The sequence below is a fragment of the Absiella sp. AM09-50 genome, from assembly GCF_003433845.1.
GTDB classification, from domain to species: domain Bacteria; phylum Bacillota_I; class Bacilli_A; order Erysipelotrichales; family Erysipelotrichaceae; genus Hoskinsella; species Hoskinsella hominis.
This window is the reverse complement of the sequence record NZ_QVFI01000011.1, coordinates 57,672-115,342: the sequence shown is the minus strand read 5'-3', so window position 1 is coordinate 115,342 and position 57,671 is coordinate 57,672. Positions and strand designations below refer to the sequence as shown.

Annotated in this window: 46 protein-coding genes and 1 riboswitch (1 of these 47 only partly in view); of the genes, 18 read left to right on the top strand and 28 right to left on the bottom strand. The window is 34.1% G+C overall.

Annotated elements, in window-relative coordinates:
- Window positions 1-204: 204 nt before the first annotated feature.
- Entirely contained in the window at window positions 205-2,163 is a 1,959-nt protein-coding gene (locus tag DW114_RS11130) for a penicillin-binding transpeptidase domain-containing protein (RefSeq protein ID WP_117453829.1), read from the top strand.
- A 36-nt stretch (window positions 2,164-2,199) separates the two neighbouring features.
- On the opposite strand, the gene DW114_RS11125 is transcribed toward DW114_RS11130, so the two are convergent.
- The 7 genes from DW114_RS11125 to DW114_RS11095 form a co-directional block, all read right to left on the bottom strand.
- Window positions 2,200-2,781, bottom strand: coding sequence for a hypothetical protein (locus DW114_RS11125; RefSeq protein ID WP_117453828.1), 582 nt, complete (start codon window positions 2,779-2,781; stop codon window positions 2,200-2,202).
- 120 nt (window positions 2,782-2,901) lie between these two features.
- On the bottom strand, window positions 2,902-4,062 hold the full coding sequence (locus DW114_RS11120; RefSeq protein ID WP_117453827.1) for a M20 family metallopeptidase: 1,161 nt from the start codon (window positions 4,060-4,062) through the stop codon (window positions 2,902-2,904).
- Window positions 4,063-4,074: 12 nt separating this feature from the next.
- Window positions 4,075-5,463: a YfcC family protein gene (locus DW114_RS11115; RefSeq protein ID WP_117453826.1), complete on the bottom strand. Its 1,389-nt coding sequence runs from the start codon at window positions 5,461-5,463 to the stop codon at window positions 4,075-4,077.
- Window positions 5,464-5,533: 70 nt separating this feature from the next.
- A riboswitch (Lysine riboswitch) is annotated at window positions 5,534-5,705 on the bottom strand.
- A gap of 65 nt (window positions 5,706-5,770) precedes the next feature.
- Window positions 5,771-8,134, bottom strand: coding sequence for an ABC transporter permease (locus tag DW114_RS11110; RefSeq protein WP_158552239.1), 2,364 nt, complete (start codon window positions 8,132-8,134; stop codon window positions 5,771-5,773).
- A gap of 2 nt (window positions 8,135-8,136) precedes the next feature.
- Window positions 8,137-8,898: an ABC transporter ATP-binding protein gene (locus DW114_RS11105; protein ID WP_117453824.1), complete on the bottom strand. Its 762-nt coding sequence runs from the start codon at window positions 8,896-8,898 to the stop codon at window positions 8,137-8,139.
- A gap of 78 nt (window positions 8,899-8,976) precedes the next feature.
- Window positions 8,977-10,224, bottom strand: a complete 1,248-nt coding sequence (locus tag DW114_RS11100; protein WP_117453823.1) for a HAMP domain-containing sensor histidine kinase — start codon at window positions 10,222-10,224, stop codon at window positions 8,977-8,979.
- Window positions 10,221-10,904: a response regulator transcription factor gene (locus tag DW114_RS11095; protein WP_117453822.1), complete on the bottom strand. Its 684-nt coding sequence runs from the start codon at window positions 10,902-10,904 to the stop codon at window positions 10,221-10,223. The genes DW114_RS11100 and DW114_RS11095 overlap by 4 nt, the downstream gene beginning before the upstream one ends.
- 147 nt (window positions 10,905-11,051) lie before the next feature.
- On the opposite strand from DW114_RS11095, the gene DW114_RS11090 reads away from it, so the two are divergent.
- Genes DW114_RS11090 through DW114_RS11080 form a run of 3 tightly spaced genes read left to right on the top strand, consistent with a single transcriptional unit; the run spans window position 11,052 to window position 13,754 of the window.
- Complete coding sequence (locus tag DW114_RS11090) at window positions 11,052-11,759, top strand: ABC transporter ATP-binding protein (RefSeq protein WP_117453821.1); 708 nt, start codon at window positions 11,052-11,054, stop codon at window positions 11,757-11,759.
- Window positions 11,749-13,350, top strand: coding sequence for a hypothetical protein (locus tag DW114_RS11085; protein ID WP_117453820.1), 1,602 nt, complete (start codon window positions 11,749-11,751; stop codon window positions 13,348-13,350). Before DW114_RS11090 ends, DW114_RS11085 begins: the two co-directional genes overlap by 11 nt.
- A 38-nt stretch (window positions 13,351-13,388) precedes the next feature.
- On the top strand, window positions 13,389-13,754 hold the full coding sequence (locus tag DW114_RS11080) for a VOC family protein (protein ID WP_117453819.1): 366 nt from the start codon (window positions 13,389-13,391) through the stop codon (window positions 13,752-13,754).
- A 40-nt stretch (window positions 13,755-13,794) separates the two neighbouring features.
- On the opposite strand, the gene DW114_RS11075 is transcribed toward DW114_RS11080, so the two are convergent.
- Window positions 13,795-14,235 carry a DUF4143 domain-containing protein gene (locus DW114_RS11075; RefSeq protein ID WP_158552238.1) on the bottom strand — a complete coding sequence of 147 codons (441 nt, stop codon included), beginning with the start codon at window positions 14,233-14,235 and terminating at the stop codon, window positions 13,795-13,797.
- Window positions 14,236-14,524: 289 nt separating this feature from the next.
- Here DW114_RS11075 and DW114_RS11070 point away from each other — a divergent pair, with 289 nt between their 5' ends.
- Complete coding sequence (locus DW114_RS11070) at window positions 14,525-16,258, top strand: GNAT family N-acetyltransferase (RefSeq protein ID WP_117453817.1); 1,734 nt, start codon at window positions 14,525-14,527, stop codon at window positions 16,256-16,258.
- Window positions 16,259-16,280: 22 nt separating this feature from the next.
- On the opposite strand, the gene DW114_RS11065 is transcribed toward DW114_RS11070, so the two are convergent.
- A complete protein-coding gene (locus DW114_RS11065; RefSeq protein WP_117453816.1) occupies window positions 16,281-16,724 on the bottom strand; it encodes a nucleoside 2-deoxyribosyltransferase in 444 nt (147 codons plus the stop codon).
- A gap of 120 nt (window positions 16,725-16,844) precedes the next feature.
- Between DW114_RS11065 and DW114_RS11060 the strand changes: the two genes are divergently transcribed.
- Window positions 16,845-18,512, top strand: coding sequence for a plasmid pRiA4b ORF-3 family protein (locus DW114_RS11060; protein WP_117453815.1), 1,668 nt, complete (start codon window positions 16,845-16,847; stop codon window positions 18,510-18,512).
- A 149-nt stretch (window positions 18,513-18,661) separates the two neighbouring features.
- Here the strand turns inward: DW114_RS11060 and DW114_RS11055 are convergent, their stop codons facing one another.
- Window positions 18,662-19,507, bottom strand: coding sequence for a DegV family protein (locus DW114_RS11055; RefSeq protein WP_117453814.1), 846 nt, complete (start codon window positions 19,505-19,507; stop codon window positions 18,662-18,664).
- A 118-nt stretch (window positions 19,508-19,625) separates the two neighbouring features.
- On the bottom strand, window positions 19,626-19,928 hold the full coding sequence (locus DW114_RS11050; protein WP_117453813.1) for a hypothetical protein: 303 nt from the start codon (window positions 19,926-19,928) through the stop codon (window positions 19,626-19,628).
- Between the two features lie 132 nt (window positions 19,929-20,060).
- Between DW114_RS11050 and DW114_RS11045 the strand changes: the two genes are divergently transcribed.
- The 7 genes from DW114_RS11045 to DW114_RS11015 all read left to right on the top strand — a co-directional run bounded on the left by DW114_RS11045 (window position 20,061) and on the right by DW114_RS11015 (window position 26,017).
- Window positions 20,061-20,954, top strand: a complete 894-nt coding sequence (locus DW114_RS11045; RefSeq protein ID WP_117453812.1) for a helix-turn-helix transcriptional regulator — start codon at window positions 20,061-20,063, stop codon at window positions 20,952-20,954.
- A 59-nt stretch (window positions 20,955-21,013) separates the two neighbouring features.
- On the top strand, window positions 21,014-21,670 hold the full coding sequence (locus DW114_RS11040) for a GyrI-like domain-containing protein (RefSeq protein WP_117453811.1): 657 nt from the start codon (window positions 21,014-21,016) through the stop codon (window positions 21,668-21,670).
- A gap of 1 nt (window position 21,671) precedes the next feature.
- Window positions 21,672-22,433 carry a YoaP domain-containing protein gene (locus tag DW114_RS11035; protein WP_117453810.1) on the top strand — a complete coding sequence of 254 codons (762 nt, stop codon included), beginning with the start codon at window positions 21,672-21,674 and terminating at the stop codon, window positions 22,431-22,433.
- Entirely contained in the window at window positions 22,408-23,778 is a 1,371-nt protein-coding gene (locus DW114_RS11030; protein WP_117453809.1) for a radical SAM protein, read from the top strand. Before DW114_RS11035 ends, DW114_RS11030 begins: the two co-directional genes overlap by 26 nt.
- A gap of 11 nt (window positions 23,779-23,789) precedes the next feature.
- The gene (locus tag DW114_RS11025; protein ID WP_117453808.1) at window positions 23,790-24,251 is read left to right on the top strand and encodes an AraC family transcriptional regulator; all 462 of its coding nucleotides are present in this window, start codon (window positions 23,790-23,792) and stop codon (window positions 24,249-24,251) included.
- A 93-nt stretch (window positions 24,252-24,344) separates the two neighbouring features.
- Entirely contained in the window at window positions 24,345-24,647 is a 303-nt protein-coding gene (locus DW114_RS11020; protein ID WP_117453807.1) for a PadR family transcriptional regulator, read from the top strand.
- A gap of 2 nt (window positions 24,648-24,649) precedes the next feature.
- Window positions 24,650-26,017 carry a DUF2812 domain-containing protein gene (locus DW114_RS11015; RefSeq protein ID WP_158552237.1) on the top strand — a complete coding sequence of 456 codons (1,368 nt, stop codon included), beginning with the start codon at window positions 24,650-24,652 and terminating at the stop codon, window positions 26,015-26,017.
- Window positions 26,018-26,049: 32 nt separating this feature from the next.
- On the opposite strand, the gene DW114_RS11010 is transcribed toward DW114_RS11015, so the two are convergent.
- The 8 genes from DW114_RS11010 to DW114_RS10975 form a co-directional block, all read right to left on the bottom strand.
- A complete protein-coding gene (locus DW114_RS11010) occupies window positions 26,050-28,350 on the bottom strand; it encodes a leucine-rich repeat domain-containing protein (RefSeq protein ID WP_117453805.1) in 2,301 nt (766 codons plus the stop codon).
- Between the two features lie 176 nt (window positions 28,351-28,526).
- Window positions 28,527-29,180 (bottom strand): PAQR family membrane homeostasis protein TrhA, encoded by a 654-nt coding sequence (trhA, locus tag DW114_RS11005; RefSeq protein WP_117453804.1) that lies wholly within the window; start codon window positions 29,178-29,180, stop codon window positions 28,527-28,529.
- Window positions 29,181-29,194: 14 nt separating this feature from the next.
- Window positions 29,195-30,055 (bottom strand): DegV family protein, encoded by an 861-nt coding sequence (locus DW114_RS11000; RefSeq protein WP_117453803.1) that lies wholly within the window; start codon window positions 30,053-30,055, stop codon window positions 29,195-29,197.
- 268 nt (window positions 30,056-30,323) lie between these two features.
- Window positions 30,324-30,503, bottom strand: a complete 180-nt coding sequence (locus DW114_RS10995; protein ID WP_317286364.1) for a DUF3795 domain-containing protein — start codon at window positions 30,501-30,503, stop codon at window positions 30,324-30,326.
- Between the two features lie 102 nt (window positions 30,504-30,605).
- Window positions 30,606-32,462 carry an ABC transporter ATP-binding protein gene (locus tag DW114_RS10990; protein WP_117453802.1) on the bottom strand — a complete coding sequence of 619 codons (1,857 nt, stop codon included), beginning with the start codon at window positions 32,460-32,462 and terminating at the stop codon, window positions 30,606-30,608.
- Window positions 32,462-34,186 carry an ABC transporter ATP-binding protein gene (locus DW114_RS10985; protein ID WP_117453801.1) on the bottom strand — a complete coding sequence of 575 codons (1,725 nt, stop codon included), beginning with the start codon at window positions 34,184-34,186 and terminating at the stop codon, window positions 32,462-32,464. The genes DW114_RS10990 and DW114_RS10985 overlap by 1 nt, the downstream gene beginning before the upstream one ends.
- A 15-nt stretch (window positions 34,187-34,201) precedes the next feature.
- Window positions 34,202-34,630: a MarR family winged helix-turn-helix transcriptional regulator gene (locus DW114_RS10980; RefSeq protein ID WP_117453800.1), complete on the bottom strand. Its 429-nt coding sequence runs from the start codon at window positions 34,628-34,630 to the stop codon at window positions 34,202-34,204.
- A 146-nt stretch (window positions 34,631-34,776) separates the two neighbouring features.
- Window positions 34,777-35,982: an RtcB family protein gene (locus DW114_RS10975; protein ID WP_117453799.1), complete on the bottom strand. Its 1,206-nt coding sequence runs from the start codon at window positions 35,980-35,982 to the stop codon at window positions 34,777-34,779.
- A gap of 841 nt (window positions 35,983-36,823) precedes the next feature.
- Here DW114_RS10975 and DW114_RS10970 point away from each other — a divergent pair.
- Together DW114_RS10970 and DW114_RS10965 are read left to right on the top strand one after the other, a co-directional pair.
- Complete coding sequence (locus DW114_RS10970) at window positions 36,824-37,513, top strand: response regulator transcription factor (RefSeq protein ID WP_117453798.1); 690 nt, start codon at window positions 36,824-36,826, stop codon at window positions 37,511-37,513.
- Entirely contained in the window at window positions 37,449-39,482 is a 2,034-nt protein-coding gene (locus DW114_RS10965; RefSeq protein ID WP_117453797.1) for a sensor histidine kinase, read from the top strand. The genes DW114_RS10970 and DW114_RS10965 overlap by 65 nt, the downstream gene beginning before the upstream one ends.
- A gap of 15 nt (window positions 39,483-39,497) precedes the next feature.
- Here DW114_RS10965 and DW114_RS10960 read toward each other — a convergent pair whose 3' ends face one another.
- Window positions 39,498-41,168, bottom strand: coding sequence for a hypothetical protein (locus DW114_RS10960; RefSeq protein ID WP_117453796.1), 1,671 nt, complete (start codon window positions 41,166-41,168; stop codon window positions 39,498-39,500).
- Window positions 41,169-41,405: 237 nt separating this feature from the next.
- Here DW114_RS10960 and DW114_RS10955 point away from each other — a divergent pair, with 237 nt between their 5' ends.
- Together DW114_RS10955 and DW114_RS10950 are read left to right on the top strand one after the other, a co-directional pair.
- On the top strand, window positions 41,406-42,026 hold the full coding sequence (locus DW114_RS10955; RefSeq protein ID WP_117453795.1) for a hypothetical protein: 621 nt from the start codon (window positions 41,406-41,408) through the stop codon (window positions 42,024-42,026).
- The gene (locus tag DW114_RS10950; protein WP_117453794.1) at window positions 42,023-42,700 is read left to right on the top strand and encodes a LytTR family DNA-binding domain-containing protein; all 678 of its coding nucleotides are present in this window, start codon (window positions 42,023-42,025) and stop codon (window positions 42,698-42,700) included. The genes DW114_RS10955 and DW114_RS10950 overlap by 4 nt, the downstream gene beginning before the upstream one ends.
- Before the next feature lie 390 nt (window positions 42,701-43,090).
- On the opposite strand, the gene DW114_RS10945 is transcribed toward DW114_RS10950, so the two are convergent.
- The 5 genes from DW114_RS10945 to DW114_RS10925 all read right to left on the bottom strand — a co-directional run bounded on the left by DW114_RS10945 (window position 43,091) and on the right by DW114_RS10925 (window position 53,817).
- A complete protein-coding gene (locus tag DW114_RS10945) occupies window positions 43,091-44,275 on the bottom strand; it encodes a DUF4272 domain-containing protein (protein WP_158552236.1) in 1,185 nt (394 codons plus the stop codon).
- Between the two features lie 150 nt (window positions 44,276-44,425).
- Window positions 44,426-49,789, bottom strand: a complete 5,364-nt coding sequence (locus DW114_RS10940; RefSeq protein ID WP_158552235.1) for an alpha-N-acetylglucosaminidase TIM-barrel domain-containing protein — start codon at window positions 49,787-49,789, stop codon at window positions 44,426-44,428.
- A gap of 130 nt (window positions 49,790-49,919) precedes the next feature.
- A complete protein-coding gene (locus DW114_RS10935; protein WP_117453791.1) occupies window positions 49,920-51,395 on the bottom strand; it encodes a helix-turn-helix domain-containing protein in 1,476 nt (491 codons plus the stop codon).
- A gap of 18 nt (window positions 51,396-51,413) precedes the next feature.
- Complete coding sequence (locus tag DW114_RS10930) at window positions 51,414-52,877, bottom strand: sensor histidine kinase (protein WP_117453790.1); 1,464 nt, start codon at window positions 52,875-52,877, stop codon at window positions 51,414-51,416.
- Entirely contained in the window at window positions 52,864-53,817 is a 954-nt protein-coding gene (locus DW114_RS10925) for a sugar ABC transporter substrate-binding protein (RefSeq protein ID WP_117453789.1), read from the bottom strand. The genes DW114_RS10930 and DW114_RS10925 overlap by 14 nt, the downstream gene beginning before the upstream one ends.
- A gap of 276 nt (window positions 53,818-54,093) precedes the next feature.
- On the opposite strand from DW114_RS10925, the gene DW114_RS10920 reads away from it, so the two are divergent.
- Window positions 54,094-55,311: an iron-containing alcohol dehydrogenase gene (locus DW114_RS10920; RefSeq protein ID WP_117453788.1), complete on the top strand. Its 1,218-nt coding sequence runs from the start codon at window positions 54,094-54,096 to the stop codon at window positions 55,309-55,311.
- A gap of 47 nt (window positions 55,312-55,358) precedes the next feature.
- Here DW114_RS10920 and phnX read toward each other — a convergent pair whose 3' ends face one another.
- The 3 genes in view from phnX to DW114_RS21685 are tightly spaced (at most 14 nt apart) and all read right to left on the bottom strand, a layout consistent with a single transcriptional unit that may run on beyond the window.
- The gene (gene phnX / locus DW114_RS10915; protein ID WP_117453787.1) at window positions 55,359-56,141 is read right to left on the bottom strand and encodes a phosphonoacetaldehyde hydrolase; all 783 of its coding nucleotides are present in this window, start codon (window positions 56,139-56,141) and stop codon (window positions 55,359-55,361) included.
- Between the two features lie 7 nt (window positions 56,142-56,148).
- Window positions 56,149-57,243, bottom strand: a complete 1,095-nt coding sequence (gene phnW / locus DW114_RS10910; RefSeq protein ID WP_117453842.1) for a 2-aminoethylphosphonate--pyruvate transaminase — start codon at window positions 57,241-57,243, stop codon at window positions 56,149-56,151.
- A 14-nt stretch (window positions 57,244-57,257) separates the two neighbouring features.
- A protein-coding gene (locus tag DW114_RS21685) for an ABC transporter substrate-binding protein (protein WP_233511364.1) crosses the window boundary here: on the bottom strand, window positions 57,258-57,671 show its final stretch. The gene runs 534 nt beyond the window's last position; only the last 414 of its 948 coding nucleotides appear in the window; its start codon lies beyond the right edge, outside the window; the stop codon is at window positions 57,258-57,260.

Below are 57,671 nucleotides of genomic sequence, written 5' to 3'. Positions count from 1 at the left end.
ATCTATTTTCTCTTTCAAACAGGGTTGATATTCCGTATCCTGCGACAATTATTGCCGGTATATTATCTAAATAATTTACCCACATATATCAGCATTATCATTTAGTTATAATTCCAATGAGGATCTCATAGAATATTATGAGATTTTTTTCTTTTACTTGCTTCTATAAAATGTTACAATACAAGAAAGAAAAGGAGGTATTTTATGAACTTTACAAAGAAACAAATCACAATTACATCGATTGCGGCCATTTTGATCATTGCGGCAGGCATTGGCGCATTCTTCTTGTTGAATTCAGGTCCATCTGCGAAAACAGCATGGGATGAATACAGCAAAGCATGGGAGAAAAAAGATTATGAAGCCATGTACAATTTATTAGACAGTAAATCAAAGTCAGAAACTGATCACGATACATTCGTTAATAAATATACAAACATTTATAATGGAATAGAAGCAGACCAGCTTAAGATTGAAACCAAGGATATTGTAGATGGTGATGGCGGTAAAACAGCTGCCTATCATTTCAGCGCAGATACCCTTGCTGGAAATGTTAGTTTTGATCAGTCTGTACAGATTGTCAAAGAAGATGACACCTACAAAATCAGCTGGAGTTATGCCCAGATATTCCCACAGATGCAAAATGGCGATGGCATTCAGATATCCAGTGAAGAAGCAAAACGTGGCAGTATTCTTGATCGCAATGGAAAAGTTATTGCAGGTGATGATCAAGCAATCGTTGTCGGCGTAGTGCCAGGTAAAATAAAGGACGAGGAAGATCTTTCTACTTTAGCGAAACGTTTGGATATTAATGTTGACAGTATCAAAAATGCTATGCAAGCAAGCTGGGTAAAAGATGATTTATTTGTACCTGTAAAAACGATATCCAAAGATACAGATATCAAAATTGATGATTTATCCGGGGTTACAACACAAACAACAAGTGCCCGTATATATCCTTATAAAGAAATATGCTCCCACTTAAGCGGTTATGTACAGACGATTAATGCGGAAGAATTAGAAAAACATAAAGGCGAAGGTTATGACAGCAATTCACTGATTGGAAAAACCGGATTGGAAAGTATCTATGAAAAAGATTTGCGTGGACAAAACGGGGTAAGCATCCTTGTGGTAAGAGATGGTAATGTTGTGGATACCATTGCGAAACGTGATGTAAAAAACGGTAAAGATATCAAAACGACAATTGATGTTGACGTACAGAAAAAAGTATATGAACAATTAAAAAATGATCAGGGGGCTGGTGTGGTGATGCAGCCAAAAACCGGAGAAGTCTTAGCCCTTGTATCTACTCCAAGTTATGATCCAAATGATTTTGCACTGGGTATGACAACTGCCAAATGGGATTCTTTGAATAATGATAAGAACCGACCATTAGAAAATCGTTTCACAGGTTTATATACCCCAGGTTCTACCTTTAAAGCATTCACTGCGGCAGCTGCACTAGATTCTAAAACCATTACAGCTGATGAGGATATGGGACAGGCAAAAGATAAAAAATGGCAGAAAGATAATAGCTGGGGTGATTATTTTGTAAAGACAACTGCTGCATATGATGGCAAAGCTGATCTGCAAAATGCCCTGATTTATTCTGATAATACCTATTTCGCAAAAGTAGCGTTAAAGATGGGCATCAAAACCTATACAGATAAATTAAACAGTTATGGGTTTAACGATCAAATGGATTTCCCATTCACGATTCCCGCAAGCAGTTATGGTGAAGAAAGTGATTTAAAGAAAGATATCACATTAGCGGATACAGGTTATGGACAGGGAAAACTTCAAATATCTCCACTTCATTTAACCGCATTTTATGCATCCTTTGAAAATAATGGAAGTATTCCTAAACCTTATTTGATTTATCAGGATGGAAAAGCAGAAACATGGAAGAAAGATGCTATCTCCTCTGGAACAGTAGAAACATTAAAGAAAGCTTTAACAAACACCTATCACAGTTATGATTCAGAAAATCCTACAAAAGCATTAGGTAAAACCGGAACCGCACAGGTCAATGAAAAAGAAATCGGATGGCTGTGCAGTGCTAATGAAGATTATGCAATTACCTTAATGGTGGATAATGCAGAAGATCGTAACGGCAGTTTATACGTTACACCATTAATGAAAGCTTTGTGGCGTACACTTCAATAATGATAAAAAGTCTAATCGATTAGGATTAGACTTTTTTTATGCTTTATTTTGATATATAAAATCATATAAATTTAAATGATGTTCGACAGCATACAATACCTGTTGTTCATCAATGATATGTTCACAAAGCTTTGGCAACATCAGCATGATCTGATTGACTTCTTCTTCTGATAAATTCGTAAGATTGAAACGTTTCTTCCCATAGACAGAATACAGATTGAAATAGAATGTATCCGGTGTTCGTTTTGCCGGGCCTGCGATCGTATTTTTGATATAGCGAATTTCGATTTTTTCAATATCTTGTTTTTTCAACACATAGTAACAATCCACACTTTCATTATGAAATAAAGCTTTTATAATCTTTGCGTTATTGATCACGCTATCATTTTGAAGAATGATTTTATCTTCACTGATACACCAATACTGTTTAAATGCCCCAGGCAGCATTGCCAAACATAATAAACAAAAGAAGATGATCCACATAGCAAAAAACATCCATACTTCTAACTTCATCAATCCAAAGAATAATGATGCAAGTAATAAGGCAATTAATGTGACAGGTACCATTTCCTTTCCAACGTTTTTTCGATTTAATTTTTTTCCTACGACGATATTCATAAAATACCTCCCAGATATTTCACTGTTTCAATGTTACTTATAATATACCACCTGTTTATAAAAGTTCAATAGAAAAAGATAGAAATCCTTTCTTTACATGCTGGATTTCTATCTCTTTGCTTATTTTACAATTTCTGGTTTCAAAAATACTTGTAAAGCTGTATATGCCATTGCTTTTGTGGCTGTATGTAAACTATGTTTTGCGTTATCCCCATGTACATATGCCAAGAAATCTTCATGATGGGCAAATACTTTAGGATTTGCGCCTGTATCAATTTCACAATATACACATGGACAAACATGGGATACATTTCCAATGTCACTGGAGCCACTGGCTTCTTCATCCGCTTCCACAAAATCATTCACACCAAGCGCCATCAGATTTTCCTTCAATAGCTGACGCAGTCCTTCATGATAAACAAGGTCATCATAAGAATTTTCAAAGTTATGATATTCCAGTTTTGCGCCACTCATCAATGCTGCACCCTTTGCACAGTTGATGATACGTTTTGTAAGTTCTTCTAAATATGCACGATCTTTTGCACGGATATAGAAACGACAGCCAGCTTTATCTGGTACGGTATTACATGCGACACCGCCATCTGTAATGATACCTGCAACTCTGGCATCACTTCGCATATGCTGACGAAGAGCATTCACTCCCGCAAACATCAGCTGTACACCATCTAGTGCATTGATGCCTTTTTCAGGATAAGCAGCCGCATGTGCCGCAACTCCTTTAAAATTAAATTCTAAGGAATCCATCGCCAATGTGACCACATGGATATTATTTTCAGCACCTAAATGCATTTGTATTGCCGCATCAATATCATCAAAAGCACCACGTTCAACCAAATCATATTTGCCACCTGTTGTTTCTTCCGCTGGGGTTCCAATGACCACAATACTACCTGAAATAACATCTTTCATATGTGCAAGGGATATTGCTGCGCCAAATGTAGATGCCGCAATCCAATTGTGTCCACAAGCATGTGCTACCTGACATTTATCTTCCCCATATCCTGGAAGTGCATCATATTCCGCAAGAAATGCTACCTTAGGACCTTCTCCACAAACAAGCTCTGCACGAAATGCTGTAGGGATATCCAGATAAGGATAAGTAATCGTGAATCCTTGTTTTTCTAATTGCTCCACCAAATAAGCACTTGATTTATATTCTTCATTTCCAAGTTCTGCGTGTTCATAAATGTATTCACTGACTTCTTCAATCAATGATGCACATTCATCTTCTATCGTATATAAACGTGTTTTTAATTCCATATCGTTTTCTCCTTAATATCCAATGACAACTGCCACACCAAGTAAAACCATAGATGCGATAAATAGTAAACCAAATAAAGGTGTCACAAATTTATACCAGCGATCAATTGGCAAACGCATGATGCCACACATCATGAATACACTGGTTGGCCAGAAGATATTGGAGAATCCATCACCAAACTGAAATGCCAGTACACTTACCTGACGGGATACACCTACCATCTCTCCTACTGGGGCTAAAATCGGCATCGTCACAAGTGCCTGTCCTGCCCCGCTTGGGATAAAGAAATTGATGATATTTTGAACAAACAGCATACCCATTGCGCTTAACATTCCCTGGAAGTTTGATAAAAGGTTAGCCAGCCAGTAAACAATTGTATCAATGATATGTGCATTATCCATGATCACAGGAATACTGCGGCTGACACCAACTAACAATGCACCATACATCATTTCCTTACTTGCTTCAATAAAGAATTCTGCAATCTGACTTGCGGTAAAACGAGAAATAAAGCCTGTCACAACTGTCATAATAATGAATAATGTCGCTATTTCATCAATATACCATCCAAACTTGATGGTACCAATCAACAGCATCGCAATTGTAAATACAAACATCAAGCAGCTGATTTTATGTGTCCATGTGAACTTTGATTTCATTAATTCATCTTTTGAGCCAACTTCCAGCATTTCAACTTTTGCGCCATATAATACTGATTTTGTTGGATCTTTTTTTACACGATGTGCATAACGCCATACATACCAGATACTGATTCCCATAAATACAGCAAAGCAGACAATACGATATCCCAGCCCGGAAAACATTGTCACACCCGCTACTTCCTGAGCAATTCCTACGGTAAATGGATTGATGGTTGCTGCCGCAAAACCTATCGCAACACCAAGATAGATAATGCTTCCACCAACGATTGCATCATAGCCAAGGACTGCCGCAATGGAAATAAATACCGGAATCAATCCATACGTTTCTTCAAACATTCCCATGGTACTACCAAGTAAACCAAAAGTAATCATACATACAGGGATAATCAATTCAATACGATCACCGATTTTTCTTAAGATAAATCCTACGACTGCATCAAAGGTTCCATTCTTAATCAAAATATAAACAAATGCATATGCAAAGATAATAAAGAAGATAATCTGTGCACCATCCACAAATCCCAGCTGAATGGATTTAAACATATCAAAAATTGAACATCCTACCTTTTCTACCGCATGATAGCTGTCAGGAACAACTATTGTGTTGCCTGCTGCATCTACGATTCTCTCAAATTCTCCTGCAGGTACGATGTTTGCCAGCACTGCCGTTAACATAGTCATTAAAAAGATGATGACATATGCATGCGGCATTTGAAACTTTTTCTTTTTCTTTTCCATAATTTTCCTCCAATAAAAAAGTCCTTGCACCCTAAAACATGCAAAGACCTTTTGGAAGATAACTTTGATGTTTTAAGATAGCGCTCCTTTATGTTTTAACATAAAGACAGTGGCATGCTTCTTCAACATACCCCCAGCAGATACTTTGACCTATCTGCTTCGGCGTATCATCCTTTCTGATATCTTCACAGACTTTCGATCTCCGATATCATACTCATAATCAACGCGCCTCTTCTTAAACACAAGACGTTGACATTTTAGCATTATTTGTCTACATTTGCAAGACAGACACCACTTTTTTCATAGTTTAATTTTCATTAACTAATAAATACGGTGATATTTTTTTGATTCTTCTTGCAATCCACATAGCTAAAGCACTCCCAGTTAAACAAATAAGTAAAATAATGGTAATCAACATCATCCATGGTATTTCAAATTGAACCTTCATCATACCAATATAGGATAACAACATACTTAATAATGGGTTGATGAGATAGTATCCAAGGATTGCTCCTGTCATAGCGCCAATCACAAAAACCATAAGTGATGTTAATGCAATTTGATGAATCAATTGTTTCGATGTATAACCAATGGCCTTTAAAATACCAAACTCTTGTTTCCGTTGCAGGATGGATGTCTTTTGTACAAGATACATAATCAATATGATAATAAATAGGGTGATACCCGCAATCACACATACCAACGCACTGACAATATCTCGATAAGACCCCATCGACGCCTCTACCACTTTGCGATTATTTTGTATACCGATAATATTTGAGGAATAATGTTGTTTGATATATTGTATGGTATCCTCAATTTCTTGTTTATCTTTGGTATAGATATTTAATGTTCTAGCTTCATAGTCTTTGACAAATAATCGATACCCTTCTTCTGTGATGGCAACATCATGCCCCATATAATTTGCCCCCTGAATCAAACCGGTAATCAAATACTCCTGTTCCTTATCCCCCTTTTTTAAGGTAATCATTTCTCCAGGCTCTTTGTGTAATTTAGAAGCTAATAATCCACCGATTGCTACTTCATTTGCATATTTTGGAAATCTTCCCTGATATAAGACTTGTTGAGAACGTAAATGCAGGAAGTTTTCACTGGTATAACAGATGACTACCTCATGCCCACATTGAAAAGCATTGTCTGTATAAAAATCCACGCTATGATCAACGCCGGATATTTTTTCTAAATCCTTTTTCAGACGTAAATGATCCTCATGGGTTTTTGATTCCACAATAATATCTGCAATATCTCCTGAACTGGCAAATAAAAAGTTATCAAACTGATACGAAATATTATAGAATAAAACACCCGCAAAAACACTGGCAAATGCAATGGCACTAATTACAATGCTTACCATAACGTTTGCTTTCAGATTTTGAATCAAGGCTTTCATTGCCAATAAAACCGTTAACGTTGCTTTATGTTTGTCTAATGGAACATGATTCCGTTTAAAATTATGTGTATAAAATCCACTTCGCAACGCCACAATTGGTGTCAGCTTTTTGGCCTTCATAGATGTTACCATTGTGATGAGGGAGATAATCAGCATTAGAAAAAGCAAGGTCATACTTACACAAAGCGCATCAAGTCCCTGATGCCATGTGAGTCCTGTTTGAATGGCAAACATATAAGATAGAAATGGTAATAACAGATTGGATAATCCAATTCCAAGAATACCGCCAATTCCTCCAATTATTAAATATGGAAGCATCAACGATAATAGAATCTGTATTCCTGTATATCCGATAGCTTTATAAGCACCAATATTTTTCATATCCTCCACAATGGTATTTTGTATTTTAAAACGTATCACAATCACTAAAATAACCATCATGATCATGGAAAAAGCGATAATCAAAGTAGCGCCAATAGAAGATGTCAGTGTTCTTGATTGTTTGATTGTTTCATAATAATTCATATCAGAGCGAATGGATGGATTAGTGGAAGTGATGGTTGGTAAATGTCTTGTCGCATACTCACTATTTTGATCATGCTGGTTCACTTTCATTAAAAACATCGTCGCATCAATGGTATGTGACAAGCGCTTTGATACTGTTTGATATTCTTCATCATCTAATAATAAGCCGGTTGTGGAGGAATTAATTGTCGCAAGCATCATTTCCTCATAAAAGCCTTTTATCTGATAGGTGAATGTGACCTCTTTACCATCTTGTATGATGGTTAACGTAAAATCATCCAGTAAATTATATTGACCACCTGTATGAAATAAATATGGCAAATATATCCCATGCTCCACAGATTTATTGCTTTCTTCCATCATTGATATTTTACCGATTTCTTGTTTATCATTTTTATTCAACACCGCAAATTGACGTAAGGTTTCACTGTTTCGATATTGACATTTACCTGCAAAAAACAAAACATTTCGTTGCTCCATCTGTTTTGTATCAGGATCATGAAGCAGTTCTTGTTGATACGTTTTTATATACGTTTCATCTTTGTTTTGTATGGTGGTAATGACATCTGCACTTTGCATATCGTTGGCGTATTGATCAAATAGCTGAGGATAATTTAAAAATGTAGTAAGCCCTAAATTCATAAGTGCGCTCGATATTATAATCAATAACATAAAGCCAATCATCTGTGATTTGTTTTTTTGAAAGGTAGCTTTTGCTAGTAGCATCACTGACATCATCACCACCCCATTTCAAGTAGAAATGCTGCCAGCTTTTCATGACGTTTTTCATCACTGCCCTGATATTTTCCAAGATGATACTCTCCCTGAATCAAGCCATCCTGTAAATATAAAATACGATTGGCACGTCTTGCTGATTTTAAATCATGTGTTACCATAACGATCGTTTGTCCAGCTTCATTCATTTGAGTTAAGGTATTTAAAACCATATCACTGCTTTGTGAATTTAATTGTCCTGTTGGTTCATCCGCAAATACGATATCCGGCTGATTGATCATCGCTCTGATGAGCGCTGCACGTTGTGCTTCACCTCCTGATAACTGAGTAGGAAACTTATGCCATATCTGCTCATTTAATCCAACACTTTTTAACATTTCTTTCGCTTGTTTTAATACTTGTTGTTTATTTTTATTTACCAATAACCCAGCAGCTAAAATATTATCCATAATACTCATGCCATCCACTAAATAAATCTGTTGAAATACAAAGCCACAATGCTTTCTGCGAAAAAGTGCCAGTTGATCCTGATTCTTTTCCGATATGCGTTCACCTGAAAATTCAATTGTTCCAAGCGTTGGACGATCCATCCCGCTTAAAGCATATAATAATGTAGATTTTCCAGCACCAGATGGCCCCATAATCACTGTAAAATCTCCTTCATATATCTGCATATCTAAATTTTTTAAAACATGTTGTTGTATTCCGCCATTGGAAAAACTCTTACAAAGCTTCTCACTTTTGATGATGATTTTTTCATTCATAATATTTACATCCTTTCTTACAAACAAATCTTATCATAGAGAAACCTTAACAGTCTTTATCCAATTCTTAATCATTCCTTAATTCACAAGTTTTACATAAAGCTTCATACAACAACCTTGTTCATTTAATTCCACTTCCAGTCTGCCTTTCATTTTTTCCATCAGATAATGGGATATATATAATCCAAGTCCTGCCCCTTTTTCATGGGATGCATTATTTCCTCGGTAATATTTTTTAAATAAAAATGGTAAATCATCTTTTGATAATGTGTGACCATAATCCTGTATCATGATACATAAAAAATCATCCTCGTATGCAAAGGATACACTCATATCTGTTTTCGCATATTTATAAGCATTCGCAAATAGATTATCAAATACCTGTTGTAATCGCAATACATCCATATAGATTAAACATGGTTTTGTTTCATCGATACATGCCTTATGTAGATAATCTGCTTGCTTTATCATATCAATCAATTTGGTGCTTTCCATTTCTTCTATATGTACATCTAAATGCGATAATTCCTCTAATGTCGCAGAAAATAAATTATTGATCAATGCATCAATTTGTGTAGCTTTTGCCTGTATCACTGCCAGCTGCTGCTTTTCTTTTTCATCTTTACTCTTTACACTCATTAATTCTGATACGGCTTCAATGGAGGCAATCGGTGTTTTGATATCATGGCTGAGTTTAGCGACCAGCTCTTTTTTACTCTCATTGGCAATTCGTTCCTGTTCTTTGGCTTTGCATAATTCATCGCGCATCATATCAAAACTTTCACTAAATGCACCAAATATATGACTTTGATCCATGGGTAATGGATGATTCAAATCGCCTTGTGCGATATGTTTGGCAAATGTTTGTAAATTTTGAAAAGGTTTTATCATTGTTTTCTGTAAATAAACATAATAAAGAATAAATATGAGCAGCTCTAATATAGACATCATCATGACGATATGCTGCAGGCGTTGTTTTTGCATAGTAAACTGATCATTCATAATGACAAGTTTTCCATAGACATGCTGTGTATCAAGAATATCCACCATGGTTGTACGCTGCTTGATTGCCTCATGAAGATCTTTTGGCAAATTCGTTCCATAACCACACTGTCTTTTTCCCGAAGGTTTCAACACGACATAAGAAAAATCAGCATCAATTGTACAAACATCTTCTTGTTGATCCCATGATGTTATCAATTGCTGTATTACTTCATTTACTTTTACCATATCTAATGTAGGTGCTTTTTCCCCTATATAATAAATCGAAACTATTTGTATCAGTAACAATGCCCCACATAAACCAAACATCATTTTATGCTTCATGAGTATTCTCCCTGAAACATATACCCAACACCCCAAATGGTCTGGATATATTGAGGATGATTAGGATCTTTTTCAATTTTTTCACGAATGTGGCGGATATGCACATTTAAAGTACCATCCAATGTTACACTATCCTCCCATACATCACGAAAGATTGCTTCTTTTTCTACCCGCTTGCCTGCATGCTCCATCAAATATTTTAAAAGCTTATATTCCATCGCTTTTAGCTTTATCGGTTTGTTCATGATTTCCACTTTTTCCAGTGCAAAGTCTACAGATAGATAACCATCATCATACCTCTTTACCGTTTTACTACCATAGCGTTTTAACACAGTTTTTACTTTTGCCAACAGTACACTTAAGGAATATGGTTTTCGTATATAATCATCTCCGCCAATACTCAGTGCTAAAATAATATCATCATCGCTTTGTCTTGCGCTGATAAACAGAATCGGCACATCGCTCTCTAAACGTATGGCCTTACATAAATCAAACCCTGAAGCCCCACCTAAATTGATGTCTAAAAGTATCAAATCCACCGTGTGTGTACGCAAAAAAGCCAAACAGCTTTCTGCATCAAAAACAGCCTCACTGCTTACCTCAAACAGATTGAAATATTCAACAGTACTTTCTGCCAAAGGTATTTCATCATCTACGATCAGACATTGTATATGCTCCATGATTGTTTCCCCTTATCCTTATTTTATAATCGTATTGTAGCTTGAATCTAAACATGTGTCAACAAGCCCATTTACTGTATCAAGAATAATTTGATTGACAAACTATCTGATTAACTTTATCATTTAATAAAAACAGGAGGTTCTATTATGAAGCTAATATTAGATCACGTACAAAAATCCTATGGTGATAAAGAAGTATTAAAAGATTGCAGTTTTACTTTTGAAAGAGGAAAAATATATGGTCTATTGGGTCGCAATGGCAGTGGAAAAACAACGCTGTTCAACTGTATCGCACAGGAAATCGATTGTACAGGCAGTATTCAGATTGAAAAAAAAGAAACCATGCGAAATATCATAGAATCAGATATCGGATATGCCTACAGTCTGCCAATTCTGCCAGAATTTATGACTGGTTATGAATTTATACAGTTCTATATGGATATCAATGAACAACGCTTAGAAAAGACAATTAATATTGATGATTATTTTGACTTGATGCGCATAGATGAAGATGATCGTCATCGTTTGATCAAAGGCTATAGTCATGGAATGAAAAATAAGCTTCAGATGTTAAGCTTTATTATTTCACATCCGGATATCATCTTATTAGATGAACCTTTGACATCTTTTGATGTTGTAGTTGCTAGTGAAATGAAACATTTGCTTCTACAGATGAAGGAAGATCATATTTTATTGTTTTCTACCCATGTTTTACAGCTTGCGACAGATTTATGTGATGAGATCATTCTATTGAATAATGGCAGTTTAACTTTATTAGATCATGATTTATTAAACAGTCCGGATTTTGAAGAACGTGTTGTGGAAATGTTAAGGGATGAAGAACATGTGGCATGATATCATTTTCATGTATCATGTATCCATGACCAAAAAGGTCAATGGATTATTCTATTTTCTTCAAAAGCTGCCTTTTCTTGGTAAAAAAATCCCATCACGTATCTATCAATTCATCCGTTTAAAGAAAATATTAAGTATCATCACTTTTATATTTTCCATATTGGGGTCCGCCCTAAAAAACTTCTTATATCTTTTCATTTTTTATATGCTTCCCATTATGTTTCTATATATTAAACAAGATCCAATCCCACGTGTTCAAATGCAACAGGTATTCTTTCTAACATTTACGATATTAACCATACTTGGCGCCTGTACCAACAGTAAAATGTGGACATGTGATGATGAAACACTTATTATGATCAAGCAACTGCATATGGAATCAAAACGCTATATGCTGCACCATTCCTTATTTACATATACCATCAATACCATATCTTTAGGAATTAGTTCCCTACCCATATGTATGATTTTAATGATTTCTCCGGTATATGCACTATTAATTGCTGTTGTCTATTTTTGTTCTCATCTGATGATGGATGCATGTTATCTGTTTCTTTATGAACGTTACCACAATTTTATTTTATTCCATAAAGCATACAAGCCAGCCTTTCTCATGATTTGTCTATTGCTTGCTTATGGTATCTTATTTTCAAAAATCACAATATCTTTTGGATATATGTGTATGTATATCTTCACCCTTCTTTCTTTGCTTGGTATTGTATTTGCTTATCGTTATTTGAAAACAACAAACACTTACACAGCAGTCATGCGCAGAATCATACAGGACTATCTGTCTATGGGCTTAAACAACGACACCAATGTACAAACATTAGATGTTGCCTTAAATGAAAAAGACTATAGTCAATCTGAACTAAAACAAAATATTCATCATAAAAAACATGGATATCAGTTTATGAACGCCTTATTCTTTAAACGCCATAAACGCTTGATTTATAAGCCCATCAAACATCGCCTCATTATATTATTGGTGATTATGGTTTGTGTGATTCTCTCCTCCTTTTTTATAAAAGATCCTATTGATAAGAGTGACCTCTTAGAATTAATGCCACCCTTTGTATTTTTCCTGTATATGTTAAACATCTCCCAGCGAACATGTAAAGCCATGTTTATGAATTGTGATGCATCTTTGTTGCATTATGGTTACTATCGTACTCCACAGGCTATTCTTACAAACTTTCGTATCCGCTTAAAAGCTTTAATTTTATACAATCTGCCTGTGACGATATTATTATGTATATTGATCACTGTTACCTGCTTTGTTTATCATATTTCTTTCACACCTCAGACAATCGCTTTATTTCATATCACCATGTTTATATTATCCATTTTCTTTTCTGTTCATTATCTGTTTATCTATTATATCGCTCAGCCTTATGATGAAAAGCTGGAAATTAAAAATCCTTTGATGAATATCGTAAATGGCGCCATCTATGTGCTTTGTTACTTATGTATCAACTTAGAAGGAAACTTATATTTCTCTCTCGGGGTATTAGCTGCCACCATCTTATATCTCATGATTGCCTTGCCTCTTGTTTGGCATTTTGCGCCTAAGACTTTCCATTTAAAATGATTTTCGGTATAATGAATGCATAAGAAGGAGGTTCATTTATGGAATTTCACATTGCACATTGTAATATCAATGTAACAGACCTTGAGAAAAGTATTGCTTTTTATGAAAAAGCTTTGGGTTTAAAGGTGGTCTCAAAAAAAGAAACACCGGATTTTACCTTATGTTATTTAAGTGATGGTAAAACACCATTTGAATTAGAATTGACATGGTTAAAAGATCATCCTCAGCCTTATGATTTAGGTGAAAATGAAAGTCATATTGCCTTTGTTACTGAAGATTTTGATGCAGCTTATGCCTTACATCAAGAAATGGGTTGTATCTGTTTTGAAAATAAGGATATGGGTATCTATTTCATCCATGATCCTGATGATTACTGGTTAGAAATCGTTCCACAACATAAATAGGAAAACGAAGATGAAATGTGAAAACTCACCTTCGTTTTTTTTAAAATATAAACGGCAATAGATAGATTGGAAGATAACGAATCACACCATCGGATTCTCCAATATTTTTTTCTGAAAAGCGATAAGCAATCTTACTGTGGTATTGTATCACGAAATTATCAAAGCTTTTAGAGCGTGTATTTACACCGCTTTTAATTTCAATGGGGGTAATTTCAGTCCCACAATATGTCACAAAATCTATTTCTGAACTTGTATTGGGTTCAAAATAATACATAGCCTTATGATTGGCATACATGATTTGCGCAGCCATATTTTCATATATCGCTCCTTTAAATATTCCCAAATCTCCCGTATGAATTTTCGCAATGACAGCTTCATTGAAAAGTGAAATCAATAGTCCTGTATCAAACATATACACTTTGAATATTGACAGTTGCTCATATGCTTCTAAAGGAAAATCAATACATTTTAAACGATGCACAGATTTTCTAATGCAGGCCTCAGATGAAATTGATAATAAAGAAACTTTAAAACAAATGATTTACGTTTCTAATTCTACATACATCTTGATTTCTTAATATTATCCTTTGATCTACGATCATATGCCTTCACATCCGATCCTTTCTTCATTATATCAAATCCTGATTCATAAAAGTGCATAAAAAAGATAAAACGTGGTAACATATAGGGCGCATATAAGCGAAGCAAACATCTTGTAATTTTACAATGATACGCTTATAATGAACACGTTAAATATAAAGAGAGGTCATATGGAACGATTAACAATAGAAAACTATAAGCAACTGGAACCATATATCAAAGACGCTGATTATAACGAATATAACTCTAACATAGTAACCATGTTGATGTGGCAGGGCAGCTATCCTGTTTATTTCAGCTGTTATGAACATTTTGCACTTGTATACAATAAGATGCCTCATCGTGAACCGGTCTGGCTGATGCCTTATTGTAAGAAAGAATATCGTAAAGAAGCAGTAGATAAAAAAAAAGAATTAAGTGAACAGGAACATATTAGTTTTGAAATACATTCTATGATCAAAGAATTCAAGGACTGGCTGCAGGAAACATATCCAAATGAATTTTTGATATGGGACTGTTATAACGCACGTGACTATATTTATGATCGTAAACAGCAGGAAACACTTGCGGGTAAGAAAATGCAGAAACGAAGAAATCATTTCCATGCATTTGAAAAAGAATACGAAGGTCGTTATCATTATAAAACATTGGATAAAGAAGATATCCCTCATATTTATGAGTTTCTGGCATACTGGAAAAAGCAAAAAGAAGCGATGGACAGCATCGATGTGGAAGAAGAAGGCATTCATTTTCTACTAGAACATATGGAAGAATTACCTATAATGGGTGGTTGTATCTATATTGATGGAAAACTGGAAGCATTCAATATCACTTCCCTTGTATCACATGATACAATACAAATTCATGTGGAAAAAGCGAATAAACAGATTCGTGGATTGTATATTGCCATCTTAAAATTATTTTTGGAAACACTAGATGATGCGGTATTATATGTCAATCGTGAAGATGATATGGGATTACCAGAATTAAGGAAAGCCAAAACAGATATGCAGCCAATATCGAAAACTAGAAAATTTGGCAGCTGTTATCAAAAAATTATCATAAGAAAAGCAGTTCCTGAAGATATATCCGCCATCAAAAACTTATGGTTATCCAACTTTGAAGATGAAACATCTACATCAACTGATTATTATTTTGAACACTTCTATCATATGGAGGATTGTTATGTATGTGTCAGTGAGGATGAATTTATCTCTATGCTGCAGCTGCGTCCACTCTCCTTGATGCTGAATGGAAAAAAAGAAGATGTATCCTTTGTGGTGGGTGTTGCCACAAATAAAGAATATGAAGGATGCGCTTATATGAAACAGCTGCTTCAATATGCGATGGCACAGGCTTCAAAAACTCAGAATTATATGATTCTACAGGCATATAATTGGGATATTTATCGTTCATTTGGATTTGAAGAATGTTATAAATTTGCGAAGATCAAGTTATCAAAAGATGCTTATTCTCAAGGGGAAGGGGCATTTGTTTCAACGTATGATATAAAGACATTATTATCCTTATATGAAATTTATGTACAAGATAAAAATGGTTATCGTATCCGAGATCTTGCCTATTATGAAAATCTATTTTTGCCAAATGCGCACTTGTGGCATCAGGATATACAAGTCTTTGAAGTACAGGGAAAAGCTGTTGGGTATATCGTAAAGGAAGAACATGCTGATGAAACAGATATATTAGAATTTATCTACGAAGATACAAACGCATGTAACAACATGTTATATGCCCTATCACAAAGTGATAAAAAAATTATCATACATACTGATTTACAAACTGAAATTACAGGCAGAAAAAAAGAAGCAACCTGTATGATGATGGCATCATTACATGGCGCTTCCTTACATGATTCAAATTTGTATATCAATGAAACCCTTTAGAAGCTAGAAATTAGCTTCTTTTTTAGATACCCAGCTCTTTTAATTTACTCATTGCCTCAGAAAAACTATGTACAAAATAGCCGTGTTTCAAAATGGCGCCTAACACATAATGATTCATTCCATAAGTTGGTATCTCATATTGATTTGCGCTCATCAAACGTATATCACTATTCATGCCAATAATGATTTTTGTATTACTTTTGATTGCAATTCCCAATTCTACCATCACCCCGGCATCTTCATTTGTTAAGTCTGCGATGAAGATATCACATTCTTCTACTGCCTTCGTATCTGCTTCATATATTTCGATTGGCGTAGGAAGTGATTGTTTATTTTCATTGAAAGGCTGATCGACTGGATTAAAGATATCCAGGTGTGGAAACATCTCTTTCATGAGCTTTCCTTCTTTTTTTCTTTGTGCATTTTCTGCTTCATTAAACAGCGAACCTGCAATATAAACTTTCATGTATATCCCTCAACTTTCTGTTACGATTATACTATAATTCCTTACAAAAGCGAAGAAAAACACTTTTTATGGTATACACAAAGAAGGGTACATGGTACAATAACCTCAGGAGGTGATCATATGAATGCTTACCAATTAAAAATATCAATGAAGGGTGCGAAGCCCCCTGTTTGGAGAAGAGTCAACGTCCCAAAAGATTTAACTTTTAACGAATTGCACGAAACAATTCAACGTTTATTTGGGTGGATGGATGAACATTTATATAAGTTTAGGATTGCTTCACAAATGTTAGAAATATTAGGACCAGGTGTAGAAACGAACTATCTGGATGATATATTTACGGAAGATCATTATCTGTATGAATTTTTAAATGAAGGCACAAGATTTCAATATATTTATGATTTCGGTGACTGGTGGGATCATGCGATCCTTGTGGAAAAAGAAATTGAAATGGAAGAAAATTATCCTGTGTTGATCAAATGGAAAGGTGATAATTTTGCGGAAGATTCTGGTAATGTTGAGGGTTATGAAGAAATTGTAAAACGTTCTAAGGATAAAAAAGATGCAGATCAGAAAGAACTGATGCAATGGTTAAAAATGCAACATATTCCTTTTGATGAATATTATGTAAAAGAACAATTAAGTGAAATCATAAAAGCTCATGAAGATTTGGATAAAGAGATAGAAAAACAATTAGATCAAAGCATGCTTGCCTTGCGTAAAACACTGATGACAAAAGATATAGGCGAACTTTCTTTAATTGAGATGGAAAAAAGTGATATGACTTATTACATCGGTTTTAATCGTATGGATAATGATATCGTCTTACAGATTTATGATGATGAAACAGCGTATTTACAAGGCGTTGATTATGTATCCCCTCAGGCTTCCTGTAATATCTTTGCCAATACCATTTGTGTGATATTCAATGAAGAAGAATTACCAAATCTTGGGTGGAACTGCTCTGATGGAAAATCAACGATAAAAATACTGCGTACTGGTTATTTTCCTGTCGATTTAAATAATGATGATGCTTTATTGGTCATAAATATTCTACAAGGTATTGAAGAGATTTTATCCCAATGGAAAAAACCTTTGCCTTCTTATGAAACAAATGAATGCCTGCATGCGACACATAATCATCAAGATTGGATAATATCTAAACAGCAGATTCGATTACATGCGACACGTGATCTTGTACATTTGGATGAAAAGGAAATTGAACAGATTGAACGTGAAGGCGTACATCATGCAGGTACGGTTTTATGCGATGTTTTAAGTGCTCCAAGTCCAATGATGATGAACAAAGCTTATGATGTTTTATTATTGATTGAATCAGATACAGTCAATGCGAAGGTTACCTTACCGCATGAACTATTGGGTGATATGGTACAGATCAATATCCAGATACTACAGGCACTTGCACAATTTTTCAAAGAAAACGGTATTCCGGATACATTAAAAGTGAATAGTGAAAATATGCGTTTTATGTTAAGTGCTTTTTGTGAAGATTTAGGTATCATGTTATTGATGGAACCTTTCCGTACCCAGTTTGAAACGATGCTGCTTCCAGATATCGATGAAAAAGATATAGAAATATTAGATACTCTGGCTCATTTAAGTGGTGAAGAATTTTATGATTTCATGGAAAGTATGGATGAAAATGAATTGATGGCATTTCAGGAGTTCATCACAAAATATTTAGATTCAGATGATTTAAATGATATCTTTGAAGACAGTCTTGCACTGAAGAAAGATGATCATGGAAAGAAAAAATTTGACGCATAATAATATTTCTTATTCAGATTCTTTATTGCTTTAGGGTATATACGAAAAGAGATTTCTAAATGATTATATGTATAGTCATTTTAGAAATCTCTTTTTTATTTTAGATATCCAATTGTAAGTAAGGACCCATATTCAGAAATGTTATTTTCCTATTTTTCAATGTATTGAATAGCAATACAATCAAGTCCTGTATGTGCACTGATCACAGCACTGATATAGTTTGTTTCTATATCTAAGGTAGGATCTTTCTCCAACAACATATGTTTAACCTCTTGCGCACGATCTAAACAATCTGAGTGAATAACGAAGATTTTCCCCGGTTTTCCATGTAAATGATCAATGATATAATCCACTGCAAAGGATATTGCTTTCTTCTCTGTACGTACTTTTTCAAATACATCGATCTTTCCATTGGTTTGTGGATCAATACGTAAGATGGGTTTGATTTTCAATAAACCTGCCGCAGCTGCCGCAAGTGGCGTTAATCGCCCACCTCGTTTTAAGTGCTGTAAATCATTTGGCAGAATCAATGTACCACTTGTCTTTACTTTTTCTTCTACCAGCGCCTTTACTTCTTCTATACTTTTTCCTTCATCCACATAATGTTTTGCTAGTATTGCGCCATAACCCTGCAAATCGCAGGTTGTGTAATTCTCAATTGTCACAACCGGTATGCCTAAATCTTTGCCACATACTTCAATTGCATTATATGTTGATGATAATCCACTGCTTAATGGAAGGGAAAGAATCGCATCATATCCATCTGCTTTGATTTGCGCAATCTGATTTTCAATCACAGATAAGATTGGCATACTTGTTTTTGGTGTATGATTCTTCTTTAATCTTTCATATAACTCCATCGTCGTGATGTCTACGCCATCCTGATAGGATACTTCTTCATCAATGACCTGAAGTGGCAGAAGATACAGTCCATATTTTTGTGCATCTATCACATTTAATGCACTTCCTGTATCTGTTAATACAGCTATCTTCATAACAGTACCTCTTTTCTCATGTGTTAACACATGGCTTCCTACAAGGATATTTTACTCTTTTTTTAGACAAAAAGGTAATTTTATCCAGTAAAAATCAATTTTTTTATTTTTAATATATTTATTTTAGATATTGATAACGATCAGGTACTTCCACTTCTTTGTTTTGTTCTTCTAATGTTTCCAGATAAGTATCATATGCACGTTGTGCATTTTGTAAGATACCGCTTTTATGAAATAAATGAAGTGAACTTTGATCATCTACGACCCAGTATTCTTCTCCAGTATCCATTTCCACTAACCAGATATCCGCTTGTGGATCGTCGCCAATAGTTTCTATAAAAGAAGCATCTTCTACATCCTGCTGTGAAAAAGCTTCTGATACGTAAGATAAAATCGTTTCTTTTCTGATAGCTTCCAACATTTTATTTCCTCCCAACTTTTTACACGTGCAATCATAACACCATTTGTTATTTTAATAAAGTCTTTGATTTATTTTTTTGAATATGACACACGATGTCATATATTTATGTTACGATAGTATCAGGTGATCATAATGCAAACATTACGTTTATTTGAAATACTATATATCCTTCTGCAAAACAAAAAGACAACTGCGAAATATCTGGCACAACATTTTGAAGTCAGTGTCCGTACAATTTATCGTGATTTAGATGTATTGACGCTTGCCGGTATCCCTATATATACCAACAAAGGCAAAAACGGCGGTATCTTTTTAAATGAGGATTATATCTTGAATCGAAGCTTTTTCAGTGATGATGAACAAGCAAAATTATTAGCTGCCTTACGTAGTCAACAAATTGTAGATCCAGAAGCATCTGATACTTTATTATCTAAACTAAGTGCCATCTTTCAAAAACCGGAAATCCCATGGATTCAGGTAGATTTTCGCAATTGGCAGGAAGAAGATCATGATGATTTATTTCTTAGCTTAAAATCCGCAATTCTAAAACATCAGGTAGTTACCTTTCTCTATCATGATGCAAAAGGCAACAGCAAACAGCGCACTGTAGAACCATTACAGCTTTTATTCAAAGGACAGGCCTGGTATCTTGTCGCTTATTGCAGGGAAAGAAAAGCCCAGCGTACTTTTAAAATCAAACGTATGCAGCATCTGAAAATATTGCCACAGCATTTCACTCGTGAATTGATAGAAGTAAATCATCCATACCAACAATACCAGCAAACATGTATAGATGTTGTTTTACGCATTGATTTATCCATGGGATATCGTGTATTTGAAGAATTTCCTCGTGATAGCATTGAAGTAAAAGAAGATCATTATCTGATTAAATGCAGAATGCCAGATTGTGAAATGACTTATGGAGTCTTGATTTCTTATGGCGAAGCATTAACTGTACTTTCCCCTGCCCATATCAAAGAAGGCGTCATTCTACGTATACAAAAGATATTAAGTAATTATCTTTAACATGACATGAGGTGTCATATATACAATGATATAGTAGAGATGAAAGAAGGGATACTTGTATGGAAACATTTGATTATAAAAAAGCATATAAAGATTTATATATACTGAAAACAAAACCAATGATGATTCAGGTTCCATCCATGAATTTTGTGATGGTCAAAGGAAATGGCAATCCAAATGAGCCAGATGGCGCATATGCCAATGCTTTACAGATTCTATATGGCATCAGTTATACCATAAAAATGAGTAAAAAAAATTCTATGCATATCAAAGGATATTTTGATTATGTTGTGCCACCACTAGAAGGTTTTTGGTGGATGGATGACATACAGGGAATTGATGTTACACAAAAGAACAGCTTTCACTGGTATGCTTTCATTCGTTTACCTGAGTTTGTCAATCAGGAAATATTTGAATGGGCATGTGCACAGACACAAAAGAAAAAACCACAGCTTGATGTATCACTTGCGAAGTTTGTGACACTTGAAGAAGGTTTATGTGTACAAATCATGCACAAAGGCTGTTACGATGATGAACCAGCATCTATTGAAAAGATGCATGCCTTTATGGAAGCTGAAGGCTATGAACTGGATTTTACAGGCATCTATAACACAGGGCAGCCCAGAATGCATCATGAAATATATTTAAGTAATCCAAATAAATCAAAACCAGAAAATTTAAAAACGGTGATTCGTCACCCAATAAGGAGAAAATGATATGGAATTTATAAAACTTACACCAGAAAATATAGAAAAGGAGCATATCTGTTGTGCTTTAAGTGATAAAGCCCAGGTTCAGATGAAAAAGATATGGTTAACACAGCGCATGAAAGAAGGCTTGCAGTTTTATCGTCTACAGGCAAAAGGCAAAGTATTTATTGAATATGCGCCAATTACTTGCGCATGGGCACCTGTGGAAGGCAAGAATATGATGATGATCGACTGTTTCTGGGTCAGTGGACAATATAAAGGGAAAGGCTACAGCAATGCATTATTATCTCAATGTATTCAGGATGCCAAAGATGCGAATATGGATGGCATAGCGGTAATATCCAGTGAAAAAAAACTAGGCTTTCTAAGTGATGGCGATTATTTAAAGTATAAGGGCTTTACACTTGTTGATGAAGCAGGTGTCTATCAATTACTATATCTGCCTCTTACCGATAACAAAGCTATGCCACATTTTACCGATACCGCTAAAACAATGAAAACAAAAGAAGATGGTTTTGTATTATACTATACACCACAATGTCCTTTTGCTTTAAAATATGCGGAAATCTTAAAACAGCATGTAGAAGCTGCTGGTATTCCTGTACATCTGCACCTACTTCAAAGTAAACAAGAAGTCATGGAAGTCCCTGCCCCATGGTGTGTTCATGCATTGTTTATAGATGGAAAATTCATAACACATGAAATCCAATCTGAAAAGAAACTAGATAAACTCATTGCGGCTTATGGAAAAGATAAAACAAAAGGATAATCGTTTCCTGATTGGAAAACGTATTCCTCTAACTGCTTCTTTTTCTAAAAACATGTCTTTGATCACATCATTTTGGCAAAGTTTTCAACAGGATATCAAGCGTTATCATCTTCAACAAAAAAAGCCCTTTGAAAAATATGGCATCACCTTTCGTGAACAATCAAAGTTGTATTATGCTTGTTGTTTGCCTGCGGATATCACCTATCCCGATGACTTTGAAATCTTTCTATTGCCCCGTTCCCACTATTTTCTTTATGAACATATTGGTCCTATGCGCAAACTACCAGATACCATACAATACCTGATGAAACAGCATTTACCAGCTGCACATCTTACACCAAAACAAATAGATCTTGTTTATTATGAAGCCTATCGACCAGGTTTTGCTTATCAGGATGAATATTCTGTTATAGAAATCGGTATTCCCATCTTACAGGATACACCAGATCATATGCCCAGCATCAGCGCAAAATCTTTACTTCAGGGAAATGGTAAACCCACAGAGCCATATACCTGGTTTGGCATGGATTATAATATGAATTTATACAAAGGCTGTCCTCATGGTTGTATTTATTGTGATTCTCGCAGTTCGTGTTATCAGGTAGATAACTTTGATATCGTTCGTAAGAAAGAAAATGAATTATCTATTCTTGAAATGGAACTAAAACGCAAGAAACGAAAAGGTGTTATAGGAATTGGTTCCATGTCTGATACCTATCATCCATTTGAGAAAACAGAGAAAATCACACATGATGCATTAGAGCTGATCTATCGTTATGGATTTGGTGTTGGCATTGATACCAAAAGTGATTTGATCCTGAAAGATATTGATTTAATTTCAGCAATATCAAAACAATACCCTAGCATTGTAAAAATCACCATTACAACCGCAGATGATACATTATGCCGTATCATCGAACCACATGTCTGTGTCAGTTCCAAGCGCTTTATAATATTAGAAAAACTGCATCAGGCTGGTATTTTCGCTGGTATTTTAATGATGCCCATACTTCCCTTCATCAATGACAGTGAAGAAAATATCAAAACAATTATTGAACAGGCACACTTGCATCATGCCAAATTCATCTATCCAGGTTTTGGTGTGACCTTGCGATCAAATCAACGCAGTTATTTTTACTATCAACTGGATCGCTTTTTCCCAGGAAAACGACAGCTATATGAAAAATATTATCACAATACCTATTCCTGTGAATCTCTTCATCATCAAGCTTTATGGAAACTATTCCAAAAAGAATGCCAGAAATACGGTATCCTCTATCGCATGAACGATATCATTCATGCATATAAAAAAGAAACCGGCATCAAACAGATGTCACTATTATAAAGGAGAACAATATGAATTATCATCTAACAAACGTTACACTAACAACCGACAACACAATAGAAGGCATGGAAAAAATCCAGGCACTCTGGAACGATATCACAACAGGAAATCTTCCCCTGTTATGTGATAATGAACATCATCCTATTGAAAATGTGACACCCATTTCCTGTTACAGCAATTATACATCAGATGAAAAAGGCACCTATGATTTAACCATTATGGCAGAAACATTGGATTTCTTCACAAAGATGGAAGAAAAAATTGCACAAGGCACTTACCTTCTATATGAGGAAACAAATGATGAGGGAAATATCGAAGCTTGTACAAAACAAGCATGGATTAGAATCTGGGATGATCAAAACAAACAGCTTATCAAACGCAGCTTTACAAAAGATTATGAAGCTAGCATTCCCAAAGCATTCTCAAAAGACAACAAGGCTCATTGTTATGTATATATCGCAATCCAGCAGTAATTTCTATAATTACTGCTTTTCTATTGACAAACACTTATTTATACATTAAATTGATAATAGATATATCGATAATCAATATAGTGAGGTGATCACATGGCACGAAAAGAATTTCAGACACTGACAGAACAAATGTTTTATATTTTACTTGTTTTAAGACAGCCTCATCATGGCTATGAAATCATGCAACAGATTGATGAAATCACCCATGGCCGTATCAAAGTAGGTGCCGGCACTTTGTATACTCTGCTTTCTCGTTTTGAAGAAGAAGGCTTCATCAAAAAAGTAGGAGAAGATCAACGTAAGAAAATCTATCGAATCACGAAAGAAGGAAATGAATTATTTGAAAAAGAAAAACAACGCTTAAAACAAATGTTAATTGATAGCGGGGAGGTATGATTATGAAAACATTATATACAATCAATGCTTTTCATCCAATGGACTATCAGGCAATACAACAATACTTAGAACACAAAGCGCAAAAAGGATATATCTTAAAGAAAATAGGATATTTCTTCAAATTTCAAAAAGAAGAACCGCAGGATTTAGTTTATTGCGTGGATTTCTTTCCAAAAATCACTTTATTTTCTTCTCAAAATATCGAAGAAGCAAAAGATTATCGTTCCTTTTGTGAAGAAAGCGGCTGGAAATTTGTCTGTGGTTATGACAAAATGCAAATATTCTGTGCCAAACGAAGTGATCATTTAATACCAATTCAAACAGAAGATATGATTCAATATAAGATTGTGAAAAAATCCATCATGCCTACCCTCATTGCATTGATTCTTGCATTTGCTTATATTTTATACTGCATTTATGATGTTTTTTCCTATCATCCTCGCTTTGCAACTTTAGATGATGACTTTATCCGTTTTGCGATTCCCGCTGTGATTTTTGGTGTAATCATCATAGCGATAGAACTATTCCGTTATTTTTATCTGCTTCTATTAAATAAACATCGGATAAAAAACGGTTTATCCACACATAATACATCTTATCAAAATGCAATGTTGTCTCGCTATCTGGATATATTGATTATTGTGGTAATGCTTTTTGCCTGTCTGCTTACCCTCATGATGGCACCTCATAAAGATGCATTCCTATATAATCATCTACAACCTTTCTTATATCCTGCAATCGGAATGTTTCTTGGTTCTTCACTTCTATTTATACGTAATCACTTTTCAATTAAAACAGAAGTCAATCAAATGCTTACCCTATTTGTTTTCTTAGCCATCATCCCCATATCTACAGGCATTTCTTATTCTCTAGATTTACAAAGCCAAAAACTATCCAGTATCAAACAAACCGCCTATTTCAATTACTTCAATGATTCCTTATCAAATAAAGGAACATGGGAAGTCCTCGATATCAACAGTTCCTCCCATGTCCCATTACAATTTAAAGCAAGCTATTCCACTGATAATTCTCAATTTGATATCATGATGATGGAAATAAAAAATCAAAATGAAGCTGCCTATTTCCTAAAAGAAAAATTAATTGATGACTACACCTTTTCACATGGCCACTTTAATACAAGATCAATGAAATATATCTATGGGGATGTTCCTGATGATCAAACATTGTATCAAGCATATCCAGAATATAAGCATCCTGATATTGATCAAGGATACGATTTAACATCAGATAATTATCCAGCTTTCATTGTACAAAAAGACAATTATATATATAGTATCAGAATGTCTGTATATGATGAAAAATTAACAAAGCAATATCTTCAGATATTTGAAGATTTCCTAACCATTTAAAAAGAAGCTAAATTCATAGCTTCTTTTTTTTACTATTCTTTTTCGTGTTTTTTATTTGTGATTATCACTGCACCTGCTAATGTAACGAAGCCCATCAATAAACCTGCTGTATGATCTTGTGTGGTTGCTGAAGTATCTTTCACAACTGCATCTTTAGGTTTATCTTTATCGCCTTTGTTATCAGCTGGCTTTGTAGGTTTTACTGGTTTTGCAGGTTCCTCTGGTTTCACATCAGGTGCTATCACAGTATTATCCTTTGTGATGGTAACTCTATACTGATATGCTAATTTATCATTAACATTATAAGCAAATTCAAATTTATTATTCTCAAAATCATAGAACCTTCCATTATCAAATTTCGCACCTACACAAGAGGACTTAATATTTGATGCATATTCATCTTTATAATTTTTTAAATTTAAGTCTTTCAGATATATATTTCCATCTTTATCTGTTTCTGCCTTAATATCCATCGTTACGATGACTGGTTGATTACTATTTCTTACAATCTCTAGATTATAATTACAAATAGTATTACCCAATGTATAATGGAATGTAACTACATTTCCATTAATATTTATAAACTTCCCATTTTCATAGGTTGCTCCTTTTAAGGATTCTTTGATTTCTTTTTCATTTTCTGAAGTCAGGCTGTCAATATTAACATCGCTTAATTTAAAATAGCTACTATCCCCTAAATTTATAATCATTTTAATAAGCTCTTCTTCTTTTTGTTTTTCTTTTTCCACCATAAAATTCTTTTTAATTACTAATCCACGATAGATATCATTTTCATAAAAATCAACAATAACTGAATATGATCCTGCTACTTTTGGAGGCGTTGAAGATATCTCTCCCGTATCATTATTCTTATAAGATATGTGTCTTTCTTCTGGTTTATATGCCTCTGTTTTAATTACTGGTAGATTAGGCTTTTCCCCTTCACTCCATCCTTCAATTTCTACAATAGCAGATCCATTTGCCTTTTTCACTTCAAATTTCTTAGATTCACTTTCTAGTCCAGTATAGCTTTCTCCAGCTTTTACATAAGCCTTCATATACCATGTTCCTGCAGAATTAGGTTTATTAGAATCAAATGTTTCATTATCTTTGCTATATTTGAATTCAACCATACCATATTTTGCTTCTGCTTTTGGTTGTGGTTCTTCTAAAAGATTATAGCTAGCAATAGTAGGTTCCTTTATCCATGAATTTATATATGATTTTTGTGTTACATACATAGTGACTTCCATACTTTTTCCAGAACTTTCAAAATTATAAATAATTTCAGAATCCTTTATATTACTAAATATTCCTGTTTCACTATTATAATCACAATTACCATTTACGTTTTTGACACTCTTAAAATCTTTTGTTGTCAATCCATAATCAGCTAAATTCACTTCACCCTTCTCATTCATTTCAACATCTGTTGGCAGCTGTCCAGTAATATTTACCCTACCATTAAAATTTTCTCCTAAATCATAACCTAGTAAATTATTTCCTGACAAGTCAAAATTTGTACTTTTGTTTTTAGATTGTATACCTGATAAATCAGCGTATTTAAGCTTATTGTATTTTCCATTTACCGTAATCTTTTTATCACTTGTAAGTTTGCTAAAATCAAAAGACTCTACATGGTTGTTATAAAAAGACAAACTTGTTAAATTAGGATATTCACTACCTAACTTTATTTCCTTTAATAATCCTTTTTGTCCATCATTTTGTGCATTAACTTTTTCCAATTTTGTATTATTTGATATATCCAAAATAGTTAGTGAATTATTAGAAACATTTAAGTTAGTTAAGTCTGTGTTATTATTCAAATTAATAGATTCTAAAACACCATTGTTTTGAGCAATTAATTCTTTTAATTTAGGTGTATTTTCTAAATTTAAATTTTTTATATTATTGTATGCAATCTCCAAATATGTTAAATTATCTATTTTAGGTAAAGTAATATCACCTGATAGACCACTATTAGTCAAATATAATTCTACCACATTTGGCAACTTATCAATTCCCTTTAAACTCTTATTTAAATTCGTGATTGGTGTATTTGATATTGAAACTTGTTCAACATTATCAACTCTCATTTGACCTTGATCATTGAAATTAGTTTCTCCATATATGCCTTTCGTAGAGGTAATTATTTCATCTGAAAATTCTGTTACATTAACCCAAGTTTCTTGTGTTTCATCACTCTTTGTCACAACTGTTTCAGGTGCTTTTGTTTCAACTGCGTGAATATTCAACATCCCCAAGTTACTACTACATGCTAATCCTAAGCATAATGCACATACAACTGCCTTTTTTTCATCTCGTTTTTTCATATTATTTCTTTTACCTTTCTTTCGGTCAACCCGAACAAAACATAATTAATACGCTTACATTTTATCAGAAATGAATATATAAAACTCATATGTGATGAATTCTTGAATATTCTTGAACATCAGATGATGATATGATTGTAAATAAAAAAAATAAAACCAGCTCAATATGGAACTGGTTAAATAAGAAAGATAATCGCTATAAAATGGAAGATACTGGCGATATTGATACATATATGCCAAATGGAATGATAGTACTTTTTCTCTGGGTGTTTGTAAAAGACAGCGCCAATGGTATACATTAAACCACCTGCGACAATCAATGAGATGAATAAGATGGAACTGCCTCTTACTAAATCAGGAATGAACAGGATTGCGACCCATCCCATTATCATATAGATTGCCATAGACAGCTTTGGAAATGCATGGGAACTAATACTTTTCAATAAGATACCGCCAAGTACTGCCAGCCATTCTATAGCGATAATAACAAATCCTTTTGTGCCACCGATAACAGTTAATGCAATTGGTGTATAACTTCCTGCTATCGCAAAATAGATACAAATATGATCCAATTTACGAAATACATATTTATGTGTTGTGCCAAATGGCATGGAATGATACAGCGTAGAAACGATAAACATCAGAAATAAACTAATCACAAAGATGGCATCTCCGATTGCTTTTAGCATGCCTGCCTGTATATAGCCATAAACAGCAACACACGGAAGTGCAAACAAACACAACAAGGCCATAACCCCATGTGTGACACAGTTAGCAACTTCTTCTCCAAATTCTAATTTAAACATATCTTTCATGGATTGCTGTTCCATAAGCTTCTGCCTCCTTAATCTTCAAGAATCTGTACACCAATGCCAATAGTGCCAGGTCCTGTATGAACACCTAATACTGGTGTCACCTGCTCTTCAATGAAGATATCTACATTTGGAAGTTTTGGCAGAATTTCTTTTTTGATATCTGCGGCAAGTTCTTTTGCGGCTCCATTCATAATCGCAACATTGTAACGCTTATGATCACCTGCCAGTTTTAACGCAAGCTCAATTGTTTTTGAGATAGATTGTTTTCTACCACGTACTTTTGCGACTGTATAATAAATGCCTTCATCGTTACATGAAATGATTGGTTTTAAATTTAATGCATTCCCAAATAAAGATGCGACCAAACCAATTCTTCCACCCTTTTGAAGATATTCTAAAGTTTCCACAACGAAGAATACTTTACACTTATATACTTCATTTTGAAGTTTTTCACATATATTTTCAAAAGACATACCATCTTCTAGATAGCGGCCTGCCTGAATCGCATGGAAGCCACCGCCAATAGAGATATTTTTTGTATCCAAAATAAAGAAATTTAATCCTTCATAATCTTTTGATAATAAATGAATCATATTATTTGTGCCACTTAATCCACTGGATAATGTTATCGCAATCACATTTTCATATCCATCAGCTTTGATCTTGTCGAAGATAGAAAGAATAGCTTCTCCATCAGGCAAACTGGACTTTGGAATTTCTTTTGATAAGCTTTCATATACTTCTTCCGGTGTAATATCTACGCCATCTAAGTATTCCCTATCTTTATAAATTACCTTTAAAGGAATGACATACATATCATATTTTTTCGCATAAGCTTCTGGTACATTACAACATGTATCCGTCAGAATTGCTGTTTTCTGTTTATTCATTTTTGTTACCTCCACATCAATCACATACATAGTATATTCTAATTAAGATGATTAGTCAATCTAGTTTTAGAAACTACTTATATTTATTTTTGATATGAGGATACTAAGACTTGAATAAGATGCGATAAAACGGCTGTTTCTTAAATAAAGCAGCCGTTTTATCTTAATTCATATCATTTTTTTATTTTTCTTCTTTCATCCATATCTCACACTGTTTTATACGTTTTCCATTATCTCCCTGCTTTTGATCATAGGAAAACGCTGTTAATTATGCACAAGGAAATGAGGGGCATTGTCCACAATGATCGTGCCCTTTCTTTTCACAAGATTGCTTGATTACACAAACATCTCCCCAAAAAGGTTTTGTGATTTTTGTACATCCTTCACATACCCCATCCTTTAAAAACTGGCATTCACTGCATACGATGCCACATCTTGACTCTATCATAATGATCACCTCGATTATATCCTACCATCTGGATAAAAAAAGGAATTGTAAAAAACAGACAAAAAAGGATAGAAAGATGCTTTCACCTTTCTATCCATAATATTAATCTAATTCAAATTGTCCAGTATATAACTGATAATAACGGCCTTTCTGGGCAATTAATTCATCATGACTTCCACGTTCAATGATTTCACCATGATCTAAAACCATAATTGCCTTACTGTTACGTACAGTGCTTAAACGATGGGCAATCACAAAGACTGTACGATTTTCCATCAAACGATCCATGCCTTTTTCAATTAATTTCTCTGTACGGGTATCAATGGAGCTTGTGGCTTCATCTAAAATCAATACAGGTGGATTGGCAATAGCTGCTCTGGCAATTGCTAACAGCTGTCGTTGTCCCTGAGATAAATTTGCGCCATCTCCTGTCAACATCGTATCATAGCCATTGGGCAGACGCTTGATAAATGAATGAGCATTCGCAAGTTTTGCGGCTTCAATTACATCATCCATATCCGCATGTAAATTTCCATAACGAATATTATCTGCGATGGTTCCGGTAAATAAATGGGTATCCTGTAACACCACAGATATAGAACGTCGTAAATCATCTTTTTTGATTAGTTTTACATCAATGCCATCATAAGTGATACTGCCACTTTCGATATCATAAAAACGATTGATCAGATTGGTAATGGTTGTTTTACCAGCTCCAGTACTTCCTACAAATGCAATCTTTTGTCCTGGTTTTGCGTAAAGGTTGATACCTTTCAGAATTGTTACACCTGGTTCATAGCCAAAGACAACATCATGAAAACGAACATCTCCACGTAATGGTACCAATTCAATTTGACCATCATGTGGGTGACGCCATGCCCAGTGTCCTGTGTTTTCTTTACATTCCTGCATGGTTCCATCTTCCAAGATACGTACACGTGCAAGTGTAACTTTACCTTCATCAATTTCTTCACTTTCATCCATCATGGTGAAAATACGTTCAGCACCTGCCATGGCCGCAAGCATGAAGTTTAACTGTTGAGTGAATTGGTTGATTGGTGCTGCTGTCTGTCTTACATATACCAGATAAGATGCTAATGCGCCAAGTCCAATATTGCCTGCAATTGCAAAGAAACCACCAATACATGCAACGATTGCATAATTCAGATAAGACATGGAAACAACTGTTGGAATAGTACGTCCACTATAAGTTAATGCGTTAGTAGAAGCAATACGCAGACGTTCATTTCTTCGTTCAAATTCTTCAAAGTTTTTCTGTTCATGATTAAACACTTTAACAACTTTGACACCATCCACCATTTCTTCAATAAAGCCATTCAGATTTCCCATAGCTGCCTGCTGATGAGAAAAATAATATTTACTACGCTTACTGTAATACTGAATCATAAGATACATGGAGATCATAGAAATCATAACGATCAATGATAACTTCCAGTTTAATATAAAGATAGCAATCAAAGTACCAGTGATCATAGTAAAACTTTGAATCAGATTATCAAAACAGTTGTTCATGGCATCCTGTACAGTATCTAAATCGTTGGTGAAATGACTCATGACATCCCCATGGGTATTCGTATCAAAGAAACGAAGTGGGAGTGATTGCATTTTATCAAATAAATCCTGTCTGATTTCTTTAACAATTTTTTGTGAAGTGCGGGTCATCAACTGTTTATATACTGCGGTACATACAGCACCACAGGCATACATGATTCCCATGAATACCACTGCCGTGAATAATCCATCATAATCTTTAGGAACGATGTAATTATCAATGATTGGCTGTAACAGATACGTACCAAACAGATTAGCACCGGCACTAAATATTGCCAAAACGCCAACAAGTATCAAAGCAAATTTATGCATTCCAAGATAGGCCAGAAAATTCTTCATGGTCTTTTTCATATTTTTAGGTTTTTTACCTGTAATCTGTCTTGCCATTATAAACCAGCTCCTTCCTGTTGAGATGTGTAGATATCCTGATAAATCGGATCATTTTTCAATAATTCTTCATGTGTTCCGATTGCATGAATCTTTCCATCATCCAAAATGACGATCTGGTCTGCGTGCTGTAAAGAGCTGACACGCTGGGCGATGATAATCTTTGTGGTATCTTTTAAGGAAGCCAGTCCTTCACGAATACTTGCTTCTGTTGCAGTATCCACCGCACTGGTACTGTCATCAAATATCAATACACGAGGCTTTTTCAATAATGCTCTGGCAATACATAAACGTTGTTTTTGTCCACCAGATACATTGACACCACCCTGTCCTAAATCTGTATCATACCCTTTAGGGAAATTACCGATAAATTCATCCACAGCTGCGATATGACATGCCCATTCGATATCTTCATCACTTGCGTGTTCATCTCCCCATAACAGGTTTTCTCTTATCGTACCACTAAATAAGGTATTCTTTTGAAGCACCATACCTACAGCATCACGCAAATGTTCAATAGAATATTCCTTTACATTTCTTCCATCAATGCGTACTTCCCCTTCACTGACATCATATAGTCTTGGGATCAGCTGTACAAGGGTTGTTTTCGCAGAACCCGTACCACCTAATATACCAACTGTAGAACCCTTTGGAATATGCAATGTGATATCGGATAATACATATTCTTCCGCAGAAGCTTTATATTTGAAATATACATGGTCAAAGTCAATACTACCTTCTTCTACCATGACTTCTTTTGCATCATGATCATTGATATCTGGTTTTTCATCCAATACCTCAATGATACGTTCACAACTGGCAATGGATCGGGTAATCATTAAGAATACCGCTGAAATCATCATTAGTGAATTTAAAATCTGCATAACATAACTTAAAAATCCAGTAAGCTCTCCAACTTTCATATCTCCAATAAATATCATATTGCCACCAAACCAAACGATACATACAATGGTTGCGTACATTACGATTTGAAATAATGGCATATTCCAAACAGAAGTAGAGAATGCCTTTAAACTTGCGACACGTAAAGATTCATTTACATCCGCAAATTTTTCTTCTTCATATGTGCCTCTTACATAAGACTTTACCACTCTGATTGCGTTTAAGTTTTCCTGAACGATGGTGTTGACTTTATCGATACTGCTTTGCATCAGACGATATAATGGTCCAACTTTTCTAACGATAATAAACAAGCCGACACCTAAAATTGGAATGGCAATCATAAAGACAACCGCTAGCTTTGCGTTGATTGTAAAAGTCAATACAAGGGCTGTCAACAACATGACTGGTGAGCGAACTAGTGGTCTAACACCGTTACTGACCGCTGTTTGCAGGATGGTAACATCACTTGTTAAACGGGTAATCAAAGATGAAGTTGAAAAGTGATCGGTATTCGCAAAGGAAAAATTTTGTACCTTCTTGAATTCATCTTTTCTTAATTCAGCACCAAAACCCTGTCCTGCTGTTGCGGCATATCTGGCATATAAAACACCAAGTACCAATGCCAACAATGCACACACAATCATCTGTGCACCTTTCATAATAATATATTCTTTATCTGCATTCGCCACACCAACATCAATGATATCCGCCATTAAAATTGGTATGATCAATTCAAATATTGTTTCTGCGATTACACAAAAACAAGCCAGTACCAGATATCTCTGATACGTTTTCATATAAGGGAATAACCGTTTGAGCATAAGAATCCCTCCCATCTATTCTATTGTCTTACCACTCAAATTCTGATACATGCGACATAAATAGTTTTCAAATTGCGCACGTTCTTCTTCAGAAAAGCCCTGTAGTGACAGTTCTTCAACTTCAAGGCAATGTGCATTCCATTGTTCTAGCGCTTTCTTTCCCTTTTCTGTAATATTTACCTGTAAAGCACGCTTATTTTTTTGATCAACATGACGGGTCAGCATGCCTTTCTCTTCCAGGCTGTTAAGCAGTTTACTAACAGTCGCACACTCTACATCACATTCTTTTGCGATATCCTTTAGCTTACAGTTAGAATTTACCGCAATATAACGCAGAACCTTTGGCTGTCCGGGATATAAGCCATAGGCATCCATATTGTGTCTGATTTTATTGCGTTGTGCGTGAAACGCTTTAAATACTAGAAAATGAAACGAAGTCTGCATATTCATCACCTCAATAGTTAGATAGCTAATTATTAGCATGCTAAATATATACCTGTTTTTTTATCATGTCAAGGTAAATCTTATGATTTTCGCACACTGTTCATAACCATATATTTTTATGTATGATTTTAAAAGAAAGGCGAAGATTATTCATCCTCGCCTGCTTTAAAGTTATAAATTGGTGTTACTTTTTTTAAGATTTCCACGCTTTCTTCAATCTGAGAAATGATCATATCCGCAGGTTTATAAGCCATAGGACACTCATCAATCGTTGATTTTACGACAGATGATGTAAAAATCCCTTTCATTTCTTTTTTATATTCAGATAATGTAAAGCTTTGTTTTGCTTCACTTCTGCTCATTGCTCTACCAGCCCCATGAGGAGCTGAGGCATTCCATGCAGAATTGCCTTTTCCTTTACATAATAATGCGCCATCCCGCATATTCAATGGAATCCATACGATTTCACCTTTACCAGCGCGAATAGCGCCTTTCCTTAATACCTGCTGTTCATCAATATAATTATGCATGGTCGTAAATCGTTCTACAGCATGTAGTTTCATATACTTCATGATATCTTCAGCCATTGCCTGTCTTGATATATCCGCAAACTCCTGAATGATTTTGATATCATGCAGATATGCATCTTTATACTTTCCTTCTAAGTAAGACATTAGATAAGGAATATCTGTTTTCTTTGTATTCTTCAATGTTTTTGCGATAGCAGCATATTGTTGCTCCCTGCCTTGTTTCTTAAAGCTTTCTTTTAAAGCCTTTAAACTTTCTTCATCACAGCCATTTAAATGATCATATGCCAGCTTCTGATAATAACTTGCGACTTCCACGCCTAAATGCCTGCTTCCAGAATGAATGACCAGATATAAACAACCATCTTCATCTGTATCAATTTCAATGAAATGGTTTCCTCCTCCAAGCGTACCTAAACTTTTTTCTGATCTTAATTCATCTATGGCATGAAAACAATATAGGTTTCTTAAATTTAACTTTGCTGCTTTTTTATGAATCTTGTTTCTAATATTACAGCCTGATGGTATCTCAGTACGTATGAATTTATCTAGTCTGGCAAGCTCTATATGCTTTTCTTTCAACTTCACAACTTCCATACCACAACCAATATCCACACCTACAAGACTAGGTATCACTTTATCCTTTAAAGCAATTGTTGTACCTACACAACAAGAAGATCCCATGTGTACATCTGGCATAATGGCGATATGACAGCCTTCCATACTTTTTTGATTACAGATCTGAAAAATCTGTGAAATACTGGCATCATCCAGTTCCTCTGTATATACAACCGCAGTTGTATAACTTCCTTTAATTTCTATCATAAATTATTTTCTCCTTATTATCTATTTTTCCCACTATAAAAAAACACCTCTGTTCTACAGAAGTGCATATAAACAATTTCCTGCTTTAATATCCAAATATTACAAGATGGAACAATATGACTTCTGTGTATTAAGATTGTATCGATTATTTTTATTCATCATATTGTCCACCTTCTTTCGCTATGTTTGATTTTAACACCATTTTCTCTTCTTGTACAGTCATAGTTTAAAAAAATGTAATATGACAAAAAAAGGTGTGATTACTCACAACCTGATTTTATTATTTTTGATCATTTTTCTTTTTTTCTATTACTGCAACACCACCTGCTAACATCACGAAGGTGGCAAGCAAGCCGTTAACAGGATGGTTAATTGAATAAGATCCTGCAGTATCTTTAATAACACCTGTTATTGCTTTTTCTTGTTGATCTGTTGTTTTAGGTACATTTGATGTATCGGATGTAGATGGTACTTCAGCTTTATGAGGTGTATCCTTTTTAGTTTATCGCTTCTTCATCTTTTATGAGGGAATATAATTTGATGGAATACGTAAAAAAAAGCATAATATTTCCTACATGAACGATATTCACAAGAAACATAATATTGTATTACTATAACCTGAAAAAAACGCAATCTTGTACATTCTTGAATATTCTTGAATATTTTTCCATTCTCAATGTGATAAAGAATGTAAAGTTATCATGTATAATAATAAAGCGGGTTAACAACATTATTGTTTCCATAGTTTAAAAGGAATACAATATAAATTGTAATTGATACGAAAAATCAGCCAGTAACAAAACAGGCCTTTTCATTATGATACCCTGATCAGGAGGAGCTTATGAACACCATTTTAATGATTGACGATGATATACAATATATGAATACCATACGAGATTATCTTACAAAACAAGATTTTATCGTTTATTGTGCAAACAGTTTTAAAACTGCCCTTCCATATATGAAAGAATCTATCGATTGTGTCATTCTAGATATCAAATTACAGGATAATGAAAACGGCTATGAGATTTGTCAGAAAATCAAAAGTGAGATAAATATTCCGATCATCTTTTTATCAAACTATGCGCAGGATGATAATCGTATCCATGGGTTCTTATCCGGTGCAGATGATTTTTTAGGAAAACCATGTAATCTGGAAGAGCTTAGAATCAGAATATTAAAACGCATCCATCCAACCATTAAATTAAAACAGAAAGAACAGATTCGTTTTGGAGATTTATGGATTGACGCCATTCGTCATAAAGCATTTTATAAAGATGAATTGATTCTTCTAACAGATGCTGAATTTAATATTTTATATTTTCTTGCGACTCATGAACATATGGTATTTTCTCAATATGAAATCTATGACCACCTTTGGAAGGAACCGGTGATCAGCAATGCCCATACTGTACAGGTACATATCAGCAGTGCCAGAAAAAAACTAAACAAGATTTGTCCGAATCATGAATATATTCAGACCGTATGGGGCAAAGGCTATCAGTTTATTGGTATTCATGAAAAAGATTAAAGCAATTTCTATCCTGACAATCATCATCATTTTTACGTTATTATCCTTCCAGTTCATAGATTCCCATGATAATAAATATCGTCATGCGCAAGCTCCCATACATCAAGGGGTATTACATTTAAACGATGTATCATTTGATCAAAATCAAATATACTCTCTTGTGGATCATTGGGATTATTATCATCATGTCAATATCAAAGAGATATCCGATTTCACAGACAAAACATCTATTTATTTAGGCCAGTATCCAGACTATTCTATGCGGTTGGATGGTGTTGATCCTTTTGGTATATCCAGTTATCATATACAGCTGATGGCTAATACACCTACAACGATTTCCATGTTTATCCCAGAAGTAGATACGGCTTATGAGTTATGGTTAGATGATACACGATTGATTCAAAACGGTGACATCCATCACGACCCTGTTTCATCATTTATAAAAAACAGAGTGATTACCTTTACGGTAGATTCCTCATCAGATTTATATTTCATTGTTGGTAATTCTTCTTACTATTATAGTGGTCTTTATTTCCCACCTGTAATATCTACACAGGATGGTATCATGTCTATGATACTGCATAAATTATTATTTTATGGGTTTCTTTGTTTCTCTACCTTATCCATCGCCACATACTCTATGGTGCTTTGGATAAGAAATAAAAAAACTTCATTATACTTTTTATTTGGATGTGCTGCATTATCTTTTAGTATCTATATTTCTATGGAATTATGGCGATTTATTGGCTTCTCTGCTGTAAACTTCATGTATGCAATCAATGATGTCAGCTACTTTATTATGATGGCATGTATCCTTTCCATAAATGCACAATTAGCACATATTGAAAAAAACAGGCTCTATCGGTTTATGATTTTACCAGTTTCTATTTTCATCTGCATATCATCTTTAACATATGGCATTATCCTGCCAAAAAATGAAATAATGCTTCGTATATATGGTCTTATAATTGACAGCTATAAATACATATCCGTTGGTTTTGTATTTTATACAAGTATGATTGGCTTACAAAAAAACAAGTCTATATATCAATGGAGCATCGCAGCGAATTGTTGTTATGTAATAGGGATTTTTTATACTTTATGGCATCGTAATGCGTTTGAGCCAATCACTTATTGTTGGCCAAATGAATATACATCTTTTGCGGTAATTATCTTATTTACAATTTTCATGATTCGTAAAACTATTCAAATATTAAAAGAAAACGATCAGCTGACAAAACGATTAGAAGAAACGGTGGAGCAAAGAACCATGCAGCTGCAACATTTGCTGAATCAAAGAAAAGCCTTCCTTCGTGAATTTGCGCACGATGTTAAGGCACCAATATCCAGTATTCAATTATTTGTAGATTATCTTCAGGATGAAGATATCCCAATTGATTCTGAAGTAGAAAACTATTTAAATATCATACGTCAAAAATCAGAAGAAGCAGGTAGCTATGTCGCTCAACTGCAACATTTTTCTAAAGAAGATCTACCACTCTCTAAACGAAATATTATCTGTATACAATCTTTTTTAAACCAGTTTTATGAAAATAATAAGCCCGATTGTGATGCTTGTGCAATTTACTTAAAGCTTGAATTAGAGGATATACCTGCTTATATTTTAGGCGATGAAACACAACTTATTCGTGTATTTGAAAATCTGTTGTTTAATGCCCTAGATTTCACAAAGGAAAATGGTCATATTCTAATCAGACAAACTAGAAATGCATCTGGCATACAAATTATATTTCAAGATGATGGCATAGGTATATCTAAGGAAAAGCTCGATAATATTTTTGATAAAGGAATTAGTTATCGCCATCAAAATCAAAAGGAGCATGGCTTAGGTCTGTATATTGCCAAATCCATCATATTAGAACATGGCGGTGATATCTATGTCATCAGTGAAGAAGGAAAAGGCTGTTCCTTTATCATCCAATTACCAGAAAGCCAGAAACAAGATTAGTTCCTGGCTTTTTTCTTATGCTTTATTTTGTTTCATCATGATAAATCCTAAGCCTAGACACACAAAGCTGAACAGCTGAAGCGTAATGAAATCCTGCTTGCCTGCATCTTTTATAACAGGATACTCTTCCTTTTTTATTTCCATTTGTGTTTTTGGTTTCTGTGTAGTTTCTATTGGTTTATCTGGTTTCTTTATATCATCATTGGCATCACTTTTTTCATCATCCTTTGGTGATTCATAATTGCCTTCTTCACGTCCTCCCCCTTGTCCATGATTACCACCATGATCTCCATCATCTTTATCCTCGTTGATTTCTGTATTTTCATCTGATTGTGAATGATCCTTTAAATCGCCTATTTCCACTGAAGTTTCTTTCCCATGATAATATCCACCAACTATCACTACTTTTAAATAATTGGCTTGTGCAGGCACATCATTTACAACAAGCGAAATATAGGGAGAATGATTTCCTGTATCCAATGCATCAATTTCATCGCATAAATACTGCCAGTTTGTATAATCGCTACTTGTATAAATTTGGATTTTTTCTGCGCCATAAGGCCGTGGTATTTTAATAGCGAATTTTTCATCTGTGATAAGTGAGGGTGTGCCTGTAATTTCAGGTACTTCTCCTGGTTCACAAAATATCATAAAATCATCTTCTTGCATATCCAGTGTATAAAATGATAAATCATCAACGCTTGGATATAAACAAAATGGGTTTCCACTTGCGACACCTTGAAGATATGCTTTCTTATCATAAGATAAATATGTGCTTGTCCAGCTATGATCATTCCCACGTGAAATCTCTAAGTCTACACTTTTTGGTAGTGGCAAATCTTCAAAAGCGACATCAGAAGCAACTTTCATTGGTTCAATTTCTGTATTCGATGTTATCTGCCATTTTTCATAATCACATTTCCCATTCACATCTTCTATTTTCATTTCTGAATGATTGATATTGCCACCATCATTTACAGAGTGATCTATAATGTTTTTAAAAGCTGCTGCCTGTTCTCCATTTGCTTTTAACACGCTGTAAGAAATGCTCAATTCAAAATCAGAAGAGAAATTATTTCTTGATATTGCTGATGCATGATCACCTGATGCTGACACAACCATATTTGTAAGATTCACTTCTTCCACATTATCTGAAATCAAAATGGTCGCTACATCATCTCCTGTTGATGATATTTTCGTTAGCATCATTTCATCACCAGAAATACCGGTTTCATTCTTTACAATTTCTATGGCTGGTCCATGAACAGCATAAATCTGAACACCAGTCCATTGATAATTATTCCAATCATTACATTCTATACGAACAAGTGGTTTTTTACTGGCATCTCCTTCTATAATAAGGGACGGCATATCATAAATTTCATCACTCCACCATCCATCTTCTTCTGAACGATTGGTGATTTCTATATTTTCCATTATAATCTGGTGTTGGTTGGTTTCAATCGTATAAGTTTGATGATTAGTATAAAGTGTATCGTTATCATCTATATAGTTTTCCCCCATCAACATATCATCCTCCATAATAAAAGTACCCCCATTAGGATTATCTTTTATAAAGTTTTGTAATCTTAAGAATTCACTTTCTTTTTCCGCATGAATATCAGATACAGATAAGCTAAATACCATACATATCACCATCATACTGCTTATTATTTTCTTTATCATGAGCTTGCCCTCTCTTAGCCTAACTTTATTTTATAAGGGATTGGAAATAATGTAAACATCATGAATGTTCAAGATTATGTGATAATGCTATAAAAGCATGAAATGATTCACAAAAATCTAATAATGTTTTAATATTTTTATAAAGTGATGTCAAAAAAAGGCGTTTCGTGTCATACTTATAGTAATTCATCCATTGCCAAATTATAATGACGGTGAACAAAGAAAGGATGGTCACATATGAAAAAAGAAATTATGAAAAATGCGCAGTCTGTCATTATCGGTAATGATGGAAACGAACCAAAACACTTTGTATTTGTTATTACACTTGTTGCTGTTGTAGGTTCTCTTGTATTATATCTGTTCGCAAATATTGTAATTCGACAGTATTTTACATTTCATCTGTTTCAAAATATCTTGATTTATTTATTATTTTTGATTATCACCTTTGGTTTGATTTACCTTTTCACATCTTTGAAGTACCACTATATTACGATTGATTCAGAAAATGTTCAGGTAATGGATACCACAATCTGGCAAAAACATTTACACCCTCAAACACCTTCTGCAATCGTTTCTTTAAAAGATATTGCATACGTAAAAGTATATGCTGTAAAAGAGAAAAAAGTTGGAGAATTATTTGGTGAACCAGGCCATAAAGTCTTATTAAAATTTGCGGTAAATGATGGCACATCTTTCACAATCTGTAACTGGATTGATCCTCGCAAAGAAAATGCTGTCGATGGTATTGATTATTTGCAAAGCCATGGTATTCTAATTGAAGATAAACAAGGACTGTTAGATGTATTACGTAATCATGAATCTGTGAATGACTACCTGAATAGAGGAAATTCCTTATGATACAGTTCTATGTAAAAGCAAATGATCAATTTCTGGATGCCGTATGTAATGAAGTCAAACAGTTCTGTGACTCTATGCAAATGAAATATGCAATATCTACATTTCAAGATGATATAACTTTGCAAGAACAATGTAGCCTGTTGTTTTACGAATTAAAAGATAAAAAGGATATTTCCCTTTTAGAAAATGTAAAATACCAAAATGAACATACTGAAATCATATTGATGTATCCTGATCATACGTATGTTTATGATGGATATGCACTACATGCACTTGGCTATATCGATTATTCCAATCTATCTGAAGATTTTCAAAAGTTATATCCTGTTTTGAAAAAAGTCATCACGATGGCGCAAAGTATGTATCATTATCATTCTGGATTTTTAAACTTTGATATTCATCCTATGCATGTCTTATATATGGAATCTTACCGCCATGATATTTATCTTCATACAAAGAAAATGCAGTTAAAAATTCGTGGAAGCTTGCGTAATTATGTGATTGATCATGAATATTTAAAACTGATTCAGGTGCATAAATCCTATATCGTGAACTTTGCATATGTAAAAGAAATAGCAGGTAATGAACTGATTCTGGAACAGAATATCCATATTCCAATTGGTGAAAAATATCGTGATACAATCAATGAAGCTATGAAAGCCGCAATGAAATGATACAGATGAAAAAAAGCTGATCTACAGAGGGTATGATCTTTTGTAAATCAGCTTATTTTAGATTTTTTCCTGACTGATTTTTATAATATGAATGTAATACGAAATATTTAAGTGATTAATACATATAAAATTGTATCCGATTTTCTTAAAATAAAGGTTATTATATTAGTCAAAAAACATGATTCCTGTGTTTCAATATGGATTATTGCACGTTTTTCTGTATTTTTTTCCCTATTTTTACACATTTTTCTGAATTTTTCCTATCATTTCTGCACATTTTTCTGAGTTTTTTCTGTCATTTCTGCACATTTTTTCTGAATTTTGACATTCTTTATCATAAAAAAAGCTGGTATGCATTAACATTTCAATTTTGCATATCAGCTTATTTTTTTAGGTATTTGGCTGTATCTGATCCCAGTCATCTGTATGATTTGCACCACATAACCAGTTGAATGCATAATGATGTTCTTGTACAACACCTGGATCAATGCCTTCCATTTCTTTTTGATGGATTCTTGCATCTACGCATGCCCAGTCATAATATAATACTCTGGTATGCATATCTAATAATTCATCATCGCTTCTTCTGTTTGCGGCTTTACACATATCCTCAATAGAATCAAAGCTTCTGATTATTGTTGCCATACCTGCGACATCACAAATTGAATCAAAGTCATTTAATTCCATAAAACCTAATGCCCATAGCATAACAGCACAGCATTCATAACGCCATGAAAACTGAATACTTGTGGACTCATCTACTTTTCTTGCCTCAATAAATGCACGTTCTTTTTTGCTCAAAAAGTCTTTGCAATGGAACTGTTTATCCATGGCTTTAAATTCACGTAATCCAATTTTACGACTGCCATTTTCCATTAACGTTCCCTCTGCACATACTGCACATGCAAAAATAGCAACCGCACGTTTAGCGATTTCCTTGATTTCTGGAACATATAAGGATACTTTTGTTAATTGTGTAGACATGATATGTGAAATACATGGATAACCATGTGCTTCTAATTCTGCTTTGATATTTTCATAACGCTGGATATCTTCTTCTTTAAAATCTGGTTCTTCCATCACAAAATCCTGATAAGCAATTGGATTATATGCATTTAAATCACTATTTCCTTGTATAGATAACAATAATTTACCATCTGCTGTATACATGGACATATCTGGATATAAAATGATACAAGCACAATCATTTGCGACTGCATAAATACGCCCAATAATCGCATTGGTGCGATCCTCCTGTTCATCAACTACAAATGTGATTCCCGTAATACAATTGAATAATGATATTTGCAGCATCACCTTTTCCATTAATTCTTTGTTATTGCATGGTGCCTGTGCAAAATAATTTTGCATTCCAGCAATCTGTGGATTTACTTCCTTCATATCATTCATGATATGAACTTCAACAACAGATTCATCGAATAGTTGAATCTGAATACCATCTGCAGTTGCTGTGTAGGTAGTAGCGATTGCTTCAAAGTGATGTTTCATTGCATCAATGATTTTGGTACTGTCTTTTATTGCATTATAAAGTGTTAAACAAGCTTGTTGAGCCATTTGATCTCCTCCCTTTTGTAACAGTATATCATTGATTCCATTACACATTCAACATACTATAAAAAATATATCAAAACCATTTAAAAAGACTGTATTTTCAACAGTCTTTTTACCATATACATCTGAAATTGATGAGTTCTTTCAAATGTTTTATGCTTTTTTCTTTTTCAGCATAACTACCATTATACCGCCACTTAGCATTAATAATGTGAAAATCATGCCTACATTTGTTGTATCACCTGTATCAGCACCATTACTATGTGCTGCATTATTTGAAACGATCGCATATGTTGAATTATGATTGGTATCAAATTCAATATAATCACTGCCCTTACGAGTAACCATATCTGTAACATTTCCATTATCGTCAATAAATACCACTTTTACATCTTTTGACAAGATATCAGCACTTACTTTAATACGTACAGAAATCGTACCATCAGGTTTCACGATTGTTCCATCTTTTACAAGTGAAATATCAAACGCTTTTTCAATTGTAAAGTTCTTCAATAAATCTTTATCCTTGATAATTTCAGTTAACTCTTTAACCTCTGTTTCAGAATATTCCTTAGTTATCAGCTGTGTGCCAGCTTCAACTTTGCCAATCACACTAATAGTTTCTGTATGATTTGTGATAACATTTTTATCTTCATTATCATTATCTGGTGTTGCAGGAGTATCTGGTTCAGTTGGCTTTTCTGGTTCTACTGGTTTTTCTTCTTCAGCTTTCAACAATCCATTCATCGCATTTTCCAATGCTAATACAGCTTTATCAATTGTTTTTTGATCTGCATTTTTATCTGCTAGTACTGTTTTCGCATCTTTTAATGCTGCTTCCAATGTTGTCCATGTTTCAGCTGTATAATCAGCTTTATTCAGTTTTTCAGCAGTTGCTATTGTTGCATTTAATTTTGTTAAATCTACTTTTTCAACTTCTCTTAAGCCTTTCACTGCATCATTTAATTTAGATAATGCCGCATCTACTTCTTTTTGTGTATTTTCTTTTGTGATTGCTTTTGCTTCTTTTAATGCTGTTTCCAAAGTTGCCCATGTTTCGGCTGTATAATCTACTTTATTCAGTTTTTCAACAGTTGCTATTGCTGCATTTAATTTTGTTAAATCTACTTTTTCAACTTCTTTTAAGCCTTTTACTGCATCATTTAATTTAGATAATGCTGCATCTACTTCTTTTTGTGTCTGATCTTTTGTGATTGCTTTTGCTTCTTTTAATGCTATTTCCAAAGTTGCCCATGTTTCAGCTGTATAATCAGCTTTATTCAATTTTTCTGCATTTGCAATCGCTGCATTCAATTCTGTTAAATCCGCTTCAATTATACCACCCTTAAGAATACGCATTTCGGTTAATGCTGCATAATCATTGCCTTCTTCTGTACTCACAGCATCTAATACAACAAATTTCACTTGTTTTGCCATATATTCTTTTTGATCATCAAACTTAAGAATCTGCCATCCATTATCATTCGCATCTAATTTTCCATCAGTAATAACTTTTGTCCAATCATCAGATTCAGAATTTTTAATATAGACTTCATATTTTGTAATCGTACCATTTCCACCATCAGTTCTTGGTAAATATCTTAATCCACTTACCATCTGTTCATCATTTAATGTAAATGTTAAATAGTGTTTAGCACGATCAGAACCACCATATGTTGTGTGCCATTTTGTACCAGTATTTCCATCTAATACTTTATCCGGGCTGCCTTCACCATATTCTTCGCCTCGTGTTTTTTCATAATCCCCTGCTTCTACAGAAATCGTTTTCACATCTATATCTTTTGATGTATCTTCTGCAGGACTTTTGAAGTTTTTAACAGAGAAGTTTTCAAGAATATTAGCACCTAAATCTTTTAAATTTAAATTGGTTGGTGTAGACGTATATTCATCATCACCACGTGCCCATGTCCATTCCCATGTAAACCAATTTGGATCAGATACATTTTCACCAGTTTCTAATTCTGTTGAGCGATTATCAATCCAAATCTGCCAACGTGCTTTATAGAAATCATTAATTAATCCTGACCATTGACGGTTAGAATAATCATGTAATCCACCACTTTCTGACTGATTAATAGATCCCCAAGTAGTGATTAAAGACTTCGCATTTAATTCATATAATTCTTTTGTGAAATCATCCGTACCATCTGCAAGTCTTTTCGCCTGATTTACCCAAGTTCCTAGTAAGTAATATTTACTGGTGCTTGTGACTTTATCCATGTGATCAATGATAGAAAGGAATGTATTACTAGCTTCAGTGAATTTTTCTAAACTTCCACTATCGTAAGCTGCTTTCATTGTTTTCAAAGATTCTTGTGCACTATTACTCAATACCTGTTCTAGTACAGTTGCTAAATCATAACGATATCCTTCACTGTCTTTTAATTTATCATAATCTTCCATTAATAGTTGTGCTGCTTTTTCAAGGTCCTCCTTGTTATAATCAATCTCAGCATTTCCCCATGTAGAGGCAGCACTAATATTGAATGCAGGACGTGAATTTGCAACAGATTCAGGTGCACCCTGTCCTTTTTGATTCAGGCTTGCTTTGTATACTGTATCTTTTAAAATCTTCAATGCTTCTTGTGCTGATTTACTTTCTGCACCATAACGACGTGTTGCATAATCATTTAACCAAGTATCTAAATCGATAACTTTTAAATCTTTTGTAGCATCGTCTGTCCATACAGTTTCAAATAAGAAATCATATAATAATGGATTATTTACACTTGCTTCTGGTGTAATACCAATACCCTGTACATATTTTTGAGTATTGAATACCTTAGGAATATTATTAGCCAAGTTATCTAAATGACCATGTAACCCTAAACGACCACCAAAGTTATTTAACATACAGAATACCCATGGTTTTCCATCAAATTCTGGATCATTACCATAAGATCCTCCACCATTATCAGCATAATGTGGTGTTTTATCTGCATATAAATCAAGAATTAATGCATGTTCTTCTCTTCCATCAATACCATCTAATAATCCAGAAGAAGGATTTCCCTGCCATGATTGAATGATCCATACAGCATCATTATCAAAATCAAGCATAGAATCTAATACTTTGCTTGCAACAGTTTGTGTTGACATACCACCTGTAATTCCACCTTCATGGAATGGATCTGTTGCATAATACTGAGTAATATCGCCATAAACTTCTTTTTGTGACTCATAGAATAGTTTTGCATATTTTGCATATGTTTCAGAATCCGTTTTCAACATATCCGGACGTTGGAAACTACACCATGTTCCCTGTTTGATAACATCATTTGCAGCATCAGCATCATGTTCTGCTAAATCATTTGGTACCATACCACTATATCCTTGTAAAACTGGCTGCATACCAAGTTTTCTCATAGATAATTGATTTTGTCTTGCTAGTTCTGTTCTCTGTTCAAACCAAGAATCATGAACTGGTCCACCAAATCCAGATAAGTTCCCCATATAAGCCCATGCGTAATAAGCAGGCCCAGCGATAAAGTCTTTGATATCCTGATGCTCATAACCAACTTTACCAAGGAATCTTCTCCATACTTCTTCCTGACCAGTCGCATCCAATACAACGTTAACACCGTTTAATGCTAACCAATCCATTTCAGCACGCCATTCATCGACACCATAGAAAGGCATAGAATATGATAATGTACAGTAGTTATATGCATAACGTACTTTCGCTTTTGTTTCTTTAAATACTGTTCCATCAACTGCAACGATTGATTCAGGCATAACTACCTGATCTCCAACCTGAGAAATATTTACATAACAGTCATATTTTAAGTATTCATTTAATCCCATTGCCAAAGATACACCATTATTACCTTTGATATGGATTTTACCGTTTACGTTAGATAATTCATAATAATCATAATCATGTCCTTTAGGATTTTCAGCGATTTCTAATGTAAACCAGTCTTTATATTCAGTGCCTAAACGACGTTCGATAATTCCATAAACTTCATCATATGTATCTTGATTCGTGATATTTGCTAATTGCGCAGCATAATTTGTATCTGCATAACTTGCTACATTGACTGCTGGAGTTTCCTGAAGGGCAGTATTACTCTTTTCACCAAATACACGAACTTCATTTATAGATGAAGCAGCACTAGCAGAATTATATGTTACATAAATACGAACATAACGTGCTTCAGTACCTGTAGCATCATATTTCTCACCATTTTCACCACAAGCTTCAGTACTTGATTTTTCAGCTAATTTTGTGAAATCACGACCATTTAAACTTGTGAAGATTTCATATTGTGAATATCCTTTTTCAGGTGTATATACCTCGATACCACTTAAATTATAATTTGCTTCTAAATCAATATCCGCATAACCTGGATAAGAAGTACCATTCCATACAGTTTTTGTGTTACCATCAACAATACTGCTTGCTTTTGAACGATTTGAATTGGTATGTACTGGTTTTTTATAAGCGATACTTTCTGTATCTACAACTTCTTTCTCACTACCATATATACCAAATTCTGCAATAGCTGGCCAGCCATTACCAGCAACACCATCAATTGCATTTGTTGTTTTATGCATTACAATACGGATATCACTATATTGTGCTGCTTCAATAGGATATGCCTGATAGAAATTATCTGTACGATTTGCTGTTTGATGATCAACTAATGTTTGATATTTGCCATCTTTACCATTTCTACCTAAAATACTATATTCAAATTTATAGTCAAATGGTTCTTCATCAACATGTTCAAAATAGATATCAAATGCATCGATTGTACGTGTATCATCAAAGCTTAAATCAATATTGCGTTCATCACTTTGCTGATCATTATGAAACTTATATAAAGTAGATGGATCATTATCAGTTAAATTTTCTGGATTTTGTGGATCCACTCCATCTGTAGATATTGTTGCCTGTGAAGCGATATTGTTATAGCTTGATATTTTTTCTTCTTGAGTTTCATATGCTTCAATTTCACGAATAGATGGCCATAAAGTAATTCCCTCTGTTGATCCATCTGTTCTTTGTACCTTAGATAATCTAACTAAAACATGTGAGATACTTTTAACTTCAGTTGCATCAAACTCAACTGTACTGCCTAAAGGTTGTGCTTCTTTTTTGGTAGAAAAAGAACGCCAATCACTTTCTGTATCTGTAATCCCATTGATTGCATATAAAATTTCTACATCAACTGCTGCTTTATCTGCCCAATCAGCTGATCCTAGTTTTACTACAACTTTATTTACGGATGTAGGTTTTTCTAATTTTAATGTTACATCTGTTGGAAATTCACTTCTTCCCAGTGCCCATGCTGTTGTATCATCCCCATCATTGATATTTTTTGCTAGACCACCATAAACAGTATCTTCACCATCTGTGATGACTTCTGCATCTTTTGCGACATTCACCTCAACTTCTTTTGCGCTCAAAAATTCGAGTTGCCCCGCAAACATACTGAATGCAACACAACCAGTTAGAATTAGTTTAGAACTTTTTTCTAATACTTTTTTCATACTTGCTCCTTTCATGTATTCAACTATACATTTTGAAAGCCCTACTCTTTCAACATGATAATTGTATACGAAAAGAAATTGTACATTTTTGTTATTTTTGTCAAAATTTTGCAAAAAAAAGCAGTCGCTTTTAAAAGAGGTTACGATACTCCTTTGGTGATATGCCAACTGCTTTTTTAAATGCTTTCGCAAAATAACTTTGAGAGCGAAAGCCCACATGAAATGCGACTTCTTTTAAAATAATACCCTGACGTATCAACTTTTTCGCTTCTTTGATACGAATATCATTTAATATTTCCACAAAACTTTTTCCATTATTATTGCTTAACATTCGACTTAAATAGGAAGGTGATACATCTAATTCTTCTGCCACCTCATTCAAGCTGATTTGTTTCATATAATTTGCTTTGATATAATCAATTGCTTTTTTTGAAATATGATCCAGCTTCTGATATTTCATCAATTTTGCTGAACGTAAAATATTATAAAAACGGTAGACAACTTCCATTTCAATTGTTTGATGAGGATGGTGGAAATCAATTGTAACTTTGACATCATCTGGAGTAATGCCATATTGAAAATGAAGTTTATCTGATAGCACATGCAATGCATCGTTTAAGAATTGTTGTCCACCTCCTATATTCAATTTTTCCTTCTGGATACATGCAACCGCAAAGTTTTTTAGCTCCTCCTTCAATATCTTTTCTTCATCATTTTCAAGATAATCTAACCACTCACTGATAAAGAAATTGATTTCGTGTTCTTTTTTATTTTCACTATATACTTGTTTCTCTTTATCAATTGAACGATTGATAATCGCATGGGTATAAGACACATATAACTGCTCCAGATCATTTTGAATACTGCCGATTCCATATTTGCTAATATGGTGACGATTAAATATTTGAAGAAGATCATCAACATTTTTATCTAACATTTCATGATTTGCGATAATGAATAAAATAATATCATTTTTCATTTCTGTTTTTAAAACTGATAAACCAGAATCCTCAATTTCCTGTATGACAAATTTTAAATACTGATCATCACTTTTATCCACAATTATACAAAAGCCAGAAGAAAACTGAATATTCAAGAGTTTTAAATGCTGCTGGATCATGATTTCATCCTGTCCAGTTAGAATTAAATGTGCACACTCATTTAAAAGAAATGGCTTTGTATGATTGATTTTTTCCACTAAGGCAGAAGTCTGCATCTGCTGGTTCTTGTGGCTTTTTAAGATACCGACTGCTTTTGATAAGTTTTCAATAATGATATGAATATCTGCCGGCTTTAAAATAAAGTCCTCTACGTGTAAACGAATAGCTTCTTTCGCATAAGAAAAATAGTCATAGGAAGTAAGAATAAAACAGATACTGTCTTTTACTTTCATTGCACGAATTTCTTTTAATGCTTCCAAGCCACTTTTCATTGGCATATTGATATCCATTAATATGATATCGCAAGGATGTTCACTATAAATCTGAATAGCCTCTTGCCCATTGGCTGCTGTATAAATATGTTCAATTGGTAAATCTGCTTTTTCTATCATCATTTTCAGATAGTCACGCTCTATTTTTTCATCTTCTGCAATTAATAAATCCATATCTTTTTCCTTTCTTTTTTATAAATTGGCTGTGTTAATTCTTGCGGTAAAAGAAAAGCCACAATCAATATCACTTTCAATTTGTATTTCAATATGTTCTCTATAAAACATCTCTAAACGTTTGATAACATTGTATAAACCAAGATGATTTTTACCATCATCTTTTTGATAACTGTTTTTGATAAATTCATTTAATTTATCCTGTGACATTCCTTCCCCATTATCAGATACGGATATCGTGATGATCTGATCTTCTTTTGTGATAAAAATTTCTACTTCCCCATCCTGCATCACATTGGATAATCCATGCTTTAAAGAGTTTTCTACAAGTGGCTGTAAAATCATGCCGGGTATTCTGATATCATTGATTTCATCTTCGTGTTCCACATGAACAATAAAATCAATACGATCTCCTAAACGAAGTTTTTGTATATCAATATACGCACGAATTGCCTCTAATTCTTTTCTTAAATCACTGATTTTATTCTGCATATCCAGCCCATATCGAAGTAGCTGACTGGTTTTTAAAATCATATCAGAAGCCGTTTGTGTTTCTCCTATTTCTACTAATCGATTGATCATATTTAATGTATTGAATAAGAAGTGTGGATTGATTTGATTTTGAAGCATTTGTAATTCACTTTGAATTAGCAATTCATCTTTTCTTAAACTTTCGTTTTCCTGTGCCAATAAGCGTTTTTCAAGATTGGCTTTCTGACGTTCTGCGTCAAAATTCTTTTGAATCTGATCTGCCATATCATTTAAAGCTAAACATAATTCTTCCATTTCCTGCCCACTATCAGAAATTAAACGTAAATCATATTTTCCCTCTTTTACCTTATTGATATTATGAAGTAATAAATCCAAAGGCTTGCTTAAGGAATTCATAATATGATACATGAAATACAGAACCCAAATGGATAGAATCAACACCAATAAAAAGCTAAAACCTGTTGTCAATGTTTTTAACTGACTCAGCCTCACCTCTTCACTTTGCATAGACTTGGTGATCATTTGATAGTAATCACTGCTTGTATTGAAAATCAAACGATAATATTGTTGTAACGTATTATAATTTTCTTCATAATCAGGTTTATCATTATCAAAATCTCTTGCAATCTTATGGCATAGTTGATTATATTTTTTACTCATATTTTCCAACAAGGAAAATCGCCATGATTCTTGAATGTAGGTTTTCTTTTCTAATCTTTTTAAACAATTAGATGCTTGATTATAGGATGTTTCATATTTCTGCATTGCATGTTCACTATCTGTGTATAAGTAATCTTTGATATGTGTGGATGCTTCTTCCATATTTCCATAATACTCTAACATTAGATTATAAGCTTGAAGCAGATCATTGTATTTTCGTAAAACATTGGAATTGATGGAGTTGAATACAAATAAGAAAACTAAGATACAGATAATCAATATAAAGTTGGCGGAATGCATCCGTTTTCTAAAACTTTTACTTTTTTTCATTTAAATCACCTTTATATGTATCCACGTTTTCCTTCGTTACCATCATAAGCGTAGGATAAACAGTAGTACTTTCCGGCTTTTTTCCATGATCCAGATATTCCATCATCAATTTGATACTCTGATATCCATAATCATAAAAAGAAGTCACAATACTGCCATCGATATCTCCGTTTTTGATCATAGAAATCGTTGCCGGCATATCATCAACGGCATAAATTAAAATATGTTTACGGATATTCATTTCTTTAGCTGTTTCTGCACATGGTTCTGCGGATTCAGCTGCGAAATTTATCGCAACATTGATATCGGGATATTGACTTAAAACATTTTTCCATTCTCTTTTTGCACGAACGATATCTGATTTAGAATCACTGATATCCACTAATTCATAACCACCAGGATGTTGTTGGAATACGGATTTTATTTGTTCAATCTGTTGTTTTGCGATAGAAAAATCAGATTCTGCGACCTGTATTGCAATCTTTAATTTCTCTTTGGTTCCAAGATGTTTTTCAACATCCTTTAACATCAGTTCTGCCTGTTGTTTAAAATCTTTTCCCATATATGCAAATCGTTCACTATCCGGCTGATCACTATCTACCAAAATAAGTGGTATCCCATCTTCTTTCGCCTCTTGTATCAAAGATGAATCAATAACTCCTTGTGTAATGATGCCATCTGCCTGTTGTAGAATACCTGTTTCAATTACTTCATTCATTTTTTCGGTATCTATGACATTGGGACCAATCCAATCACAATGGACATGATAAAAATCACAGGCGCTGTCCAATCCTGCTTTCGCTTGTAACCATATCGTATGATCACGTAGTGGTGTGGCAAATAAAAAATAGCGATCATTTTCATTTGCTGCTGGTTCTGTTTTACCATAACAACCTGCCAGCATTAAAATACATAATAAACTTATTAATTTATTTTTCATGCGTTACCCTCATACAATCTTTCGCTGGTATTATAACGGCATTTATGGTATTTGTATAGAATCCCCTATAGACTTCACATAATTTTCACACTTAATAATAAAGCAAAACGATGTATTGATTTATGAATATTCTTTCTTTACTTTTTTCAAACCATATCAAAAATTATGTAAAAAAATTTCTTTAAAAATATTCGTGAAAAATATCACAATGAACTATTTTTGTAGTATAATACTAAATAGTAAGAGGTTACAACAAAATAAGGAGGACATTTAAACATGCAAAGATTTACATTACCTAGAGATTTGTACCATGGCGAAAACGCCCTGGAAGCCTTGAAAACATTAGAAGGAAAGAAAGCTATCGTATGTGTTGGCGGTGGTTCTATGAAACGTTTTGGTTTCTTGGATAAAGTTATTGCTTATCTTGAAGAAGCTGGAATGGAAACAAAATTATTTGAAGGTATTGAACCAGATCCATCCGTAGATACTGTTATGAAAGGTGCTGCTGTGATGGCTGAATTTGAACCAGACTGGATTGTCGCAATCGGTGGTGGTTCTCCAATTGATGCCGCTAAAGCTATGTGGATCAAATATGAATATCCAGAATTAACATTTGAAGATATGTGCAAAGTATTTGGTATCCCTAAATTACGTAAAAAAGCTAAATTCTGTGCTATCTCATCTACAAGTGGTACAGCAACAGAAGTTACAGCTTTCTCAATTATCACAGATTATAAAAAAGGTATTAAATACCCAATTGCTGACTTTGAAATCACACCAGATATCGCTATCGTAGACCCTGCTTTGGCAGAAACAATGCCAGTAAAATTAGTAGCACACACAGGTATGGATGCGATGACACACGCCATTGAAGCTTATGTATCTACAGCAAATATGGAATATACAGATGCTTTGGCAATTCACGCGATTGAATTGATTCAGAAAACATTAGTTAAATCTTACAATAAAGATATGGACTGCCGTCACAAAATGCACGATGCACAATGTTTGGCTGGACAGGCATTCTCTAATGCTTTATTAGGTATCGTTCACTCTATGGCTCACAAAACTGGTGCTGTATTCCAGGATTGTGGTGCACACATTATTCATGGTGCAGCAAATGCTATGTATCTGCCTAAAGTTATCGCATTTAACGCAAAAGATGAAACTGCGAAAAAACGTTATGGTGTCATTGCGGACTACATGCACTTAGGTGGAAATAATGATGATGAAAAAGTTGCATTATTGATTGCTTACTTACGTAAGATGAATGATGATTTAAATATTCCTCACTGTATCGCTCATTATGGTGCTGATGGTTTACCTGCTGAAACAGGATTTGTACCAGAAGAAGTATTCCTTGAAAGAGTAGAAGATATTGCCGCAAATGCAATCTTAGATGCTTGTACAGGAAGCAACCCTCGTCAGCCATCTCAGGAAGAAATGGTAAAACTACTGAAATGCTGTTACTACGATACAGAAGTAGATTTCTAATATAAAAAAAGTTGTGACAATTAGCAAATCGCTAGTTGTCACATTTTTTAATATGCTTCAATTTTTTTAATCAAAGCCGGCAATTCTCCCATATGTGAAATGACATAAGATGCGCCTGCAGCTTTATACTCTTTTGTTAATTGCTTTTTTCTTTCTGCTTTTTCTGTTTCAGAAAGCTGTTCATATTCTTGCTTTGTTAATCCCATTAAAGAACTTCCTTCCAGAATACCAACACTAATAACACCTGCAGCTGTTCCTTCTTTGATATCAGAAATTGTATCACCAACTTTTATCACCTCAGATACAGATGATATATGTAAGGCCTTCATATTCTCAAATATCATATAGGGATATGGACGGCCATAATTATTTACCTGATTCGGTGTAATCCAGAAATCTGGGCTATATCCATTTTCTTTTGCCTTTGATACAACAATTTGCATCATTTCATCTGTATATCCTGTCGTAGAGCCAATACGGATCCCCATATTCCTTAACTCCCGTATTGTTTCTAAAACATATGGTTTGATATCCACAAATTGATCTAATATTTTTAAAAGGCTTGATGTAAACTGGGTATGCATGATATCAACATCCTTATCTGTTGGCTCTTTTCCATATCGTTTGATCCATTGACTTTTGATTTCAGGCATTTCTAACATTGTTTTGATATGATCCCATTTTAATAATCCCATTGGTTTTCTTGTTTCTTCCATAGTGACATGAATGCCATATGATTGAAAGATTTCCATAAATGCCTGTACTGGCGCAAAACATCCATAATCGACAGTTGTTCCTGCCCAATCAAATATAACTGCTGAAATTTTCATAATATCTCTATCCTTTCCTTTCCATATATTCTTTCATAATCCTTGATAGTTTTTGTATATCTTCTTCATATATTTCACCAATCACACCAATTCGAAAAGTTTCTTTATCTGTTAGTTTCCCTGGGTATATTGCATATCCACGTGCTTTAATGTACTGATACATTTCATGAAAATCAAAGTTTTTTCCTTCGGGATACAGGAATGTTGCGATAATTGGTCCCTGATTTGCTTTATCCACATATAAAGTAAACCCCAACTGTTCAAAGTTTTGAATAAGTAAATTCATATTATGTTGATAGCGTTGATGACGTGCATATACGCCACCTTCCTCTTTTAACTCCTGTATCGCTTTGGAAAACGCCAAAACCACATGGGTAGGTGAAGTATAGCGCCATTTCCCATCTTTTTCCATTGTGACCCATTGATCATATAAATCCAAAGATAAGGTTCTTGCCTGATCTTTACAGTACTTTAGTTTATCGCGATTTGCGATAATAAAGGAAAAACCTGGTACTCCTTGAATACATTTATTCGCAGAGCTGATTAGGAAATCAATATACCATTCTTTCATTTTGATATCAATAGCACCAAAACTTGACATTGCATCTACGATCATAATTTTTTTATATTGATGAGAAAGTTTTCCAATAGAAGCGATATCATTTAATATACCACTGGTTGTTTCACTATGAATCATCGCAATATGTGTAATCTGTGGATTTATCTTTAATACTTCTTCTACTTTTATTGGATCAGGAATTTCATCATAAGCAAAACGCATATGCATACAATCAATATGATGATAACAGCACATTTTATAGATACGTTCTCCATAAGCACCATTGCTTAACAACAACAGACATCCATCTTTTGGTATGACGGTACTAATCACACTTTCTACACCAAAACTCCCTGATCCCTGCATAAGAATCGTCGTATATTCAGTTTCTGACACATGGGCAAAACCTAATAGATCCTTTCGTATATCCTGTGTAATCCGTTTATAATCATCATCCCATGTACAATGATCAATCATCATCGCTTCTTTTACTGTGGCAGTGGTTGTTAATGGTCCTGGGGTTAATAATTTATATGTATTCATCATACTTCTCTCCTTTATTTATTTTGACATTCTTTGAAAAATTTCTGGTGTTCTTTTAAAAGCTCTACACATAACGCCTCATGATATTGTTTAGGATAACGGCTTGCGTAATTCAAGTTTGCGGTTTCTCCTTTATATAATGCATTTGGATAAATCTGTATCAATTCCTTTCTCGCATATGTTTGTATACAATTTGCCATTTCCATTGCCAGCTCCTGATGTTCTTTATCTAATACAGCAATCGATTCACTTAACTGCATATTTCCTTCTATTGGATCAATCACTTCTATTGGTAGATTATTTTCTTTATCCTTCAGTGCTTGATGTCTTAATCCATATGCAATCGCAACTTCTCCAGAACGAAGCTTTTTCACAGGCCCTGACCCACTGGATTCTAAATGCGGTCCTACATTATCTAACAATTTCTG

What these genes read in the sequence shown, in the direction of transcription:
- DW114_RS10930 (WP_117453790.1), bottom strand. Translation starts at nt 52,877, where the DNA reads ATGAAAAAAAGTAAAAGTTTTAGAAAACGGATGCATTCCGCCAACTTT.
- DW114_RS11025 (WP_117453808.1), top strand. Translation starts at nt 23,790, where the DNA reads ATGAATTATCATCTAACAAACGTTACACTAACAACCGACAACACAATA.
- DW114_RS11035 (WP_117453810.1), top strand. Translation starts at nt 21,672, where the DNA reads ATGGAATTTATAAAACTTACACCAGAAAATATAGAAAAGGAGCATATC.
- DW114_RS10995 (WP_317286364.1), bottom strand. Translation starts at nt 30,503, where the DNA reads ATGATAGAGTCAAGATGTGGCATCGTATGCAGTGAATGCCAGTTTTTA.
- DW114_RS10985 (WP_117453801.1), bottom strand. Translation starts at nt 34,186, where the DNA reads ATGCTCAAACGGTTATTCCCTTATATGAAAACGTATCAGAGATATCTG.
- DW114_RS11100 (WP_117453823.1), bottom strand. Translation starts at nt 10,224, where the DNA reads ATGAAGCATAAAATGATGTTTGGTTTATGTGGGGCATTGTTACTGATA.
- DW114_RS11130 (WP_117453829.1), top strand. Translation starts at nt 205, where the DNA reads ATGAACTTTACAAAGAAACAAATCACAATTACATCGATTGCGGCCATT.
- trhA (WP_117453804.1), bottom strand. Translation starts at nt 29,180, where the DNA reads ATGGAACAGCAATCCATGAAAGATATGTTTAAATTAGAATTTGGAGAA.
- DW114_RS11015 (WP_158552237.1), top strand. Translation starts at nt 24,650, where the DNA reads ATGAAAACATTATATACAATCAATGCTTTTCATCCAATGGACTATCAG.
- DW114_RS10990 (WP_117453802.1), bottom strand. Translation starts at nt 32,462, where the DNA reads ATGGCAAGACAGATTACAGGTAAAAAACCTAAAAATATGAAAAAGACC.
- phnW (WP_117453842.1), bottom strand. Translation starts at nt 57,243, where the DNA reads ATGAATACATATAAATTATTAACCCCAGGACCATTAACAACCACTGCC.
- DW114_RS11090 (WP_117453821.1), top strand. Translation starts at nt 11,052, where the DNA reads ATGAAGCTAATATTAGATCACGTACAAAAATCCTATGGTGATAAAGAA.
- DW114_RS11105 (WP_117453824.1), bottom strand. Translation starts at nt 8,898, where the DNA reads ATGAATGAAAAAATCATCATCAAAAGTGAGAAGCTTTGTAAGAGTTTT.
- DW114_RS11060 (WP_117453815.1), top strand. Translation starts at nt 16,845, where the DNA reads ATGAATGCTTACCAATTAAAAATATCAATGAAGGGTGCGAAGCCCCCT.
- DW114_RS11115 (WP_117453826.1), bottom strand. Translation starts at nt 5,463, where the DNA reads ATGGAAAAGAAAAAGAAAAAGTTTCAAATGCCGCATGCATATGTCATC.
- DW114_RS10950 (WP_117453794.1), top strand. Translation starts at nt 42,023, where the DNA reads ATGATACAGTTCTATGTAAAAGCAAATGATCAATTTCTGGATGCCGTA.
- DW114_RS11095 (WP_117453822.1), bottom strand. Translation starts at nt 10,904, where the DNA reads ATGGAGCATATACAATGTCTGATCGTAGATGATGAAATACCTTTGGCA.
- DW114_RS10940 (WP_158552235.1), bottom strand. Translation starts at nt 49,789, where the DNA reads ATGAAAAAAGTATTAGAAAAAAGTTCTAAACTAATTCTAACTGGTTGT.
- DW114_RS11020 (WP_117453807.1), top strand. Translation starts at nt 24,345, where the DNA reads ATGGCACGAAAAGAATTTCAGACACTGACAGAACAAATGTTTTATATT.
- DW114_RS11050 (WP_117453813.1), bottom strand. Translation starts at nt 19,928, where the DNA reads ATGTTGGAAGCTATCAGAAAAGAAACGATTTTATCTTACGTATCAGAA.
- DW114_RS10935 (WP_117453791.1), bottom strand. Translation starts at nt 51,395, where the DNA reads ATGGATTTATTAATTGCAGAAGATGAAAAAATAGAGCGTGACTATCTG.
- DW114_RS10965 (WP_117453797.1), top strand. Translation starts at nt 37,449, where the DNA reads ATGAATATATTCAGACCGTATGGGGCAAAGGCTATCAGTTTATTGGTA.
- DW114_RS11045 (WP_117453812.1), top strand. Translation starts at nt 20,061, where the DNA reads ATGCAAACATTACGTTTATTTGAAATACTATATATCCTTCTGCAAAAC.
- phnX (WP_117453787.1), bottom strand. Translation starts at nt 56,141, where the DNA reads ATGAAAATTTCAGCAGTTATATTTGATTGGGCAGGAACAACTGTCGAT.
- DW114_RS10945 (WP_158552236.1), bottom strand. Translation starts at nt 44,275, where the DNA reads ATGGCTCAACAAGCTTGTTTAACACTTTATAATGCAATAAAAGACAGT.
- DW114_RS11040 (WP_117453811.1), top strand. Translation starts at nt 21,014, where the DNA reads ATGGAAACATTTGATTATAAAAAAGCATATAAAGATTTATATATACTG.
- DW114_RS10970 (WP_117453798.1), top strand. Translation starts at nt 36,824, where the DNA reads ATGAACACCATTTTAATGATTGACGATGATATACAATATATGAATACC.
- DW114_RS11065 (WP_117453816.1), bottom strand. Translation starts at nt 16,724, where the DNA reads ATGAAAGTTTATATTGCAGGTTCGCTGTTTAATGAAGCAGAAAATGCA.
- DW114_RS11055 (WP_117453814.1), bottom strand. Translation starts at nt 19,507, where the DNA reads ATGAAGATAGCTGTATTAACAGATACAGGAAGTGCATTAAATGTGATA.
- DW114_RS11080 (WP_117453819.1), top strand. Translation starts at nt 13,389, where the DNA reads ATGGAATTTCACATTGCACATTGTAATATCAATGTAACAGACCTTGAG.
- DW114_RS10980 (WP_117453800.1), bottom strand. Translation starts at nt 34,630, where the DNA reads ATGCAGACTTCGTTTCATTTTCTAGTATTTAAAGCGTTTCACGCACAA.
- DW114_RS11000 (WP_117453803.1), bottom strand. Translation starts at nt 30,055, where the DNA reads ATGAATAAACAGAAAACAGCAATTCTGACGGATACATGTTGTAATGTA.
- DW114_RS11070 (WP_117453817.1), top strand. Translation starts at nt 14,525, where the DNA reads ATGGAACGATTAACAATAGAAAACTATAAGCAACTGGAACCATATATC.
- DW114_RS11030 (WP_117453809.1), top strand. Translation starts at nt 22,408, where the DNA reads ATGGAAAAGATAAAACAAAAGGATAATCGTTTCCTGATTGGAAAACGT.
- DW114_RS10920 (WP_117453788.1), top strand. Translation starts at nt 54,094, where the DNA reads ATGCAAAGATTTACATTACCTAGAGATTTGTACCATGGCGAAAACGCC.
- DW114_RS11110 (WP_158552239.1), bottom strand. Translation starts at nt 8,134, where the DNA reads ATGTCAGTGATGCTACTAGCAAAAGCTACCTTTCAAAAAAACAAATCA.
- DW114_RS11010 (WP_117453805.1), bottom strand. Translation starts at nt 28,350, where the DNA reads ATGAAAAAACGAGATGAAAAAAAGGCAGTTGTATGTGCATTATGCTTA.
- DW114_RS11120 (WP_117453827.1), bottom strand. Translation starts at nt 4,062, where the DNA reads ATGGAATTAAAAACACGTTTATATACGATAGAAGATGAATGTGCATCA.
- DW114_RS10975 (WP_117453799.1), bottom strand. Translation starts at nt 35,982, where the DNA reads ATGATAGAAATTAAAGGAAGTTATACAACTGCGGTTGTATATACAGAG.
- DW114_RS11085 (WP_117453820.1), top strand. Translation starts at nt 11,749, where the DNA reads ATGTGGCATGATATCATTTTCATGTATCATGTATCCATGACCAAAAAG.
- DW114_RS10925 (WP_117453789.1), bottom strand. Translation starts at nt 53,817, where the DNA reads ATGAAAAATAAATTAATAAGTTTATTATGTATTTTAATGCTGGCAGGT.
- DW114_RS10955 (WP_117453795.1), top strand. Translation starts at nt 41,406, where the DNA reads ATGAAAAAAGAAATTATGAAAAATGCGCAGTCTGTCATTATCGGTAAT.
- DW114_RS10960 (WP_117453796.1), bottom strand. Translation starts at nt 41,168, where the DNA reads ATGATAAAGAAAATAATAAGCAGTATGATGGTGATATGTATGGTATTT.
- DW114_RS11125 (WP_117453828.1), bottom strand. Translation starts at nt 2,781, where the DNA reads ATGAATATCGTCGTAGGAAAAAAATTAAATCGAAAAAACGTTGGAAAG.